This is a genomic window from Streptomyces sp. NPDC017943 (assembly GCF_044328425.1).
GTDB classification, from domain to species: domain Bacteria; phylum Actinomycetota; class Actinomycetes; order Streptomycetales; family Streptomycetaceae; genus Streptomyces; species Streptomyces djakartensis_A.
Window position 1 is genome coordinate 611,999 of record NZ_JBIRHH010000004.1, and the last position, 55,650, is coordinate 667,648.

49 protein-coding genes and 4 tRNA genes are annotated in these 55,650 nt (G+C 73.7%); 26 read left to right on the forward strand and 27 right to left on the reverse strand.

From position 1 onward, the window contains the following. Positions 1-144: 144 nt before the first annotated feature. Complete coding sequence (locus tag ACH4C6_RS16360; protein ID WP_398109230.1) at positions 145-1,602, reverse strand: aminopeptidase P family protein; 1,458 nt, start codon at positions 1,600-1,602, stop codon at positions 145-147. A gap of 82 nt (positions 1,603-1,684) precedes the next feature. Then, the gene (locus ACH4C6_RS16365; protein WP_398109231.1) at positions 1,685-3,196 is read right to left on the reverse strand and encodes a PP2C family protein-serine/threonine phosphatase; all 1,512 of its coding nucleotides are present in this window, start codon (positions 3,194-3,196) and stop codon (positions 1,685-1,687) included. Between the two features lie 499 nt (positions 3,197-3,695). Between ACH4C6_RS16365 and ACH4C6_RS16370 the strand changes: the two genes are divergently transcribed. Next, a complete protein-coding gene (locus tag ACH4C6_RS16370) occupies positions 3,696-4,361 on the forward strand; it encodes a bifunctional DNA primase/polymerase (RefSeq protein WP_398109232.1) in 666 nt (221 codons plus the stop codon). 55 nt (positions 4,362-4,416) lie between these two features. After that, positions 4,417-5,040 carry a hypothetical protein gene (locus ACH4C6_RS16375; RefSeq protein ID WP_398109233.1) on the forward strand — a complete coding sequence of 208 codons (624 nt, stop codon included), beginning with the start codon at positions 4,417-4,419 and terminating at the stop codon, positions 5,038-5,040. A gap of 234 nt (positions 5,041-5,274) precedes the next feature. Here ACH4C6_RS16375 and ACH4C6_RS16380 read toward each other — a convergent pair whose 3' ends face one another. From ACH4C6_RS16380 to ACH4C6_RS16390, 3 genes are all read right to left on the reverse strand, one after another. Continuing rightward, positions 5,275-6,240 carry a DUF5926 family protein gene (locus ACH4C6_RS16380; protein ID WP_398109234.1) on the reverse strand — a complete coding sequence of 322 codons (966 nt, stop codon included), beginning with the start codon at positions 6,238-6,240 and terminating at the stop codon, positions 5,275-5,277. 157 nt (positions 6,241-6,397) lie between these two features. Beyond that, positions 6,398-7,036 carry an ATP-binding protein gene (locus ACH4C6_RS16385; RefSeq protein WP_398109363.1) on the reverse strand — a complete coding sequence of 213 codons (639 nt, stop codon included), beginning with the start codon at positions 7,034-7,036 and terminating at the stop codon, positions 6,398-6,400. A 153-nt stretch (positions 7,037-7,189) separates the two neighbouring features. Next, positions 7,190-8,017 (reverse strand): glycerophosphodiester phosphodiesterase, encoded by an 828-nt coding sequence (locus ACH4C6_RS16390; RefSeq protein WP_398109235.1) that lies wholly within the window; start codon positions 8,015-8,017, stop codon positions 7,190-7,192. 290 nt (positions 8,018-8,307) lie between these two features. On the opposite strand from ACH4C6_RS16390, the gene ACH4C6_RS16395 reads away from it, so the two are divergent. From ACH4C6_RS16395 to ACH4C6_RS16410, 4 genes are all read left to right on the forward strand, one after another. Next, positions 8,308-9,756, forward strand: a complete 1,449-nt coding sequence (locus tag ACH4C6_RS16395) for a S1C family serine protease (protein ID WP_398109236.1) — start codon at positions 8,308-8,310, stop codon at positions 9,754-9,756. Positions 9,757-9,817: 61 nt separating this feature from the next. Next, a tRNA-Ser gene (locus tag ACH4C6_RS16400) sits at positions 9,818-9,904 on the forward strand. Between the two features lie 270 nt (positions 9,905-10,174). After that, positions 10,175-10,609, forward strand: a complete 435-nt coding sequence (locus ACH4C6_RS16405; protein ID WP_398109237.1) for a peptidase inhibitor family I36 protein — start codon at positions 10,175-10,177, stop codon at positions 10,607-10,609. A 148-nt stretch (positions 10,610-10,757) separates the two neighbouring features. Further along, complete coding sequence (locus ACH4C6_RS16410; RefSeq protein ID WP_398109238.1) at positions 10,758-11,498, forward strand: glycosyltransferase family 2 protein; 741 nt, start codon at positions 10,758-10,760, stop codon at positions 11,496-11,498. Between the two features lie 18 nt (positions 11,499-11,516). Here ACH4C6_RS16410 and ACH4C6_RS16415 read toward each other — a convergent pair whose 3' ends face one another. Further along, positions 11,517-12,278, reverse strand: a complete 762-nt coding sequence (locus ACH4C6_RS16415) for a PIG-L deacetylase family protein (RefSeq protein WP_398109239.1) — start codon at positions 12,276-12,278, stop codon at positions 11,517-11,519. Further along, entirely contained in the window at positions 12,275-12,496 is a 222-nt protein-coding gene (locus ACH4C6_RS16420; RefSeq protein ID WP_398109240.1) for a ferredoxin, read from the reverse strand. The genes ACH4C6_RS16415 and ACH4C6_RS16420 overlap by 4 nt, the downstream gene beginning before the upstream one ends. Before the next feature lie 354 nt (positions 12,497-12,850). Between ACH4C6_RS16420 and ACH4C6_RS16425 the strand changes: the two genes are divergently transcribed. Further along, the gene (locus tag ACH4C6_RS16425; RefSeq protein WP_398109241.1) at positions 12,851-17,422 is read left to right on the forward strand and encodes a hypothetical protein; all 4,572 of its coding nucleotides are present in this window, start codon (positions 12,851-12,853) and stop codon (positions 17,420-17,422) included. A gap of 188 nt (positions 17,423-17,610) precedes the next feature. Here ACH4C6_RS16425 and ACH4C6_RS16430 read toward each other — a convergent pair whose 3' ends face one another. From ACH4C6_RS16430 to ACH4C6_RS16440, 3 genes are all read right to left on the reverse strand, one after another. After that, complete coding sequence (locus ACH4C6_RS16430) at positions 17,611-18,183, reverse strand: GNAT family N-acetyltransferase (RefSeq protein ID WP_398109242.1); 573 nt, start codon at positions 18,181-18,183, stop codon at positions 17,611-17,613. 94 nt (positions 18,184-18,277) lie between these two features. Continuing rightward, on the reverse strand, positions 18,278-18,739 hold the full coding sequence (locus ACH4C6_RS16435) for a hypothetical protein (protein ID WP_398109243.1): 462 nt from the start codon (positions 18,737-18,739) through the stop codon (positions 18,278-18,280). Between the two features lie 55 nt (positions 18,740-18,794). Continuing rightward, positions 18,795-19,664, reverse strand: a complete 870-nt coding sequence (locus tag ACH4C6_RS16440; RefSeq protein ID WP_398109244.1) for a bifunctional DNA primase/polymerase — start codon at positions 19,662-19,664, stop codon at positions 18,795-18,797. A 373-nt stretch (positions 19,665-20,037) separates the two neighbouring features. Here ACH4C6_RS16440 and ACH4C6_RS16445 point away from each other — a divergent pair, with 373 nt between their 5' ends. From ACH4C6_RS16445 to ACH4C6_RS16455, 3 genes are all read left to right on the forward strand, one after another. Continuing rightward, positions 20,038-20,364 carry a hypothetical protein gene (locus ACH4C6_RS16445; RefSeq protein ID WP_398109245.1) on the forward strand — a complete coding sequence of 109 codons (327 nt, stop codon included), beginning with the start codon at positions 20,038-20,040 and terminating at the stop codon, positions 20,362-20,364. A gap of 274 nt (positions 20,365-20,638) precedes the next feature. Further along, complete coding sequence (locus ACH4C6_RS16450) at positions 20,639-21,202, forward strand: SigE family RNA polymerase sigma factor (protein ID WP_398109246.1); 564 nt, start codon at positions 20,639-20,641, stop codon at positions 21,200-21,202. A 152-nt stretch (positions 21,203-21,354) separates the two neighbouring features. Continuing rightward, entirely contained in the window at positions 21,355-23,031 is a 1,677-nt protein-coding gene (locus tag ACH4C6_RS16455) for a long-chain fatty acid--CoA ligase (protein WP_398109247.1), read from the forward strand. 31 nt (positions 23,032-23,062) lie between these two features. Here the strand turns inward: ACH4C6_RS16455 and ACH4C6_RS16460 are convergent, their stop codons facing one another. Continuing rightward, entirely contained in the window at positions 23,063-24,268 is a 1,206-nt protein-coding gene (locus ACH4C6_RS16460) for an MFS transporter (RefSeq protein ID WP_398109248.1), read from the reverse strand. Positions 24,269-24,400: 132 nt separating this feature from the next. On the opposite strand from ACH4C6_RS16460, the gene ACH4C6_RS16465 reads away from it, so the two are divergent. Then, on the forward strand, positions 24,401-24,979 hold the full coding sequence (locus ACH4C6_RS16465) for a TetR family transcriptional regulator (RefSeq protein WP_398109249.1): 579 nt from the start codon (positions 24,401-24,403) through the stop codon (positions 24,977-24,979). Here the strand turns inward: ACH4C6_RS16465 and ACH4C6_RS16470 are convergent. The 3 genes from ACH4C6_RS16470 to ACH4C6_RS16480 all read right to left on the reverse strand — a co-directional run bounded on the left by ACH4C6_RS16470 (position 24,976) and on the right by ACH4C6_RS16480 (position 31,414). Next, positions 24,976-25,572 (reverse strand): hypothetical protein, encoded by a 597-nt coding sequence (locus ACH4C6_RS16470; RefSeq protein ID WP_398109250.1) that lies wholly within the window; start codon positions 25,570-25,572, stop codon positions 24,976-24,978. The two genes, ACH4C6_RS16465 and ACH4C6_RS16470, sit on opposite strands and share 4 nt — an antisense overlap. A 71-nt stretch (positions 25,573-25,643) precedes the next feature. After that, complete coding sequence (locus ACH4C6_RS16475) at positions 25,644-30,545, reverse strand: PAS domain-containing protein (RefSeq protein WP_398109251.1); 4,902 nt, start codon at positions 30,543-30,545, stop codon at positions 25,644-25,646. A gap of 353 nt (positions 30,546-30,898) precedes the next feature. Next, complete coding sequence (locus ACH4C6_RS16480) at positions 30,899-31,414, reverse strand: SSI family serine proteinase inhibitor (RefSeq protein WP_398109252.1); 516 nt, start codon at positions 31,412-31,414, stop codon at positions 30,899-30,901. 210 nt (positions 31,415-31,624) lie between these two features. Here ACH4C6_RS16480 and ACH4C6_RS16485 point away from each other — a divergent pair. From ACH4C6_RS16485 to ACH4C6_RS16500, 4 genes are all read left to right on the forward strand, one after another. After that, a tRNA-Ser gene (locus tag ACH4C6_RS16485) sits at positions 31,625-31,715 on the forward strand. Between the two features lie 185 nt (positions 31,716-31,900). Further along, a tRNA-Arg gene (locus tag ACH4C6_RS16490) sits at positions 31,901-31,973 on the forward strand. Between the two features lie 171 nt (positions 31,974-32,144). Further along, positions 32,145-32,468, forward strand: coding sequence for a PadR family transcriptional regulator (locus ACH4C6_RS16495; protein ID WP_398109253.1), 324 nt, complete (start codon positions 32,145-32,147; stop codon positions 32,466-32,468). A gap of 14 nt (positions 32,469-32,482) precedes the next feature. Further along, positions 32,483-33,520, forward strand: coding sequence for a hypothetical protein (locus tag ACH4C6_RS16500; RefSeq protein WP_398109254.1), 1,038 nt, complete (start codon positions 32,483-32,485; stop codon positions 33,518-33,520). A gap of 46 nt (positions 33,521-33,566) precedes the next feature. Here the strand turns inward: ACH4C6_RS16500 and ACH4C6_RS16505 are convergent, their stop codons facing one another. Then, complete coding sequence (locus ACH4C6_RS16505; RefSeq protein ID WP_398109255.1) at positions 33,567-34,043, reverse strand: MarR family winged helix-turn-helix transcriptional regulator; 477 nt, start codon at positions 34,041-34,043, stop codon at positions 33,567-33,569. A 96-nt stretch (positions 34,044-34,139) separates the two neighbouring features. On the opposite strand from ACH4C6_RS16505, the gene ACH4C6_RS16510 reads away from it, so the two are divergent. From ACH4C6_RS16510 to ACH4C6_RS16545, 8 genes are all read left to right on the forward strand, one after another. Next, a complete protein-coding gene (locus ACH4C6_RS16510) occupies positions 34,140-34,547 on the forward strand; it encodes an HGxxPAAW family protein (protein WP_398109256.1) in 408 nt (135 codons plus the stop codon). 210 nt (positions 34,548-34,757) lie between these two features. Next, complete coding sequence (locus ACH4C6_RS16515; protein ID WP_398109257.1) at positions 34,758-35,630, forward strand: DUF2797 domain-containing protein; 873 nt, start codon at positions 34,758-34,760, stop codon at positions 35,628-35,630. Between the two features lie 108 nt (positions 35,631-35,738). Beyond that, the gene (locus ACH4C6_RS16520) at positions 35,739-36,479 is read left to right on the forward strand and encodes a response regulator transcription factor (protein ID WP_398109258.1); all 741 of its coding nucleotides are present in this window, start codon (positions 35,739-35,741) and stop codon (positions 36,477-36,479) included. After that, entirely contained in the window at positions 36,476-38,086 is a 1,611-nt protein-coding gene (locus tag ACH4C6_RS16525; protein ID WP_398109259.1) for an ATP-binding protein, read from the forward strand. Before ACH4C6_RS16520 ends, ACH4C6_RS16525 begins: the two co-directional genes overlap by 4 nt. A gap of 14 nt (positions 38,087-38,100) precedes the next feature. Beyond that, positions 38,101-39,564 carry a glycosyltransferase gene (locus tag ACH4C6_RS16530; RefSeq protein WP_398109260.1) on the forward strand — a complete coding sequence of 488 codons (1,464 nt, stop codon included), beginning with the start codon at positions 38,101-38,103 and terminating at the stop codon, positions 39,562-39,564. Further along, on the forward strand, positions 39,561-41,699 hold the full coding sequence (locus tag ACH4C6_RS16535) for an ArnT family glycosyltransferase (RefSeq protein WP_398109261.1): 2,139 nt from the start codon (positions 39,561-39,563) through the stop codon (positions 41,697-41,699). The genes ACH4C6_RS16530 and ACH4C6_RS16535 overlap by 4 nt, the downstream gene beginning before the upstream one ends. Positions 41,700-41,809: 110 nt before the next feature. Continuing rightward, entirely contained in the window at positions 41,810-43,306 is a 1,497-nt protein-coding gene (locus ACH4C6_RS16540) for an MFS transporter (protein ID WP_398109262.1), read from the forward strand. 145 nt (positions 43,307-43,451) lie between these two features. Further along, complete coding sequence (locus ACH4C6_RS16545; RefSeq protein ID WP_398109263.1) at positions 43,452-44,210, forward strand: TetR/AcrR family transcriptional regulator; 759 nt, start codon at positions 43,452-43,454, stop codon at positions 44,208-44,210. A 29-nt stretch (positions 44,211-44,239) separates the two neighbouring features. Here the strand turns inward: ACH4C6_RS16545 and ACH4C6_RS16550 are convergent, their stop codons facing one another. After that, a complete protein-coding gene (locus tag ACH4C6_RS16550; RefSeq protein ID WP_398109264.1) occupies positions 44,240-44,710 on the reverse strand; it encodes a PPOX class F420-dependent oxidoreductase in 471 nt (156 codons plus the stop codon). Between the two features lie 10 nt (positions 44,711-44,720). Then, positions 44,721-45,074 (reverse strand): STAS domain-containing protein, encoded by a 354-nt coding sequence (locus tag ACH4C6_RS16555; protein ID WP_398109265.1) that lies wholly within the window; start codon positions 45,072-45,074, stop codon positions 44,721-44,723. 220 nt (positions 45,075-45,294) lie between these two features. Between ACH4C6_RS16555 and ACH4C6_RS16560 the strand changes: the two genes are divergently transcribed. Further along, a complete protein-coding gene (locus ACH4C6_RS16560; protein WP_398109266.1) occupies positions 45,295-46,017 on the forward strand; it encodes an ANTAR domain-containing protein in 723 nt (240 codons plus the stop codon). Positions 46,018-46,073: 56 nt separating this feature from the next. Then, positions 46,074-46,775, forward strand: a complete 702-nt coding sequence (locus ACH4C6_RS16565; protein ID WP_398109267.1) for a GAF and ANTAR domain-containing protein — start codon at positions 46,074-46,076, stop codon at positions 46,773-46,775. On the opposite strand, the gene ACH4C6_RS16570 is transcribed toward ACH4C6_RS16565, so the two are convergent. The 3 genes from ACH4C6_RS16570 to ACH4C6_RS16580 all read right to left on the reverse strand — a co-directional run bounded on the left by ACH4C6_RS16570 (position 46,758) and on the right by ACH4C6_RS16580 (position 50,713). After that, a complete protein-coding gene (locus ACH4C6_RS16570; protein WP_398109268.1) occupies positions 46,758-47,579 on the reverse strand; it encodes a YceI family protein in 822 nt (273 codons plus the stop codon). The genes ACH4C6_RS16565 and ACH4C6_RS16570 overlap by 18 nt on opposite strands. 91 nt (positions 47,580-47,670) lie before the next feature. Next, the gene (locus tag ACH4C6_RS16575; protein ID WP_398109269.1) at positions 47,671-50,211 is read right to left on the reverse strand and encodes an MFS transporter; all 2,541 of its coding nucleotides are present in this window, start codon (positions 50,209-50,211) and stop codon (positions 47,671-47,673) included. 13 nt (positions 50,212-50,224) lie between these two features. Continuing rightward, positions 50,225-50,713, reverse strand: coding sequence for a MarR family winged helix-turn-helix transcriptional regulator (locus tag ACH4C6_RS16580; RefSeq protein ID WP_398109270.1), 489 nt, complete (start codon positions 50,711-50,713; stop codon positions 50,225-50,227). 215 nt (positions 50,714-50,928) lie between these two features. Here ACH4C6_RS16580 and ACH4C6_RS16585 point away from each other — a divergent pair, with 215 nt between their 5' ends. Further along, entirely contained in the window at positions 50,929-51,123 is a 195-nt protein-coding gene (locus tag ACH4C6_RS16585; RefSeq protein WP_398109271.1) for a hypothetical protein, read from the forward strand. A 225-nt stretch (positions 51,124-51,348) separates the two neighbouring features. Here ACH4C6_RS16585 and ACH4C6_RS16590 read toward each other — a convergent pair whose 3' ends face one another. The 7 genes from ACH4C6_RS16590 to ACH4C6_RS16620 form a co-directional block, all read right to left on the reverse strand. Further along, positions 51,349-52,251, reverse strand: a complete 903-nt coding sequence (locus ACH4C6_RS16590) for an RNA polymerase sigma factor SigF (protein ID WP_398109272.1) — start codon at positions 52,249-52,251, stop codon at positions 51,349-51,351. 268 nt (positions 52,252-52,519) lie between these two features. Then, a complete protein-coding gene (locus ACH4C6_RS16595; RefSeq protein WP_398109273.1) occupies positions 52,520-53,485 on the reverse strand; it encodes an RNA polymerase sigma factor SigF in 966 nt (321 codons plus the stop codon). A 189-nt stretch (positions 53,486-53,674) separates the two neighbouring features. Beyond that, complete coding sequence (locus tag ACH4C6_RS16600; RefSeq protein ID WP_398109274.1) at positions 53,675-53,968, reverse strand: Dabb family protein; 294 nt, start codon at positions 53,966-53,968, stop codon at positions 53,675-53,677. Next, the gene (locus ACH4C6_RS16605) at positions 53,968-54,144 is read right to left on the reverse strand and encodes a hypothetical protein (RefSeq protein WP_398109275.1); all 177 of its coding nucleotides are present in this window, start codon (positions 54,142-54,144) and stop codon (positions 53,968-53,970) included. Before ACH4C6_RS16605 ends, ACH4C6_RS16600 begins: the two co-directional genes overlap by 1 nt. 117 nt (positions 54,145-54,261) lie before the next feature. Then, positions 54,262-54,346, reverse strand: a tRNA-Ser gene (locus ACH4C6_RS16610). A 67-nt stretch (positions 54,347-54,413) separates the two neighbouring features. Beyond that, positions 54,414-54,845 (reverse strand): tRNA adenosine(34) deaminase TadA, encoded by a 432-nt coding sequence (gene tadA, locus ACH4C6_RS16615; protein ID WP_398109364.1) that lies wholly within the window; start codon positions 54,843-54,845, stop codon positions 54,414-54,416. Between the two features lie 68 nt (positions 54,846-54,913). Next, positions 54,914-55,459 carry a hypothetical protein gene (locus ACH4C6_RS16620; RefSeq protein ID WP_398109276.1) on the reverse strand — a complete coding sequence of 182 codons (546 nt, stop codon included), beginning with the start codon at positions 55,457-55,459 and terminating at the stop codon, positions 54,914-54,916. Positions 55,460-55,650 lie beyond the last annotated feature (191 nt).

Consider the following 55,650-nt stretch of genomic DNA (forward strand, 5'->3'; position numbering starts at 1 on the left):
CATCGAACAAACCCTCCACCCCGGGCTCCCTTGTTTTTTCACCCCCCCCCCCCCGGGCCCCCCCGGCCGGGGGGGGGGGGGGGGGGCGGGGGGGGGCCCCCCCCCCCCCCGCCCCGGGGTGTCGTCGGACCCGGACAGGCGCCGTCAGCCCTGGACGGCGGCCATCCACGCCTCGACCTCGTCGGAGCGCCGGGGCAGCGCGGCGCTGAGGTTCCGGTTGCCGTCCTCGGTCACGAGGATGTCGTCCTCGATCCGGACGCCGATCCCGCGGTACTCCTCCGGCACGGTCAGGTCGTCGGCCTGGAAGTACAGCCCGGGCTCGACGGTGAGGCACATCCCCGGCTCCAGCGTGCCGTCGACGTACGTCTCGACCCGGGCCGCCGCGCAGTCGTGCACGTCCATGCCGAGCATGTGCCCGGTGCCGTGCAGCGTCCAGCGCCGCTGGAGGCCGAGCTCCAGCACCCGCTCCACCGGCCCCTCGACGAGACCCCACTCGACGAGCTTCTCGGCCAGCACCCGCTGGGCGGCGTCGTGGAAGTCCCGGTACTTGGCGCCCGGCTGCACGGCCGCGATGCCGGCCTCCTGGGCCTCGTACACGGCGTCGTAGATCTTGCGCTGGATCTCGGTGAACCGGCCGTCGATCGGCAGCGTGCGCGTCACGTCGGCGGTGTAGTAGGTGTGCGTCTCCACACCCGCGTCGAGCAGCAGCAGGTCGCCGGCGCGCACGGGGCCGTCGTTGCGCACCCAGTGCAGCGTGCAGGCGTGCGGCCCGGCGGCGGCGATGGTGCCGTAGCCGACGTCGTTGCCCTCCACGCGCGCGCGGAGGAAGAAGGTGCCCTCGATGTACCGCTCGGAGGTCGCCTGTGCCTTGTCGAGGACCTTCACGACGTCCTCGAAGCCGCGCACGGTCGAGTCGACGGCCTTCTGCAGCTCGCCGACCTCGAACGCGTCCTTGACCAGCCGCGCCTCGGAGAGGAAGACCCGCAGCTCCTCGTCGCGCTCGGCGGTGACCTTGTCGGTCAGCGCGGCCTCGATGCCGGCGTCGTGCCCGCGCACGACCCGCACCGGGCCGGTGGCCTCGCGCAGCGCGGCGGGCAGTTCGCGCACGTCGGAGGCGGGGATGCCGTACAGCTTCCCGGCCTCGGTGAGGGAGTGGCGGCGGCCGACCCACAGCTCGCCCTGGCCGTCCAGCCAGAACTCGCCGTTGTCGCGGTCCGAGCGCGGCAGCAGGTAGATCGTCGCCTCGTGGCCGTCGTCCTTCGGCTCCAGGACCAGGACGCCGTCCTCGGTCTGGTTGCCGGTGAGGTAGGCGTACTCGACGGAGGCGCGGAAGGCGTACTCGGTGTCGTTCGACCGGGTCTTCAGGTTGCCCGCCGGGATCACCAGGCGCTCGCCCGGGAAACGCGCGGACAGCGCGGCCCGGCGTGCGGCCGTCTCGGCGGCCTGGGGGATGGGCTCGAGGTCGCGCAGCTCGGTGTCGGCCCAGCCGCTCTTCATGTTCTCGGCCAGCTCGTCGGACACGCCCGGGTACAGCCCGTTCTTCCGCTGCTTGATCGGCTCTTCGCTCTCTTCCGGGGTCTCCGGTGTGAGCTCCTCGGCCACGGTCATCCTCCTCGGTACGGCACTGGACCTCCTCCACTGTACGGCGGCGTGGAAGGGGGCCCAGGGCCGGTGACGAGGAGCGTTACTCGAAGTGCGCGGCCAGCAGCACGACGTCCTCGGCGCCCTGCTGCGCGTCCAGCCCGTCCGGCAGGACACTGCGCAGGACGTGGTCGGCGATCGCCCCGGGGTCGCCGCGCAGTGCCCGGGGCACTCCGGCCGCCGCCGCGTGCAGCCGGGCGAAGGCGCGGTCGGTGGCCTCGCCCGTGCGGTGCAGCAGTCCGTCGGTGTAGAGCAGGACCGTCTCACCGGGCTCGGCGAGGATCTCGACGCTCGGCGCCTCCCAGCAGGCGAGCATGCCCAGCGGGGCGGAGACCGACGTCTCGACGAACTCGGTGCGCCGCGGCCCGATCAGCAGCGGTGGGCTGTGCCCGGCACCGGCCAGCGTGATCTTGCGGGCGGCCGGTTCGCAGTATCCGAACAGCGCGGTGGCCGAGCGGGCCGGTTCGGTCAGCCGCAGCAGCAGCTCCAGGTCCGACAGGACCGCGACGGGGTCCTCGCCCTCCATCACGGCGTAGGCGCGCAGCGACGCCCGCAGGCGGCCCATCGCCGCGACCGCGCTGGGCCCCGCGCCGGTGACGGAGCCCACGGCGAGGCCGAGGGCGGCGTCGGGCAGCGGCAGCGCGTCGTACCAGTCGCCGCCGCCGCGCGGGCCGGTGCGGTGCCGGGCGGCGAGCCGCACACCCGCCACCCGGGGCAACCGGGCGGGCAGCAGCTCGTCGGCCATGGTGGCCATGGACGCGCGCGTGCGCTCCAGTTCCAGGAGGCGGGCGAGGTGCTCGGCGGCGTAGCGCGCGTACAGGCCCGCGAGGTGGCGTTGCCGTTCGCCCGGTTCGGCGGGCTCGTCGTAGAGCCAGACGGCGGCGCCGAGACGACCGGCGGACTCGGTGGACAGGGGGAGGGCGTAGCTGGCGGCGTAGCCGAGGCGGGCCGCGACCTCGCGGTGGCGGGGGTCGAGGCCTTCCTCGGCGAACAGGTCGGGATCGGCGATGCCGCCCTCGCCGCCCGGCAGTCCGTCGAGGATCCGGCCGTAGGACAGGGCGCTGCGCGGCACGGTCTCGATGTGGCCGAGGTCGGCTCGGCCCAGGCCCAGGCCGATGGTGCTGTCCGGGCCGAGTCCGTCGCCCGGTTCCAGGACGACGAGGCCGCGTCGGGCGCCGACCAGGGCGGCTCCGGCGCGCAGCAGTTCGTGCAGGGCCTCGTCGAGGGTGGCGGTGCGGGCCAGCCGTTCGGTCAGCTCGTGGAGCGTGGTGAGGTCGGAGACCCAGCCGGCGAGGCGGTCCTGAAGTACTGCGCCGGGTGGGACGGGTGGGTTTGCGGGGGAGGCCGGGGAGGTACTCGCGACGGGCGCGACAGTGTGTGCGGGGGCCGGAACCGTTGAATCGATTCCAGCCACTTTCGGAGGGTGCGGGGCGTTCATGGCGTCCGGCCTTCCGACCGGCGCGTACTGCTCAAAAGCATCGCAAACCCCCATGTCATTCTGCGCCGCCAGCAGTGTCTCCACATGTACACGGACTCGTAAGGAGATGTCCAGCATTGTCCTGCCGGGATTCCTGGTGTCAGTGAGGCTTAAGAGAAGTCCTTCCTTCCTCTTGCGGAAAAGCAAACTTGGCTTGAAACTGCCGCAGTGGACGGGTTATTGCGGTCGACTGGCCTTGCTCGACGGAGCGTCACAACGGTCGTGATGGGTACGTACTCGGAGAAGGCCAGGGGTGGTCGGGAATCACCCGGAACCTGGTGACGGAACCGGGCGTCCTATCCACCGACGACCGTGCCCCATCCTCCCGTGGCGGAGGCGGAGAGAAATACGCGCGACGGCAAACGCCATACTTCGCCACCCCTACGCCACGCCCGTGCTCTCGATGGACGCAGTATGGGCGGGACGGCCGCGGAGGCAGCCCACGCTCGACCCGGAGGGGTTCCCCCTGCTCGCGGCAGGGGTGTGATGCGCCAACAGGTACGCACAGTGAAGCGATCGACACATGTTGTGATGGACCACGGTGTTGCCAGGCGTGCAACGGAAAGGACGAGCGCTCATGCGCGAGATCCCCGGAAGGCGACGCAGGCTCCTGTTCCAGCGCGGTGACGGGACGCCTGAGCTCATCGGCGCGGCCCTGACCTATGCGACGGAATGGCAGTGGCCCGTACTCCCGGGCGTGACGGCGGACCCGCAGCGGCCGGACCGCTGCGCCTGCCCCGACCCGGAATGCACGGTGCCCGGCGCGCACCCCTTCGACCCCGGCCTCCTCGCGGCCACCACCGACGCGCGCATGGTCCGCTGGTGGTGGGGCAACCGGCCGACGGCGCCGATCGTCCTGGCCACCGGGGGCAGGGCGCCCTGCGCGGTCTCCCTGCCGGCCGTCCCGGCCGCCCGCGCCCTGGAGGCCCTCGACCGGCAGGGCATGCGGCTCGGCCCGGTCGTCGCCTCCCCCTCCCGCTGGGCGATCCTCGTGAAGCCCTACTCGCTGGAGCAACTCGGCGAACTGCTCTACGCCAAGGACTTCGTGCCCGGCTCGCTCCGCTTCCACGGTGAGGGCGGCTACCTCGCGCTGCCGCCGTCGGAGACGGGCCGGGGCGAGATCCACTGGGAGCGCGCCCCGCTGCCCGGCTCGGCCTCGCCGTGGGTGCCGGACGTCGAGGCCGTGGTGGACGCCGTGGTCGACGTCCTCACTCGTACGGGTGTGAGCGCGCCCGAGTTCTAGGCCCGCCGGGCGCGCCGACCGCCGCTCACGCCCCGGTGGACTGTATGCCGGGGCCATGCGGCGTCATGCCCGGGGCCTCGCCCGGGACCCCCGGAAGGCCAGACTGATCGCCCTGGCGGGCACGTTGGTGGCGTGCGCGGTCGCCCTGCCCTTGGCCGTGGCGGCCTCGGGGGCGGTGCGGTCCGAACGCCCGGCGCACCCCGCCGGGACGGAAGCCTCCCGCGAGGACTCCTCTGGCCCGGAGTCCCCCCACGCGTCCTCCTCCCGCGCCGATTCCTCCCGCACGGGTTCCCCCCGCCCGGGGTCCTCGCCCGCGCCCGGGCAGGACGTGACGTCCGCCGTGCGCTGCGGACCCGAACTCGCCTCTCCCGACGGCATCGAGGCGCAGACCTGTGTCGTCGCCCGGGGTGCGGACACCTGGGCGCGCACCTACTACCGCAACACGACGGGGTCGACGCTGGACGCCGTGCTGAGTCTGATGGCCCCCGGGGACCGGACCGTGCGCATCACGTGCGCGGTGGGCGCCGGGGACGAGCCGGGAACCTGCGAGACCCCCAGGGAACCGCTGCGCGGGGACCTGGCGGCGTACACCGCCGTCGCCGAGTTCGCCCGGCGGGGCGGGCAGGGTCCGCTGCTGCTGCGCTCGGGAAGCAACTCACCTGTGTGGACGAGCAGTTGACGAGCGACTGCGTACGGTGAGGGTCTGCGCACATGGAAAGACCCGGTTGCTGGCGACGGGGGATGCACCAGCAACCGGGCTACAGGAACGGTAACAAGAGATCGGCGGTTCGCAAATTCGAACTCGCCTTTCCGGTCACCGACTGGCTTGTCCGCGACGGGAGTTGTGATCCCGGCCGGGCGCGCCGGTCCGGCCCGCCGGTGACCCGGCCGGCCGGAGCGCCCGCGGTGTCCGTCAGCTCAGCGTGACCTGCCGGTTGGTCAGGCCGCCGCGGGCGCGGCGCTCCTCCGGGGTGAGCGGGGCGTCCTCCGCCAGGGCGGCCGCGAGGCGCTCGGCGAACTCCGCCGCGGGCTTCTCCACGTCCTCGGCCGTGACGCCGCTCGGCAGGTCCCAGACCGGCACCGTGAGCCCGTGGGCGCGGAAGGAGCCCACCAGGCGCGTGCCCTCGCCGAGGCTGGAACGGCCCGCGGCGTGCAGGCGCGCGAGGGCGTCCAGGAGCTGCTCCTCGGGGTGCGGCATGACCCACCGCAGGTGGTTCTTGTCCGGCGTCTCGCACCAGTACGCGGCGTCCACACCCTGGAGCTTGACGGTCGGGATGGCCGCGGCGTTGGCCCGCTCCAGGGAGGCGGCCACCTCCGGCGTGGCGTTCTCCGCGTCCGGCACCCAGAACTCGAAACCGCTGTGCACTTCTGGCTCGAACGCGCCCTCCGGGTCGAGCAGGTCCTGAAGGCGCGGGCTGCCGGCCGGGGCGCGGCGGCCCTGGACGGGCGTGCCCGGCGCGGCCTCCAGTGCCTGCTGGAGCGTGTCGGCGAGGTCGCGGCTGATGTCGCCCGAGGAGGTGTCGTTCTGCAGGCCGAGCAGGACCGAGCCGTCGTCGCGGCGCAGGGCGGGCCAGGCCATCGGCAGCACCGTGGCCAGCGTGACCGACGGGACGCCCTCGGGCAGTCCGTCCTTGAGGGTCAGCTCGACCGTGGCCGCCGGGACCAGCTCGCGCAGGGCGACCCAGTCGCACTCGCCGGGCAGGCCCTCGAAGGGGCGGTGGACCAGCTCGGTCGCGGCGTGCGAGGCGGCCCGGCCGTGACAGGCCTTGTACCGCCGGCCGCTGCCGCACGGGCAGGGCTCGCGGGCACCGACGACCGGGACCTCGCCGTCCGTGATCTGCGGGCGCTTGGCCTTCGTCTGGGGTCGCTTCTTGGCCATCGATGGGTCTCCCGGTTACGGCTCGTCTCGTACGGTCGCGAGCCTAGCCGTTCGTGCCCGGGGCGTCGGGTTCCTGTGGACAACACCGTTTCCCGCTCCGGCGGGCGGTGGGATCGTCGGCGGCGGGATCGTCGCCCCGGTCGGTGGGGGCGGGTCCTCAGCCCAGCTCGTCGAAGGCGTCCGCGAAGTCCGGTCCGGCCGTCCGGGAGACGGGCGGGGCCGCCACGCGCGTCGCGAAGTCGTCGCGGCGGTGGCCGGCGTCCGGGTCGTGCACGTCGTCGTGGACGACGACCCACACCGTGACCTCGCCGTGGATGTCGTCGCGCACGCCCCAGTCGTCGGCGAGCGCGGTGATGATGTTCAGACCGCGGCCGCCGTGGGCGGTGACCGAGGGGGTCGCGGGGGCGGGGCGGGTCGGACCGCCGCCGTCCGTGACCTCGACCACCAGCCGGCCGGTCGGGTCCACCCGCCACGCGGCGCGGACATCGCCGTCACCGGAGAGCGCGTCGCCCAGGGGCCTGCCGTGCTTGCACGCGTTGCTCAGCAGCTCGGAAAGGATCAGTACGGCGTCGTCGATGACCGATTCCGCCACCCCACCGCTGCGCAGCTGCGTGCGCATCCGGTGTCGCGCTTCGCCCACGCCCGCAGGGCCATGGGGTACGGCCATGCTCGACGACGTGGGCACCTCCTGTGCCACCACCAACGCCACCCCCGAGACCTCCTTCGCCCCACGCCACGGTGTGGATGCCCCCTTGGCCTGGACCGGAAACCGGCCAGTCCACCTCCGGTGACGCACTTCGGCGGCCGGCACGCGGCGAACGCGCCGGTGCACTCCCGGTGCCCGTCTGGCTGGAAATCATCGGTGTGGCCGAGATGCGAGGATCGTGCCTGCCGGGGTGCGGGGTCAAGAGATGTGCACGAGGCACACGGGGCCTGTGGGGCGGACGTGTCAGCGGCCGAGCCGGTGCAGCACCGCACGCGGGCGGTTGGTGATGATCGCGTCGACGCCGAGACCGACGCACAGGTCCACGTCCTCGGGCTCGTTCACCGTCCACACGTGCACCTGGTGGCCGGCCCGCTTGAGGCGCTCGATGTACGCGGGGTGGCTGCGCACGATCCGCAGCGAGGGGCCGGCGATCCCCACCCCGGGGGGCAGCCGGCCGTCGCGCAGCCGGGGCGAGACGAACTGCGTGAGGTACACCGTCGGCAGGGCCGGCGCGGCGGCACGCACGCGGTGCAGCGAACGCGCCGAGAAGCTCATCACCCTCACCTGCGACTCACCGGGGGATGCCGGGGCGTCCAGGCCGAACCGCTTGAGCAGGGTCAGCAGCCGCTCCTCGACCTGCCCGGCCCAGCGGGTGGGGTGCTTGGTCTCGATGGCCAGTTCCACCGGGCGCCCGGCGTCGGCGACCAGTTCCAGCAGCCGCTCCAGCGTCAGCACGGAGGTGGCCTCCCGGTCCTCCGGGCGGTGCTCCCAGTCCGGTTCCTCGTCGCGTCCCTTCCAGGCGTCGCGCGTCTTCCAGGAGCCGAAGTCGAGGGCGGCGAGATCGGCGAGCTCCAGGGCGGAGACGGCGCCGCGGCCGTTGGACGTACGGTTGATCCGGCGGTCGTGCACGCACACCAGGTGGCCGTCGGCGGTGAGGCGCACGTCGCACTCGAGGGCGTCGGCGCCGTCCTCGATCGCCTTGGTGTACGCGGCCAGGGTGTGCTCCGGGGCGTCCTCGGAGGCACCGCGGTGGGCGACGACCTTGATGACGTGCTGTCGTGCGTGGGTCACCGCGTCATGGTGCCACCGTGGGCGGGTACGCGTCCGGTCGGAGGGACTCCGCGCGGGCGCGGTTCCGGACGGCGGCACTGGGATTGCATCCTTTTGACCGTTGATGACCTATATAAAGAACAACCCCGGACGCACAGCCGCCGCTTATGGTGCTCTGACGGCCCGTGGGAAAAGCTGACGGCATACAAAGGGACAAGCACGCCGCAGGCGCGCCGGGCCGGTCGCGCGGACGCGTGCGGAGCACGACCGAGTGCGACCCAGGAAACAGCCGTGGATCGAGGAGAGAAGCTGTGAGCACCGAGAACGAGGGCAACGCGGTACCCCCCGCCCCGTCCGCACCCCCCGTGCCGGTGGACGCTCCTGCTGCTCCGGCGCCGCAGGCACAGGCCGGCCAGGGACCGTACGGGCCGGCTCCCCACGGGCAGGGACCGTACGGGCAGGCCCCGCAGGGGCAGGGCGCCGCCGGTGAGGCCGGTCCCGCCGGTCCCGGCGTCTCCTCCTCCGCCCCGGACCCGTCCTGGCCGCCGCCCCCGCCGCCGGCCGGTCCGTACGGCGACGGCGGTTCCGGTGGTTCCGGGCCGGGCGGCTGGGGATCGTCGTACCAGCAGCCGGCGCCGAAGTCCGGTCGCGGGCGCGGCGGACTGATCGCCGGGATCCTGATCGCCGCGCTGGTCGCCGGCGGTGTCGGCGGTGGCCTCGGCTACACCCTGGCCAAGGACAACGACGACAACACCGGCTCGACGACGGTGTCCGCCTCGACCAACGGCGGGGACGTCAAGCGCGACCCGGGCACCGTCGCGGGCGTGGCCGCCAAGGCGCTGCCGAGCACGGTCACGATCCAGGCCGAGAGCACCAGCGGCGAGGGCGGCACGGGCACCGGCTTCGTCTTCGACAAGCAGGGCCACATCGTCACCAACAACCACGTGGTGGCCGACGCCGTGGACGGCGGCAAGCTCTCCGCGACGTTCCCGGACGGCAAGAAGTACGACGCCGAGGTGATCGGCAACGCCCAGGGCTACGACGTGGCGGTCATCAAGCTGAAGAACGCCCCCTCCGACCTGAAGCCGCTCACCCTGGGCGACTCGGACAAGGTGGCCGTCGGGGACGCGACCATCGCCATCGGCGCGCCCTTCGGCCTGTCCGACACGGTGACGACCGGCATCATCAGCGCCAAGAACCGCCCGGTGGCCTCCAGCGACGGCAGCGGCAGCCAGGCCTCCTACATGAGCGCCCTGCAGACCGACGCCTCGATCAACCCGGGCAACTCCGGCGGGCCGCTGCTGGACGGGCGGGGCAACGTCATCGGCATCAACTCCGCGATCCAGTCCACCGGCAACGGCGGCTTCGGCACGGGCCAGTCCGGTTCGATCGGCCTGGGCTTCGCCATCCCGATCAACCAGGCCAAGTACGTGGCCCAGGAGCTGATCAAGAACGGCAAGCCGGTGTACGCGAAGATCGGCGCGTCCGTCTCCCTGGACGACAGCTCCGGCGGCGCGCAGATCACGGACGAGGGCGCGGGCAGCTCCGCGCCGGTCGAGCCGGGCGGCCCGGCCGCCAAGGCGGGTCTCAAGCCGGGCGACGTCATCACCAAGCTCGACGACCGCGTGATCGACTCCGGTCCCACTCTGATCGGCGAGATCTGGACGCACAAGCCCGGCGACAAGGTCACCCTCACGTACGAGCGCGACGGCAAGGAGCGCACGGTCGACGTCACGCTCGGTTCCCGCGTCGGCGACTGACCCACCCGCCCGCACCGACCCGTTACCCTTGTCCCCGCGCCGCCGATCTCGGCCGGCGCGGGGAGGTGTGCCCGAGCGGCCGAAGGGAACGGTCTTGAAAACCGTCGTGGCAGCGATGTCACCGTGGGTTCAAATCCCACCGCCTCCGCGCAGGTCTTAGTCAAGGACAGCGCAGTACGCAAGGGGTGCCCCTCTCCGCAGGGGCACCCCTTCCGCGTGCCGGGGGGAGGTCCGGGCGAGGGGGCTCGGGGAGATATCCGGTTGATCCGCGAGTGATCGCTTCCTAGGCTCGCCAGCGGTCTTCTTCGGGCGGGCAGCGCTCAACAACTGTCATTGCCGGAGGAGTTCGCGCGATGTTCCGCCCTCGGGTGGAGCCCGTGGCACACGACCAGTGCCTTGTGACAAGGGGGAGCAACACATGACACGTTCGACGACGTCCTTCATAGGCCGGCTCGGTCGCGGCGCGGCCCTGGCCTTCGCCGTGACGACCGCGGTGGTCGGTCTCGGCACCGTCCCGGCCCAGGCGGAGCAGCAGGCCCCGGCCCGGGCCGCCGACTGGACGTGCGACTCCGGTCGCATCTGCATGTACGAGGACGCCAGCTACACCGGCAGCAAGTACGTCAACTGGAAGCCCACCGGCGCCAACCAGAAGTACCAGATCGACGGTTGGAACGGGGACAACGAGATCACGTCGCTGATCAACAACTCCGGTTACAGCGTCCGCGTCTACGACAACGACGACTACTCGGGCTACTCGATCTGCGTCAAGCCGCACACGAACATCAACAACCTCAAGTACGGCTGGGTCTTCAACGACGAGGCCGAGAGCGCCAAGACCGTCACCCGCTGCTAGCGCACCCGGTGCCGTGGGGCCCCGGCCGGACGACGGCCGGGGCCCCACGGGTTCCGTAGGCTTGCGGGGAGCAGGCCGGCGCCGCGGGGTCCCGGGCGCCGGCGGGGTGAGGTGAGGGGTGGTCGTCGTCGGCGGTCGGTGTGTCGTCGTGGTCACCGCAGTGCACGGGCCCCATGCCCGGTTCCTGCCGCAGGCCTACGCCTCCTTGTGCGAGCAGCGGCTGCCGGCGGGCTGGCGGTGGCGGTGGGTCGTGCAGGAGGACGGGCAGGGCGCCGAGGTGCGGCCCTACGTGCCGAGCGATCCGCGCGTGACGTTCCGGCAGGGGCGCGCCGGTGGGCCGGGGGTGGCCCGGACCATCGCCCTGGCCCGTGCGGACGGGCCGTACGTGAAAGTGCTGGACGCCGATGACCAGTTGGCGCCCGGGGTGCTCGCACGGGACATCGCCGTGCTGGAGGGCGATCCACGCGTCGGCTGGGTGACCTCCCGGGTCCTCGACCTGCTCCCCGACGGAACGACCGTCGGGTTCCCCGGGGATCCCGACGAGGGGCCGATCGAGCGCGGGACCGTGCTGGAGCAGTGGAAGGCCCAGGACTTCATCGCCCCGGTGCACCCCGCCTCGCTGTGCGTGCGGCGGGAGTTGCTGCTCGCGCTCGGCGGCTGGATGGCCCTGCCCGCCTCCGAGGACACCGGGCTGCTGCTCGCGCTCTCCGCGGTGAGCCGGGGCTGGTTCTCGGCCGAGGTGGGGCTGCTGTACCGGAAGTGGGCGGGGCAGGTGACCGGGCAGGCGGCCCATGGGGAACGGGGCGAGCGTCAGGCCCGGATGGCCGTCGTGGAGGCCCGGGCCCGCGCCTTGTCCCGGCTGCGGTGGAGCGGCTCCGCCGAGCAGTGAGCGGGCCCCGTGACCCTGTCACGCGAGGCCGTCCGCCCGGGGCGGTGGCGTGGGGAGCAGGTCGTGGCGGGTGTAGTACTCCGTGCCGAGCAGTCGTCGGCGCTCCTGCTCCGAGGCAGCGGCGATCAGGGCGGGGACCGCTCCGCGTGCGACCTCCGTGCGGTGGGCCAGGACCGCGGCGACCTTCCGGTCGAGCCAGGGAGTGACGTCGACCGTCGCGGTGACGTGTTCGTCCGGGACCGTCCGCAGGCCCTTGCCCGCCGGGGCCAGGTACCCGCCCCAGTCCCGGACCGCCGAGTGCGGGTGCGTGGCCAGGTACAGGGCGCTCGGCCGCCAGGGCGTGCCGGCGTCCGGGTGGAGGCGCTCGAGTCCGGCGGCGTGGACGGCGAGCAGGGTGATCCGGTGCGTGTGGACGTGGTCCTCGTGGCCGGTGGCACCGCCGTAGGCGTCATGGGTGACCACGGTCTCCGGGCGTACGGCGCGGATCTGCGCCACCAGAGCGCCCACCGCCTCCTCCAGCGGGGCGTCGCACAGACGCGGTCGGCCGGGAGCCGAGTGCGGGACGCGTGAGTCGGCCCAGCCGAGCATCCAGGGTGCACCCGCGCCCAGGAGCCGGAGGGCGTCGGCCAGTTCCGCCGCACGCGTGCTGTCCGCCGCCCAGGTCGCCGTGACCACCGCTGTGCGGCCGCCCGCGGAGGCGTGCCGGGCGAGGACGCCGCCGGCCGACAGGGACTCGTCGTCGGGATGGGCGAAGACCGCGAGCAGGCCCGGTGCCGTCATCCGGTGCCCGGACCGGCCGGCGGCTCCGGTGTCCCGGTGAGGGCGATCGCCTGGCTCGGGCACTTCTCCGCCGCTTCCCGCACCCGCGGGTCGTCGCCCGAGTCGGCGCGGCCGGGACGGACGACGCCGTAGCCGTCGATGAACTCGAAGACGTCCGGGGCCCGGTACGCGCACTCGGCCGAGCCGTAGCAGAGGTCGCGTTCGACCGAGACCTTCATGAATCCCTCGTCCCCCTCCGGACGCCGTCGCCTGCCGTGCGTTCAGGTGTTCCCTGCCCAGCGCGTCACCGGCCGAATCCGGGGGTGGGGAGCGCACCGAGCCGGGGAGGCGGACCACGTCGTCCGGTACCGGTCCCTCCCCTCGTGGGGACCGGTACCGAACGGTGGAGCCTGCCGTCGTGGCTCGGACGGAAGGTGTCCGGATGGGGTGCGCTGCTGCGTCCGGATCCTGCCATTTCAGGCCACGGAGGAGGAGGTTCCGGGGTGCAGCGGACGGTGTTGCCGCAGGTCAGCGATATAGAGTGAGTTTTCCGGACCGGACGTCCAGGCGATCGGAAGTGAGGAGGGGAGACCTTGGGTTCCGACTCGGGGGCGCGCACCGCCTTCGCGGAACGCCTCGCCCTGCTGTACAAGGAAGCCGGCAATCCCCCGCTCAAGCGGGTCTCCGAAGCGGTCGTCCGGTTGCAGCGGGTCGACGAACGCGGGCGGCCCGTGCGGGTGTCCGCCCAGCGCATCAGCGACTGGCGGCGGGCCCGGAACGTACCGGCCCAGTTCGCCGCCCTCGCCGCGGTGCTCCAGGTGCTGATCCCCGAGGCGCGCAGGGCCCGGCCGGCCCCGGTGTCCCCCGGTCTGTACGACGTCGGGCAGTGGCAGCGGCTGTGGGAGAGCGCGGTGGCCGGGCCGGCGGGCGAACGTCCGGCGGCGTCCCCGGCCGAGGAGCAGGTCCCGGCCGATCCCGCGCCCGCTCCGGGCTGGGTGTGCCCGTACCGGGGACTCGCCTCCTACCGGCTGGAGGACGCCCGCTGGTTCTTCGGCCGGGAGCGCAGTACGGACGCGCTCGTCGAGCAGCTGGCGGCCGTGCCGCCGGCCGGCGGCCTGGTGATGCTGGTCGGCGCGTCCGGAGCGGGCAAGTCCTCCCTGCTGAACGCCGGTCTGGTGCCGGCCCTGCGGGAGGGGGCGCTGGCCGACGACGACGCCCTGCCCGAAGCGGACGGTGACGGCCGGACCGGGCGGGAGCGGCTGGTCGTGCAACTCCTGCCGGGCAGTGATCCGCTGGCGGAACTCACCCGGCGCGTGCCCGAACTGGCCTCGGTCCTCCCGGCCGTGCGGGGACCCGGGGGAGCGGCGGGGACGTCGCCGGAGGGGGACGCCTTCCGGGCAAGCCCGGAGGCGAAGGCCCACGGCACCGCCCCGGACCACGTCGCCCACGGTGCGTCTCCGGCCGGGGACGCCCCCACCGGTCCCACGGCCGCGACCGAATCACCCGCCCCGACCGGCCATTTCACCTCCAGCGGCCACCCCGGCCCCACCGGTCGCCCCAACCCCAGCGGCCGCTCCCACGGCGGCGGTCACCCCTACCTCAGCGCCCACCCGGACCCCAGCGGCCGCTCCGACGCAGGTGGTCACCCCGACCCCAATGCCCACTCCGGCGCAGGCGCTCCTCTCGACCCCAACGTCCACTTCGACGCAGCACCCGGCGGCCGGTCCGACCCCACCGGCTCACCCGCCCCGAGTGCGCACCCCGACCCGACCGGCTCGCCGGATCCGCCCGGCGCGTCGCTCCACCCCACGTCCCGACCCAACGCCCCCACGACGACCCCCCACCCACCCCCACCCGCACCACCGGACACCCCCGCCACCGGCCCCGCGACCTCGGCCTCCGCCCCGGAACCCGGTACTCCCCCCTTCTCCGCCGCCGTCCGGGCCGCCGTCACCGCCTGGGCCCGGCGTGAGGATCCGTCGGGTGCCCGTCCCGTCGTCATCGTGGACCAGTTCGAGGAAACGTTCACGCTCTGTTCCGACGAGACCGAGCGCCGGATCTTCGTCGAGGCGCTGCACGCCGCCTGCTCCCCCGCCGCTCCGGGCGAACCGGCCCCGGCGATCGTCGTCCTGGGCATCCGCGCCGACTTCTACGAGCAGTGCCTGCGGTACCCCGAGTTGGCTGACGCCCTCCAGCACCGGCACATGGTGCTCGGGCCGCTGACCGCCGCCGAGCTGCGCGAGGCGGTGACCGGCCCGGCCAAGGCGGTCGGACTGGAACTGGAGCCCGGCCTCGCGGAGCTGATCGTCCGGGAGGTCAGCGCGGACGGCCCCCGCGGGGCGCACGACGCGGGCGCGCTGCCGCTGCTGTCGCACGCCCTGCTGGCCACCTGGCAGCGCCGCAAGGGGGGCCGGCTGACCCTGGCCGGTTACCGCGCGGCCGGCGGCATCCAGGGCGCCGTCGCGGCGACGGCCGAACGGGCCTGGTCCCGCCTCGACCCGGCGGCGCGCACGGCGGCCCGGCTGCTCCTGCTCCGGCTGGTGCGGCTCGGCGAGGACACCCAGGCCACGCGGCGGCGCGGCACCCGGCGCCAGCTCGCCGAGGAGTCGGCCGATCCGGGCAAGACCGAGGAGTCCCTGGAGGCGCTGGTCCGCGCCCGGCTGGTGACGCTCGACGCGGAGACCGTCGAGATCACGCACGAGGCGCTGCTGCACGCCTGGCCGCGGCTGCGCGACTGGATCGACGAGGACCGGCAGGACAATCTGCTGCGCCAGCGCCTGGAGGAGGACGGCCGGGCCTGGGAGGAGTCGCACCGCGACGCGTCGCTGCTGTACCGGGGCTCCCGCCTCGAACAGGCCCACAACTGGGCGAAGTCGGCCGGGGACACCTTCCTGACCCGCAGCGCGGTGGAGTTCCTGGCCGCGTCCGTGCGGCTGCGCCGGCGGGTCATCTGGATCAGCCGGGCCGCGGTGGCGTCGCTGATGGCACTGGCCCTGCTGGCGGTCGGCGCGGCCGTGATCGCCTGGAAGCAGCGGGACGAGGCCGTGTTCGAGCAGGTGCTCGCCCAGGCCGACCGCGTCCGGGACACCGACCCGTCGCTGTCCGCCCAGCTCGACCTGGTCGCCCACCGGCTGCGGCCCGACGACGAGGGCGCGAGCAGCCGGCTGATCTCCGTCGTGAACGCCCCGCTGGCCACTCCCCTGTCCGGGCACACCGGCGCCGTCTACCTCACGACCTTCAGCCCCGACGGCCAGACCCTGGCCACCGCCAGCTACGACCGCACCGTGCGGCTGTGGAACGTGGCCGACCCGCAGCGGCCCGAGGCCCTGGGCGAGCCGCTGACCGGTCACACCAGCTGGGTGAGCAGCGCGGTCTTCAGCCCGGACGGCCGGACCCTGGCCAGTGCGTCCGACGACGGCACGATCCGGCTCTGGGACGTGACCGACCCGAGCCGCCCCGAGCCGCTCGGGAAGCCGCTGACCGGCCACGACGGCACGATCTACCTGATCGCCTTCAGTCCGGACGGCCGCACGCTGGCCTCCGCGAGCGACGACCGGACCGTACGGCTGTGGGACATGACCGATCCGCGCCGGCCGCGGGCGCGGGGCGCGCCCCTGACCGGGCACACGGCCGCCGTGCGCTCGGTGACGTTCAGCCCGGACGGCCGGACCCTGGCGGCGGGCGGCGACGACGGCACGATCCGCCTGTGGGACACGACCGACCCGGGGCGCCCCGAGCCGGCCGGCAGGCCGCTGACCGGCCACACCTCCACCGTGCACTCGGTGGCGTTCAGCCCCGGCGGGCGGACGCTGGCCAGCGGGGGCGAGGACGGCACCGTGCGGTTGTGGAACATGGCCGGATCCGATCGCCCCGAGGCCATCGGAACGCCGCTGACCGGCCACACCGGACCGGTCTGGTCGGTGGCGTTCAGCCCCGACGGGGGCATGCTCGCCGCCGCCAGCTCGGACACCACGGCGAGCCTGTGGAAGGTGGCCGATCCGGCGCATCCCGCGCAGGTGGGCGGGCCGTTGTCGGGCAGCAGCGGCGAGATGTTCGCGCTGGGGTTCAGTCCGGACGGGCGCACCCTGGCCACCGGCGCGGGGGACAACAAGGTGCGGCTGTGGGCGCTGCCGCGGTCGGACATGACCGGCCGGACCGGGACGTTCCGGCCGGACGGGCAGGTGCTGGCCACGGCCGGGCGCGACGGACGGCTGCGGCTGTGGGACGTGCGGGCGCCGAGCAGGCCGGTGCGGCTGGGCGAGCCGTTCCGCCCCGGCAAGGGGGACGTGCGCTCGCTGGAGTTCTCATCGGACGGCCGCACCCTGGCGGTGGTGACCGGCGACCGGGCCGTGCAGCTGTGGAACGTCGGCGATCCCGCGCGTCCCGTCGCCCACGGCCCGCCCGTCCCGCTGCGCATCCGGTACGCCGATCCGCTCGCCTTCAGCCCGGACGGCCGCACCCTGGCCACCGCCGACGACGACCGCACGATCCGGCTGTGGGACATCTCCGACCGCTCCCGCCCGCGTCCGCTCGGCACGCCGCTGACCGGGCACAAGGGCTACGTCAACCACCTGGTGTTCGGCCCGGACGGCCGGACGCTGGCCAGTGGCAGCGCGGACGGCACCATCCGGCTGTGGAACGTGGCGGATCCGGGCCGGGTCTCCCTGGTCCGCGCCCCGCTCCGCGGTCACCTCGGCGCGGTCAACGTCCTCGCCTACAGCCGTGACGGCCGGACGCTGGCCAGCGCGGGCGACGACACCTCCGTCCGCCTCTGGGACGTGTCCGATCCCGCCCGGGCCGTGCTGCGGAAGCGGCTGACCGGCCACTCCGAGGCGGTCGTGGCGCTGACCTTCAGCCGGGACGGCCGCAGGCTGGCGAGCGGCGGCAACGACAGCACCGTGCGGCTGTGGAACGTGTCCGACCCGGCCGCGGCCGACGCGATCGGCCAGTCCATGACCAGCGCCAAGGCCGGCAACTACCTGGCGTTCGACCCGCGCAGCGGCATGCTGGCCGTGTCGAGCGGAGCGGACTCCATCCGGCTGTGGGACCTGGACGTCGACCGGGCCGCGCAGCGGGTGTGCGCCCTGACCCGGGGTGTGCTGACCCCGGACACCTGGCACGAGTACCTGCCCCGGCTGTCCTACGACCCGCCCTGCGACGGCTGAACGAGACTGCTCGCCCCAACAGCCGTGTGGGGCAAGGGAGTTGAGTGATACCAGTCACAACCGGCGTCCAGTCCCGCGGAGTCGGCTCGCGGGGCGCAAGCGCTTGTTACCCTTGGCCATGGCCCGACCGCTGGTGCATCCCCCGTCGCCAGCGGTCGGGTCTTCGCCGTCCGCGGCCCGGTGCTGCGTCAGCGCAGGTCGAGGCGCATGAGCACGCGCGGATGGCCGGCCAGGACCGAGGTCGTCGGGGCCGCGAGGGTGAAGCCCGCGCGGGCGAAGTTCTTCCGCAGACCGGCGTAGGCCATGGTCAGGTCGACCTTCGCGTCGCCGTTGTCCAGCGGGTACGCCTCGACGGCCGGAGCGCCGTGCGACCGGGCGAACTCGACGGCGCCGGCGATCAGGGCGTGCGAGATGCCCTGCTTGCGGTGGCCGGGGCGGACCCGGACGCACCACAGGGACCACACGGGCAGGTCGTCGACGTGCGGGATCCTGCGGTTGCGGGCGAACGTGGTCTGCGCGCGCGGGGCGACGGCGGCCCAGCCGACCGGTTCCGCGCCGTCGTAGGCGAGCACGCCGGGGGCGGTGTCGGCGCGGCACAGGCCGGCGACGTACTCGCCGCGCGCCGGGCCGCGCAGTTCGTTGTTGAGCCGGGACGGGATCCGGTGGCTCAGGCACCAGCAGACGTTCGCGCCGGGTGACTTCGGGCCCAGGACGGCGCGCACGTCCTCGAATTCCGAGGCCGGCCGCACGACGATGCTCATACGCCCACGATGTCACGCCCGGGACTGCGGCGCCGGGGGTACCGGCCGGCCCGTCGTGGAGCGGGTGACGCTGTCGAGGTCCTTGGGGGCGGCCCTACGTGGACGCCCGGGCGTCCCGGGCCAGCCGGTGCCAGTCCAGGTCCCGCAGCCCCGGCTCGGTCCGGCAGTCCGCGGGCAGGCGCGGGGCGGACTGGAACCACAGGACGGTGAGGCGCGAACGGTAGGCGACGGGGTCGTGGGCCGGGTCGAGGGCCGCGGAGTGGAACGTGCCGAGGCAGGCCACCGGGGGCAGCACCTCCACCGGCCCGAGACCGCCCGCGTACTGGTCGGGGTACTCGCGCGGCGGCGGGACCAGGTGCACGGGCGTGCCCGGCCGGGCACGCCGGGCGGACCGCAGCAGCGTCCGGATCCGCAGGTCGTTCACCGGCTTGCAGGGATAGCCCTCCAGGTCGCCGTAGGTCGAGGTGAACCGCAGCTCGGCGAGGTCGACCGGGCGGCCGGAGGCCAGGACGAGGCGGGCGAGCGCCAGGGCCGGCGCTTTGACGTGCTGGGGCATGGGGGTCTTTCGCTGTTCCTGGTCGGGGCCGCGCTCGGCAGGGGCGGGGCGGTGGTCACGGCCGGTGTCCGGTGAGCCGCGCCGCCGACGCGACGGTCGCCCGGGCCTCCCGCTCGGACAGGCCGGTGTCGACGGCGGCCTCGACCAGGGGCTCCACGAGCCCGGGTCCGATGCCGTCCTCGTAGGCCCGGCAGGCGGCCCAGAACAGTCGGGTGTTGCGCTGGCCCTCGTGCGCGGCGAGGACGAACTGGACCAGGCCCTGACCGTGGCCGCCGGCCGGGTCCGGCAGGTGCCGGTGGCTGCGCGGCGGCGGCGGGAGCAGCAGCCGCAGCAGGGAGCGCGGGCAGGGGGCGGGCGGCAGGTGGGCGGTGCCGGGGGCGGCGGCGTAGACGCCGTGCGCGGTGCGTGAGCCGGGGCCGACGAGGTAGCCGCCCGCGCCGCGGATGTCGATGCCCGGCGCGAGGCGGCCCGCCGAGTTCGGGACGACCACGTCGGGCGGGCCGCTCAGCCACAGGTGCCGCCCGCCCGAGGGCGTCACGACGACCACGGTCGGCGGGATGGTGAACAGGTGCCGTAAGGCCAGCTCGCGCAGGGCCGCCGAGGAGTCGGTGCCGGTCTTCACGTCCAGGTCGACGCCGACGAGGTGGTGCGGGGGCAGTCCGCAGGCGATGCCGTAGCCGGTCGCCCAGGGCGCGGCGGCGAACAGTTCGCGGATGCGGGCGGGGTCGCTGGAGGCGTCGTACACCCCGTGCCCGAGGCGGCCGCACTCGCCGTGGCAGGGGGAGGGCAGGGGGTCGTCGCGGTGGGGGGAACGCAGCGCGGGCAGCTTGGTGCGCGACAGGGGGATGACGGCGAGCCCGCGCTCGGCGGCTGACAGGGCGTGCGCGAGGGCCAGCGTCGTGGCCTGCCGGTCGGTGGTGGCCATGACTCTAGTTTCGTACGTACGTTCGAAAAAGGAAAGGGGGAGCGAGGGGGGACGCGCCGGGGGCGGTGGGCGACGGGGGAAAGGTGCCGTAACGCTTCACCTCTTGCGGCGCCCGGGATCGAAAGCTCCCGTTCGCCCCGGTCCGGGGTGGAAGTGACGCGAGGGGGTTTATCGACTTGTCCTCACGCTTGCGTGCGAAGAGTGGCTTCCGAGGTGGTTCGCCGGGGTTCGGCGGGCAACTCTGGACTCGCGACGTCGAGCACCGCACCGGGGCGGCCGGCCAACTTCCCCGGTGAGACCAGCAGTTCACACAGCACCGCCGGCCTCGGCCGGCACGACCACGGTTTTCCCGGAGTCCTGGAGGGACAGCACCATGGCAAGCATCCGCACCGCCCGCGTCATCGCAGCCGTCTCCGCCCTTCCGCTCGCGGCCGCTCTCTTCGCCGGTGTCGCGGCGGCGGACAACGGCGCCTTCGCGGACGGCGGATCGATCGCGGCCGTCAGCGAGGCCGAGCAGGGCATCCTCGGCAGCGGCGTCGGCGGCGACAACTTCGGCAACGCGGCCACCACACAGCAGCAGGCCGTCGGCGACGGCGCCTCCAACCAGAGCAATACCGCCCAGGTCAACGGTTCGGCCTTCACGGCCGTCAACCAGGGCAACGCCAATACGGCCATCAGCTTCACCCCGCTGTGGTGGTGAGCTGACGGGGCCGGTGCGGCGGCGCCGGCCCGGGGGGCGCGGGGGGTGTCCTGCATGGGGAGGCACGGGTCTGGGCGGCGGTACTCCGGTACCGCCGCCCAGGCGTGCGTGCGGACGGCTGCGGCCGTCCCCTCAGGGACGAACCCGCAGTACTCCCCGGCCCCCGCTCCACCTACAGGAGGTGCAGTCACCCCCACCCCTACAACCTGAGGGGGACCCCGCTTCGGGACCTGCGGCCGATCCGCCGGGCACACCCCGCTCCTAGCGTGGAGCCATGACCACACTCGTCTGCACCACCGCTTCGAAGGCGGCCGCGCCAGCGGCGCAGACCCTTCCCTACCCGTCGTTCTCGTCGTACGTCAGAGCCCGCCGGCCGGTGCTGCTGCGAACCGCCCGCTCGCTCACCGGCAACCCGAGCGACGCCGAGGACCTGCTGCAGACCGCCCTGACCAAGACGTACGTCGCCTGGGAGCGGATCGAGGACCACCGCGCCCTCGACGGCTACGTCCGCCGGGCCCTGCTGAACACGCGGACCTCCCAGTGGCGCAAGCGCAAGGTCGACGAGTTCGCCTGCGACGAGCTGCCCGAGCCCGAACCGCGCTCCGGCGGCGGCGAGGACCCGGCCGAGCAGCAGGCCCTGCGCGACGCGATGTGGCGGGCGATCATGCGGCTGCCGGCCCGGCAGCGCGCGATGGTCGTCCTGCGGTACTACGAGGACCTCAGCGAGGTGCAGACGGCCGAGGTGCTCGGCGTCTCGGTGGGCACGGTCAAGTCGGCCGTCTCCCGCGCCCTGGGCAAGCTCCGCGAGGACACCGAGCTGGAACTCGCCCGCCGCTGACCCGCCGGCACCGCAAGCCCCCGAACAGCCGTCGTCCGCCCCCGTGATCCGTTCCTCCGGCGCGGCGTGATGTGATCGATCGCCCGGTCCTAGTGACATACCGCGCGGTATGTGCGCAGAATCAGCGCACATCCCTTACCACCGCGCAGGCAATGTCGCCCCGGGAGGACGCCGTGCTGAGCACCATGCAGGACGTACCGCTGCTGATCTCGAGGATCCTGACCCACGGGTCGACGATCCACGGGACATCACAGGTGACCACCTGGACCGGTGAGGACGAACCGCACCGCCGGTCCTTCGCGGAGATCGGCGCCCGCGCGGCCCAGCTCGCCCACGCGCTGCGCGAGGACCTCGGCGTCACCGGCGACGAGCGGGTGGCGACCCTGGCCTGGAACAACGCCGAGCACGTCGAGGCCTACTTCGCGATCCCCTCCATGGGCGCGGTCCTGCACACCCTGAACCTCCGCCTCCCGCCCGAGCAGCTGGCGTGGATCGTCCACCACGCGGCCGACCGCGTGATCATCGCCAACGGCTCGCTGCTCCCCCTGCTCGCCCCGCTGCTGCCCCACCTGAAGACCGTCGAGCACGTGGTCGTCACGGGCCCGGGCGACCGCTCCCTGCTCGCCGAGGCCAGCGCGCAGGTCCACGAGTACGAGGACCTGATCGCCGGCAAGCCGGTCACCTACGACTGGCCCGAGCTGGACGAACGCCAGGCCGCCGCCATGTGCTACACCTCCGGCACCACCGGCGACCCCAAGGGCGTGGTCTACAGCCACCGCTCCATCTACCTGCACTCCATGCAGGTCAACATGGCCCAGTCGATGGGCCTGACCGACCAGGACACCTCGCTGGTCGTGGTCCCGCAGTTCCACGTGAACGCCTGGGGCCTGCCGCACGCCACGTTCATGACCGGCGTGAACATGCTGATGCCGGACCGGTTCCTCCAGCCGGTGCCGCTCGCCGCGATGATCGAGAGCGAGAAGCCGACCCACGCCGCCGCCGTCCCGACCATCTGGCAGGGCCTGCTCGCCGAGCTGACCGCGCACCCCCGCGACGTCTCCTCCCTCACCCAGGTCACCATCGGCGGCTCGGCCTGTCCGCCGTCGCTGATGGAGGCCTTCGACCAGCTGGGCATGCGGGTCTGCCACGCGTGGGGCATGACGGAGACGTCCCCGCTGGGCACGGTCGCGCGTCCGCCGGCCTCCGCGGTCGGCACCGAAGCGGAGTTCGCCTACCGCCTCACCCAGGGCCGCTTCCCGGCCGGTGTCGAGGCCCGGCTGACCGGCCCCGGCGGCGAACGCCTCCCGTGGGACGGGGAGTCGGCCGGTGAGCTGGAGGTGCGCGGCGCCTGGATCGCGGGCGCCTACTACAACGGTCCCGACGCCGAACCGCTGCGCCCCGCCGACAAGTTCAGCGAGGACGGCTGGCTCAAGACGGGCGACGTCGGCACCATCTCGCCCGACGGTTACCTCACCCTCACCGACCGTGCCAAGGACGTCATCAAGTCCGGCGGCGAGTGGATCTCCTCCGTCGAGCTGGAGAACGCCCTGATGTCCCACCCGGACGTCGCCGAGGCGGCCGTAGTCGCCGTGCCCGACGACAAGTGGGGCGAGCGGCCCCTGGCCACGGTCGTCCTCAAGGAGGGCGCCTCCGTCGGCTTCGAGGACCTGCGCGGCTTCCTCGCCGACGAGGGCAAGATCGCCAAGTGGCAGCTCCCGGAGCGCTGGACGATCGTCGAGGCGGTCCCGAAGACCAGCGTCGGCAAGTTCGACAAGAAGGTGCTGCGCAAGCAGTACGCGCAGGGCGAGCTGGACGTCACCCGCCTCTGACGCCCCCGGCGGACCGCCGTACGGCAGCGCCTCACCGTCGTACGGCGGTCACGCCCCAGCCCAGGAGCAGCCACAGCCCCGCCACCGCGCACACCCCGTCCCAGCCGAAGTGGCCGTAGGCGGCGCCCGCGAGGGCGGAGGCGGCGGCGCCGCCCGCGAAGCCGGCGACCACGTAGGCGGTGTTGGCGGTGGCCGGGGTGGAGGTCGAGGTCAGGGCCAGCGTCTGGTTGGCGACGTGCGACGCCACCAGCGCCGCGTGGATCGCGACCGCGGCGGCGAACAGGGCGCCGAGCGTGTGCCCGCCGAGCCGGAACAGCGGCACGGACACGGCCGCCACCAGGTACGCGGACCGCACCACCCGGCCCGCGCCGAACCGGTCCACCAGCCCGCCCGCCAGCGGCGCCACCGCGCTCGCCGTCAGCCCGAACAGTCCGAACAGCCCGGCGGCCGCGGTGGACAGGCCGTACGCCGGCCCGGTCAGCAGCACGGCGAGCGACGTCCACAGCGCGCTCCAGGCGCCGAACATCCCGGCCTGGCGCACGCAGGCCCGCCACAGCTCCGGCGAGCCCCGCAGCACCGACGGCAGCGCGGCGAGCCCGGAGAAGAGCGAGCCCTGCCTGCTGCGCCGCGAGGGCAGCACGCAGGCGGTCGCCAGACCCAGGACCAGGGTCAGCACGGCGGCGCCCGCGAACACCCAGCGCCAGCCGAAGGCCTGACCCGCCAGCCCGCCCAGCACCCGGGCCGCGACGATGCCGGTGAACAGGCCCGCTATGACGGCGGCGACATGCCGGGCGCGCCGCTCGGCCGGGGCCCGCTCGGCCACCAGCGGCACGAGCAGCTGCGGGACGACGGTCGCCGCCGAGGCGACGAACACGGCGACCGCGAGGATCCCGGCGCCGGGCGCGAGGGCACTGGCCGCCAGCGCCAGAGCGGTCACCAGCGTGAGCCCGGCGACCAGCCGGCGCCGGTTGACGCTGTCGCCGAGCGGCGCGAAGAACAGCAGGCCGACCGCGTAGCCGAGCTGTGCGACGGAGGCGATCCAGGCCAGGGCCGAGGGGGTCGAGCCGAAGTCGCGGGCCATCAGGGACAGCAGCGGCGCGGCGAGGTAGATGTTGGCGGCGGTGACCGCGCTGCACACCGCGAGCAGGGTGAGGAAGAGACCGGGGGAGGGCGTGCGCGGCATCCGCGCCGGGGTACGGCCCGCCCGGGGAGTGGTGGTCGTGGTCGCTGTCGGCATGAGGGGAGGACTCCTTGGAGTCGGCTCTAACAACTAACTGGTTGGTTGGCTGATGGCGCCAACAGTCTGGGCCGCCCCGTCATTCCCTGTCAACCAAACAGTTGGTTACCTGGGCGCGCTACCCTCTCCCCCATGGCAGCAAGGGACCCCGAGGCCACCAAGGCCCGGATCTTCGAGGCGGCGGTCGCCGAGTTCGCCCGGCACGGGATCGCCGGCGCCCGCATCGACCGCATCGCCGCCGAGGCGAAGGCCAACAAGCAGTTGATCTACGCCTACTTCGGCAACAAGGCCGAGCTCTTCGCGATCGTCCTCGAACGGAAGATGCTCCACCTCGCCGAGGCCGTCCCCGTCGACCCCGACGACATCGAGGGCTGGATCGACCGGCTGACGGACTACCACGCCGCCCACCCCGAACTGCTGCGCCTGCTCTTCTGGGAGGGTCTGGAGTACGGCAGCGCCGAACTGCCCCACGAGTCCGACCGCCAGGAGCACTACGCCCGCAAGGTCGCCGCCCTGCGCGACGGGCAGGAGCGGGGTGTCGTCACCGACGCGATCCCGGCCGCCGACCTGCTGTTCCTGCTGACCGCGCTCGCCAACTGGACCGCCGTCGTCCCGCAGATGCGGCGCATCCTGGTCGGCGGCGGCGACCCCGACCGGGACCGGCTGCGCGCCTCGGTCAAGGAGGCGGCCCGCCGCCTGACGGCCCGCTAGGGCCGCACGGGCGGGCCGTCCTGGCGCCGGTCCGTCACCGGGTTCATGTCGAGCCAGCGGCGTGCCGCCAGGCTCAGCGGTGGGTGGTCCGGCTCGTCCATCGTGCCCTCCGCCACCGCCTCGGCCCACCGCCGCAGGACCCGCGAGCGATGCGGCGCCGTCAGCACGGAGGTGCTGATGTCGTGCTCCCACGTCGTCGCGAAGACCAGCACGTTCCCGTCGAGCGAGAGCATGCGGAACTCGGGGCGGCAGGGCGCACTGCCGAGCAGGCCGGCAGCGCCCTCGCCCATGACGTCCCACTCACGCTGCAACTCGACGCAGAACCATCGGGCGGGGCGGTCCTCACCGGGCCCGAGCGCGAGGAGGAACCTGCGGTCGGTCCCGGAGAAGAGCCCTCCCTCGACGGACAGCCGGTACCAGTCGGCGTTGGCCCTCTCCCGCAACCGCGGCTCCAGGACGTCGAGCATGGCCTCGACGCGCCCTTCGTCGTGGGGGCAGCTCGCCGCCTGGCCGGCGACGACCGGCGGGAGGAGCCCGTCGGGTTCGGTCCATCCGTCCACGATGCGCAGACCTGCCGCGGCGAGAGACTCCATGCCGGCCATCATGCCGTCGCCGCCGGTGGGCACACGCGGCAGGGCGGCAACCGACTGCGCCCCGGCCGGTCCTAGTTGGTGCCGATCCGGCTGAGCAGCTCCACGATCCGGGTCTGCACCTCGTTGCTGGTCGACCGCTCCGCCAGGAACAGCACCGTCTCGCCGGACGCCAGCCGCGGCAGGTCCGCCTGGTCGACGGCGGCGGTGTAGACGACGAGGGGGGTGCGGTTGAGCTGCCCGTTCGCCCGCAGCCAGTCGACGATCCCGGCGTATCCCGCCTGCCGCCGGTGCACCTGCAGCAGGTCCATCACGACCAGGTTCGGCCGGAACTGCCCCGCCAGCGTCACCGCGTCCGCGTCGCTCGCGGCCCGTGCGACCTGCATGCCGCGCCGCTCCAGCGTCGCCGTCAACGCCAGCGCGATCTCGGCGTGCTCCTCGATCAGCAGCACCCGCGGCGGGTGCTGCTCACTGTCGCGCGGCGCCAGCGCCTTCAGCAGCACCGCCGGGTCGGCCCCGTACGCCGCGTCCCGCGAGGCCTGGCCCAGCCCGGCCGTGACCAGCACGGGCACCTCGGCCGCCACCGCGGCCTGCCGCAGCGACTGCAGCGCCGTGCGCGTGATCGGCCCGGTCAGCGGGTCGACGAACAGCGCGGCCGGGAACGCCGCGATCTGCGCGTCGACCTCCTCGCGCGAGTTCACGATCACCGGCCGGTAGCCGCGGTCGCTCAGCGCCTGCTGGGTGCTGACGTCCGGCGCGGGCCACACCAGCAGCCGCCGCGGATTGTCCAGCGGCTCGGGCGGCAGCTCGTCGTCCATCGGCTGCGGCCGGGGCGGATCGGCGACCTCGACGGCCCCGCCGGGACCGTCCAGCGGCTCGGGGCCCTCGGCCGCGTTCTCGTCCGGCGCGCCTATGGCGTACGAACGCCCGCCGCCCTCCGTCACCGGCGCGAGCCGCGTCTGCCCGGCCAGCGAGTGCTGCGCGGGCATGGGCGCGGGAGCCGGGGCGCCCGGCGGGACCGGCGTGCCGGCGGGGGTCCCGCCGGGAGGCGTCGGCTCGGCCGCCGGATGCGGCAGGGCGGCCTGCTCGGGACGGCCCGCCCGGTCCGCCGGTCGCGGTGCCTGGTCCGGACCGGCCTGCGGTTCCGCACGCGCGGCCGGGTCGGGCGGCGTGCCGAGCTTGCGGCGGCGGCCCGAACCGCCCGGCGCGTGCGGGGGAGGCGTCGCCGGGCCGTGGGCGGCCGACGGCTGCTGGACCTGGGCCGCCTGCCGCGTGAACGGCACGCCCTGCCCCAGCGTCCGGACGCTGATCGCCCGTCCCTGCGTCGAGTTGGGGTCGACGGGCGCCGCGGCCTCGGCGGGCAGCGGCTGGGCCGCCCCCCGCGCAGCGGCACCCTGCGGGGGCACCGGGGTCCCGGGAGCGGGCGTGTTCCGCTGGGACGCCCCGTTCGGGGCACTCGGAGCCGGACTCGGGGCGCCCGGGGCGCCCTGCGGGTGGGCGCTCGGCGCGGCACCGTTCGGAGGCACGGGGGGCACGGGGACACCGGCGCCCGAGGTGCCGCCCCCGGCGGGCCATCCGCCGGGGACCGGCGTGCCCGGGGCGGGGGTTCCCTGAGCCGGGGTCCCCTGCGCGGGTGTGGCTTGAGCGGGTGCGGCCTGAGCCGGTGCGGCCTGAGCGGGGGTCGTCCGAGCCGGGCCCGCCTGGGCCGGGACACCCGGGTTCTGCCCGGCGGCCTCCGCGGGCAGCGGCTGAGCGGCGGAGGCGTGCTGGTCGGGTACGGCCGGTGCCTGCGGAGGCAGCGGCTGCGCCTGCAACTGCACCGCCTGGCCCGGAAGCACCCCCTGCACGCTGTGCCCGAGCCCGCCCGGGCCGGGCAGAGGACCTGCCTGCGGCGGCCCGGCGTCCGGATGCGGCCCGGCGACGCCCTGCGGCGCCGCGGCGTTCGTCGGCATGCCGGGGGCGTTGCCCTGCGGGGGCACACCCGTACCCGGCGCGACCCCAGCGGCGGGCGCCGCGGCCTGACCGGGCACGCCCGGTGCCGGCACGGCCTGTCCGGGCGGAACGGCCCCGGCGTCCTGCTGGGCGGGGAACCCCTGGGCCGGGACACCCTGCGGGGGAACTACTCCCTGCCCGGCACCGGCACCAGGGGGCACGGCACCCGCAGGCACCGGAACGGAAGGCATCGACCCCGCAGGCCCGCCGGCCACCGGAGCGGCTCCCGCGGACGCGGCGGCCGCCTGGCCGGGAAGCCCCGGCACGGCCCCCGGCTGCCCGGCACCCTGCGGAGCCGGAGCCGGAGCCTGAGCCGGCACGGACGGGTCGGGAGCCGGTGCCCCGGCGGACTCCGGCGCGGCCACGGCACGCCGTCGGCGCCCGGTCGGCCGGCTGGTCGGGTGCGGCTGGGGCGGCGTGTGATCGTCGGACCGGTCGTGCGGAACGGCATCGTGCCGCCCCTCCTCGACGCGCTCGTCACCGGCGGCGCCGGGCACCGCCACGGCTCCCTGCCCGGCAACCGGAGCACCGGCCCCAGCGGTCCCACCGGCACCGGTCTGCCCGGACGGCGCCTGCGCGCCCGGGCCCGTACCCGTGCCCGCACCCGGTGCCACCTGGTCGGCCTCGGCGGGCGGCAGCGCGAAGACCGGACGGGGTCCGGCCGCCGCAGCCTGCTGCGCGGCCGCGGCGCGCTCGTTCGCGGCGGCCAGCGCCCTGCGCCGGCGCCCCGTCGGCTGCGGTGCCTGCGCCGAACCCTGATCCTGGTCCTGCGAGTCCTGCGAGCCCTGCGCGTCCTGGCCCTGCGCGCCGGACGGCGCCGCTGGAAGCGCCGCGGGCAGCGCGTGCTGCTCACCGGGCTCACGCCGGGCACGCCGCCCGGACGGCACGGGCACGCCCTGCGGCGGAACGGTGCCGCCCAGCCCGGTGTTCGAGGCGGCGGCGCCCGCGTGCTCCCCGGCCATCACGACGGCGCCCTCGGCGACACCCTGCACCGCGCTGCCGACGGCCGCCGCACCGGCGTCCTCGGCGGCCCGGCCGCGACGCCGCCCGGTACCGCTCGAGGCGGCGTCCTCGCCGGAGGCCTGCGCGGGCAGCGCGGCCGGTTCCCCGGCGGCGCGCCTCCTGCGCCGACCGGTCGGCACGCCGCCCTCGGCACCGGAGCCCGCCTCGTCCTCGCCGTCACCGGCGGGGGCGTCCCCGTCGAGGAAGGCGTCGGTGCCGCCCCGCCGGGCACGGCGGCGCCCCGCGCCGGAGGGCTGTTCGCCGGACGCGAGTGCGGGCGCCGCCGCCGCCTCGTCCACCGGCTGCCCGGTGACGGCCCCGGCCCCGCCGCCGAGCGGGACTTCGAGGACGTACGCACTGCCGCTCATCCCCGGCACGTCGTGCGTCTGCAGGACGCCGCCGTGGGCCCGCACGATCCCGCGCACGATCGGCTCGTGCACGCTGTCGCCCCCGGCGTACGGCCCGCGGACCTCGATGCGGACGACCTCACCGCGCTGCGCGGCCGCCACGACGACGGTGTTGTCCATGTAACCGCCCACCGACACGGGCGAGTTGCCGGTCGCGTCCACCCCGGCCACGTCGGCGACGAGATGGGCGAGGGCGGTGGCGAGCAGCCGGGGGTCGACCTCGGCCTCGATGGGCGGGGCGTGCACGGCGAACTGCACCCGCCCGGGCCCGATGAGTTCCACGGCCCCGTCGACACCGGCGGCGACGACGGCGTCGAGCATCACCTTCGTCCGGGCGACGTTCTCGCTGCCCGCGTCGAGCCGCTGGAAGCCGAGGACGTTGTCGATCAGGGTCGTGATGCGCGAGTAGCCGGCCGAGAGGTGGTGCAGCACCTGGTTGGCCTCGGGCCACAGCTGCCCGGCGTCGTCGGCGGCGAGCGCGGCCAGTTCGCGGCGCAGTTCCTCCAGCGGCCCGCGCAGGGACCGGCCCAGCAGGGTCAGCAGCTGCTCGTGCCGTGCGGAGAGCGCGTCGAACCGGTCCTTCTCCCGCTCCCCGAGGGCGGCGTACCGCTCCTCGTTGGCGGCGAGTTCCTCGGCGTGCCGCTCGCGCAGCTCCTCCAGCTCGGTGACGTGCTGCTGGCGCAGGGCGGTCAGCTCGGAGGCATGCTCCTCGGACAGCCGCTCCACTTCCTCGGCGTGGGCCTTCTCGGCCGCCTCCTTCTCCTCGACGACGGCGTCGTAGGGCCGCCGGTCGGTGAAGGTCATGACGGCGCCGACGAGCTGGTCGCCGTCGCGCACGGGCGCGGTCGTCAGGTCGACCGGGACCTTGGCGCCGTTCTTGGCGTACAGCACCTGCCCGCGCACCCGGTGCTTGCGCCCGGAGCGCAGGGTGTCGGCGAGCGGCGAGTCCTCGTAGGGGAAGGGCGAACCGTCGGCCCGCGAGTGCAGGACGAGCGTGTGCAGCTCGCGTCCGCCCAGATCGCTGGCCCGGTAGCCCAGGATCTGCGCGGCCGACGGGTTGACGAGCACGATCCGCCCGTCGGTGTCGGTGCCGACGACGCCCTCGGCGGCGGCCCGCAGGATCATCTCGGTCTGCCGCTGCGACCGGGCCAGCTCGGCCTCGGTGTCCACGGTCCCGGACAGGTCGCGCACGACGAGCATCAGCAGCTCGTCGCCGGTGTAGCCGTAACCGTCGTACGCCTGCTGCCCGTTCTCGAGATTCGCACTGGTGACCTCGACGGGGAACTCCGTCCCGTCGGTCCTGCGCGCCACCATCCGGGTCGGCTTGGTGCGCGCCCGCGGGTCGAGGTGCTCGGGCCGGCGCATGGAACCCGGGATGAGTTTGGAGTCGAACTGCGGCAGCAGGTCGAGCAGCCCGCGCCCCACCAGGGCGGTGCCCGGGGTCTCGAAGGCCTCCAGGGCGATGGTGTTGGCGTTGACCACCGTCCCGTTGGCGTTGACCAGCACCAACGCGTCGGGGAGGGCGTCCAGTATGGCTGCGAGGCGAGCAGCGCCTCGGGATGGCCTGCTGCTCACGAGACGCTTCCCTCCTGTTACCGCACCTTGCCGACCGCTCGGGCCATCTTGCCAACCGTCCCGCAGCGTGTCACGCGAGGGAGTCTAAGGGCTGGGGTTGCGCTCGCGACGCCGGATGAGAGGGACGTCGCACGGGGAAGTGACCCCGGACCGGCACGCGGGCGACCCCGAACGCCCGCCCTCCTGCGACGACGTCGCGGGACCTTCGCGGGACCTTTACGACGAAGACGTTTCTGTATGTTTCGGCCGAGCCGGCCTGATGTGGGCGGAGTGTGGCGCACATGGGTGTGCGGTGGAGGTGCGGGACGGGTCCGGCCGGGTCCCCGGTGGAGGGGGGACCCGGCCGGCAGGGCTCAGCGGACGGCGTCCGGCTTCTCCCCCATGCCGGGCAGGAGCGGCACGAGCCGGTCCCAGCGGTCGATCTGGCAGCCGTCGCGGCGGTCGTACGTCGCGTCGACGGGGCGCCCGGCCCAGGTGCCGGTGACGTGCGCGGTGGCCGGCCCGCCGTACTGCATGGTGCACATGCCGCCCTGCGGGGCCGGCGCGAAGACGTCCCGGCCCCACCGCGTGTCCCGCTCCAGGGCCGCGCAGGCGCCGCGCGGGTCGGGGTGGCTGCCGCCGTCGGGGCCGCAGTACAGCTCGAAGGTGCCGTCCACCCCCTCTCCGGCGTTCCGCACGGTGACGGTGAGGTGGTCACGGTCCTGGAGGTCGTCGACCCACTCGCGGAGCAGCGGGTCGGTCCCGGTGGCGTCGGCGTACGCGGCCGGGGACACGGCGGCCAGCGAACCGACGCCGGCGACGGAGGCGGCGGCGCCGAGGAGGAGGCGCCGCAGGGCGGGGCGGGCGGTGGCCCGGGGGGTGGCACGCAACATGCCCTGCCTAACGCGAGGCGGCGCCGGACGTTGCGCCCCTTCCCCCGCTGCCGCCCGCCCGGTCCGGTTCCGGCGACCCGCACCACCTGACAAGGCCTTTGCCCCGCGCCCTTCCCGCCTAGTACCGTAGGGGTCGATTGGTGACACCCCGCTCGACTGTGTCATCATCGGCACGCACCGACTCGCGCTCGCGCGGGTGGATGCGCTGGAGGCGTCGCCTAGTCCGGTCTATGGCGCCGCACTGCTAATGCGGTTTGGGTCTTAAAGCCCATCGAGGGTTCAAATCCCTCCGCCTCCGCACCTGATCACGAAGCCCCGGTCATCCGACCGGGGCTTCGCTGTCGTTGCCCCCCGCTGACCCTGTTTTCGCAGCTCACAAGGGGTGCGGCCAATGGATTTCACATGGCGGCGGCAGTCATGTAATGTTCTTCCTGTCGCCGCGAGCGAGCCGAAAGGCCCGAGAGCGGCGAAACAACAGAACAAGCACTCGTAGCTTAACGGATAGAGCATCTGACTACGGATCAGAAGGTTGCAGGTTCGAATCCTGCCGAGTGCACAGCAGACCAGAGGCCCCGGAGTGATCCGGGGCCTCTGGCGTTTCCGCGTGCGCTGTCCGGTCAACTCCCCGTTCCCCGCGCTCCCGTGAGCCGCCCTCGCGCAGAGGTTCCGTAGAGCCTACTATTCTGGATAATCGAATAGTCGGCTGATCAGAACCCGGGGAGGGCCGGTGGCGGTGAACGCGGCGTGGACGCGGGCGGTGTTGCCCCTCTGCCTGCTGGGGGTGCTGGACACCGAGGAGAAGAACTACGGGTACGCCCTGCTGAGCCGCCTGGCCGAGGCCGGGCTGGAGGGCGTGAAGCCCGCGACCCTGTACCCCGCTCTGACGCGCCTGGAGGAGGAGGGCGCGGTCGAGGTCGAGTGGGGCGCCGGCGAGGGCGGGCCCGGCCGGAAGTACTACCGCATCACCGAGGCCGGACGGGAACGGCTGCGCCGGGAGAGCGCCGCGTGGCACGACCTCCACGGGACCGTCGCGACGCTGCTCGGGGATTGAGAAGGGGGATCGTCTTGACCACGACGAACAAGCTCGGCTGGACACGCGAGGAGGACGAGACGTGGGCGGCGGTCGTCGAGCTGCGCCTCACGCTCGACCAGCAGGCCTCCGCCGACCTGATCCACCAGGTCCTGGCGGAGGCGCACGACGCGGTGACCGAGACGGGCCGCACGCCGCACGACCTCTTCGGCGACCCCGTGGCGTACGCGCGCTCCGTGGCCGCGGAGCGGATCGGCGAGGAGGACCGGGCGCGCGTCGACGCGCAGGGCCTCACCCCGGGCGAGCGTCTCACCGCCTCCCTCGCGACACTCGGTCTGGCCGGAGTCGTCGTCGGGGTGCTGCGGTGGATCGACGGCGGCCTCTGGGCGGACGCCGGCTGGTCGTCGATCGCGGCGTTCACCGCCGTCGTGCTGACCGCCGTCCTGACGTCCGCCGTCCTCGCGGCCCGGGCCGCCGGGCGGATCACCGGTTCGTGGCTCTTCGCCTCGGCGGCGCTCGTGACGCTGGGCGGCGGTGCCACCGCCGCCGCCTTCCTGCCCGATGAGCCGCTGTTCACGTTCCCGGTCCCGGCCCTCGCGGTGGCGGGCGTGGCGCTGAGCGCCGCGGCGGTCGCCTTCCCGGACGCCACCGTCGACCGCTGGTTCACCCCGGGGCTGCGGGGCGACGACGAGCGCTGGCTGTCCCACGTCGAGGGCCTGCTGCGCGGACGCCACGCGATGCCGGCCGCGCAGGCGCGGGCCCATGTGCGGGAGGCCCGTCAGCATCTGGCCGCGTCCGGCGACCGTGCCGAGGAGGCCTTCGGCAGTGCCGAGGTCTACGCGATGCGCCTGGCCGAGGGCCCCCGGCGGGAGCGCCGGCTGGCGCGGCGCAAGCTGTACGGCGTCACCGCGCTGACCGTGCTCGTCGTCTCGCTCTTCACGGACGAACTGCGCGACGCCGACCTCTCCTCCCCCCGGTTCTGGTTCTACGCCGGTGCCGCCGCCTACTGGGTCTGGCACACGGCCCGGGCGTGGATCAAGGAGTCCGCGTCCCGCGGCCGCTCGGCGTCCTGAGGCCGGTGCGTGCACCCGGTGGCCGGCGCGTGCGGGGCGCCGTCGGTCAGTCGGGGCGGCAGTACTCCTCCAGGTAGGTCGCGGCCAGTGAGCTCGCCCGGGTGAACCAGTCCGTGAGCACGGCGATCTCGTCGGGCGTGTAGTCCGCGAAGAGCGCCCCGAGGCGGGCGTAGTACGGCTCGTAGACCTCGCGCACCCGGGCGACCGCGTCGGGCCGGGCGGCCACGCGGACCCGGCGGCGGTCGGCCGGGTCGGGGAGGCGGGTGATGTAGCCGGCCCGTTCGAGCCGGTTCAGGATGCCCGTGACCGCGCCCGTGGTGACGTGGACGCGCGCTGCCAGGTCCCCCGCCGTGGGGTGGTTCTCACCGGCCTCGATGACATAGCCGAAGCAGGTGAGGTCGGTCACGCTCAGACCCACCTGCTGGGCGATCTCGTGCTGTCCGACCAGGTGCGTCGCGATGAGCTGGTCCATCGCCGACAGTGCCTGCTCCGGCGTGGCGGCCGGACGCGGCTTGGCTTGCATTCCCAGATCCCTTAGTTCGTGAGATGTTTGGGTTGTTAAACTCTTAGCTTGTGAGGGGTTCTGCTCGGAGGCCGAGCCCTCGATCGGAGGACGCACATGAGCGCACATCAGTATGACCACGGGCACACGGCCGCCGGGTGGATCGGCTTCGGCATCGCCACCGCCGGGGCCGTCGTGGCGGGAGCGGGTGTCTGTGCCGCCTCGGGCCTGCTGATCGCCGCGGGGCTCGGCGTCGTGGTGGTCGGCCTCCTGGTCACCTGGGCCCTGCACCTCGCCGGCTGGGGCAAGGGCCCGGGCGCGCGGCCCCGCGAGGAGTGGGGATGGCGGGTGCGGGACTCGGCCGCCTCGGGCGGGCACGCGGACTGCCTCGGGTGCCGGCTGGCCGGCCGGGGGCGGCGCGGGGAGCGCGCCGGCCGGGAGACCGGACCGGCGCCCGCGCGGCGCGCGGCGGCGGAGCCGGAGACGGCCCTCGTTGGCGCCGCGGGGACCGGCACGGGCCGCTGATCCGGCCGCCGGTTCCGCGCCGTATCGCCGCGCGGCGTGTGCCGGTGACAGGGCCGAGTACGGGGGCTCGTCGCCGGGGCCGAGCATGGGGGCTCGTCGCACGGGCCGCTGATCCGGCCGTCGGCTCCGCGCCGTGTGCCGTCCACGCCGTGGCCCGTCGCTGCCGGGGCCTGCCCCTGCTGTCAGTGCCCGGCCCTACTCTCGGCGGTGATGGCACAGGCATGGAAGTGCGCGGGGCTGCGGTGGTCGGCGGACGGGCCCGGGCTGGTGTGGTCCGGAGGCCGGCGCAGCGCGCTGACCTGGGGGAAACGCGTGGCTTTCGGAGTCGCGGAAGGGAGCGTGCGGACCTGCCGGGGGGCTCGGGGGCACGCGTGCCCGGTCGCCGCTGCCGTGCCGGGGCGCAGTACGGGCGCCCGGTGCGAGGAGTGCGCGCGGCTGGACCGGGCCCATTCCGTCGCGGCGGACACCCTGGCCGACGATCCCCGGCCCTACCGCGTCTACCTGGCGTGGTTCGGGCCCGGCATGGTCAAGGTCGGGATCACCGCCGAGGAGCGGGGGCCGGCCCGGCTGCTGGAGCAGGGGGCCGTCTGCTTCACCTGGCTCGGGGTGGGGCCCCTGATGGCCGCCCGGCGCAGCGAGGAGCTGCTGCGGGCCGCCCTGCGGGTGCCCGACCGGATCCCGTACGCCGACAAGCGTGCCGTGCGCTCGGCGCTGCCCGGGACGGAACCGGAGCGGGCCGCGGAGATCACCGGGCTGCACGCGCGGGCCGTGGCCCTGCCCGGGTGGCCCGAGTCGCTGGCGCGTGCGCCGCTGCGGGTCGTCGACCACACGGCCGTCTTCGGGCTGGCGGGGCTGCCCGCCGCCGTGGGGGAGGTGCGCGAGCTGGTCCCGGGCGGTGTGATCGGTGGGGAGCTGGTCGCCGCCGCCGGACCCGACCTGCACCTGGACACCGGGAGCGGTGTCGTCGTCCTCGACACGCGGCTGCTGACCGGCTGGGAGCTGGGTCCTGCCCAGGAGGGCCGACGGCGGCTGCCGGTACGGCGGTTCAGGGAGGACGCCGGGGTGCAGGACGGGTTGTTCTGAGGCCGGGCGGCGGCTCCCAGGAGCCGCCTGAGAAGTGCCTGGGTGTTTCTCAGGGAAATCACAGACGCGGGAAAGGGCGCTCTCAGAGCCCGCCGCCATCGTGTCCGCATGACCACGACCTCGCCCCAGGGGCGCACCGAACTGCTCAGGCCGGACGGGAGCCCCGTCCGCGTGCTGGTGGTGGACGACGAGGCGTCGATCACCGAGCTGCTGTCCATGGCTCTGCGCTACGAGGGCTGGCAGATCCGCAGTGCCGGTGACGGCATGGGCGCCGTCCGGGCGGCCCGCGGCTTCCGGCCCGACGCCGTCGTGCTCGACATGATGCTGCCCGACATGGACGGGCTGTCCGTCCTCGGGCGGCTGCGCCGGGAACTGCCGGACGTGCCGGTGCTGTTCCTCACCGCCAGGGACGCGGTGGAGGACCGGATCGCCGGGCTCACGGCGGGCGGCGACGACTACGTCACCAAGCCGTTCAGCCTGGAGGAGGTCGTCGCACGGCTGCGCGGGCTGATCCGGCGCTCCGGCGCGGCCGACCGGCGGTCCGGCTCCGTGCTGGCCGTCGGCGACCTCACCCTGGACGAGGACAGCCACGAGGTGACCCGCGGCGGGGACGGCATCCATCTGACCGCGACCGAGTTCGAGCTGCTGCGGTTCCTGATGCGCAATCCGCGGCGCGTGCTCAGCAAGGCGCAGATCCTCGACCGCGTCTGGTCCTACGACTTCGGCGGGCAGGCCAACGTCGTCGAGCTGTACATCTCCTACCTGCGGCGGAAGATCGACGCCGGACGCGAGCCGATGATCCACACGCGGCGCGGCGCCGGCTACCTGATCAAGCCCGCGGCGTCGTGAGCGGACGGCCCCGCTCGCGTGCCCGGCGCGAGCCGGGCGCCCGCCGGGCGGGCCGCCCCCGCACGCTGCGGACGCGGCTCGTCGTCGCGTCCGTGGTGCTGATCGCCGTGGTGTGCGCGGTGATCGGCACCGTGACGACGCTCGCGTTGCGGTCCCACCTGTACGAACAGCTCGACGGGCAGCTCGGCGCCGCCGCGTCCCGGGCCGCGCTGAGCCCGCCCCGGGACCCCGACGCGGGGAACGGGGGTGGCGCGCCGGCCCTGCTGAAGGAGGAGAGCCTCACCGTCTTCGTCACCCGGGGGCCGCAGCCGGCCGGCACCATCGCCGCCAGGATCGAGGACGGCCGGATCACGGAGTCCAAGTACGGCGTGTCCGGCGACGACTACCGGATGAGCGCCCGGTCGCTGAACTCCGCCCAGACCGCCGCGCTGATGTCAGTGCCGCAGTCCGACGGGTCGCCGCGGACCGTCGAGGTCCCCGGCCTGGGCGAGTACCGGGCCGTCTTCAGGAGCGGGGACAAGGGCAGCTACTACGTCGCCGTCCCCACCACGGACGTGACCAGCACCGTCAACACCCTCGTCCTGGTCGAGATCAGCGTCACCGGCGCCGGTCTCGCCGCGGCCGGTCTGGCCGGTTCCGTCCTGGTCGGCGTGGCCACCCGCCCCCTGCGCAGGGTCGCCGCCACCGCCACCCGCGTGTCCGAACTCCCCCTGCACAGCGGCGAGGTGCACCTCAACGAGCGGGTGCCCGACTCCGAGACCGACCCGCACACCGAGGTCGGGCGGGTCGGGGCCGCGCTGAACCGGATGCTCGACCACGTGCACGCCGCGCTGCACGCCCGGCAGTGCAGCGAGACGCGGGTCCGGCAGTTCGTGGCGGACGCCAGTCACGAACTGCGCACGCCCCTCGCCTCCATCCGCGGGTACGCCGAACTCACCCGGCGCGGACGCGAACAGGTCGGCCCCGACACCCGCCACGCCCTCGGGCGGATCGAGTCCGAGGCCGACCGGATGACCCTGCTCGTCGAGGACCTGCTGCTGCTCGCCCGCCTGGACGCCGGTCGGCCGCTGCAGTTCGGGCACACCGACCTCGTGCCGCTCGTCGTGGACGCCGTCGGCGACGCCCGCGCGGCCGGCCGGGACCACGACTGGCGGCTCGACCTGCCCGACGAGCCGGTGCCCGTGACGGCGGACGCGGCCCGGTTGCAGCAGGTGCTGCTCAACCTCCTGGGCAACGCCCGCACCCACACCCCGCCCGGCACGACCGTCACCGCCCGCGTCCGGCGGCGCGGCGCGTGGCTGTGCGTCGACGTGGAGGACGACGGGCCGGGCATCGCAGCGGAGTTGCTCCCGCACGTCTTCGAGCGGTTCGCGCGCGGTGACTCCGCCCGGTCCCGCGCCACCGGCTCGACCGGCCTCGGCCTCGCCATCGTGCAGGCCGTGGCGGCGGCGCACGGCGGCGGCGTCAGCGTCGACAGCGCCCCCGGGCGGACCGTGTTCACCCTCCGGCTGCCCGCCACCGCCCACCCGCCGCGCCCCGAGCGGGACGGCGAGCCGTACTCACAGGCGGGCCACAGCGTCACCACACGGCTGCGACAGGGCGCCTGACGACAGTCGGTCCCATGCGAACCGACTCTTTCCCCGGCACCCTGCCGGCGCGGGAGCACCTCCCGGCCGCACCGGCAGCCGCACCCGTCCTGGACGTCGTGGTCCCCGTCCACAACGAGGAGAAGGACCTCCCGCCGTGCGTGCGCCGGCTGCACGCGCACCTGGCCCGCACCTTCCCCTACGCGTTCCGTATCACGATCGCGGACAACGCCTCCACGGACACCACCCCGGCGGTCGCGGCCCGGCTGGCGGCGGAGATACCCGAGGTCGGCAGCGTCCGGCTGGAGCAGAAGGGCCGGGGCCGGGCCCTGCGGGAGGTCTGGTCGGCCTCGGACGCCCCCGTCCTCGCCTACATGGACGTGGACCTGTCCACCGACCTCAACGCCCTGCTCCCGCTCGTCGCGCCGCTGATCTCCGGCCACTCGGACCTGGCGATCGGCTCCCGGCTGGCCCGCAGCGCGCGCGTCGTGCGCGGACCCAAGCGGGAGTTCATCAGCCGGGCGTACAACCTCGTGCTGCGCGGCTCCCTGCACGCCCGCTTCTCCGACGCCCAGTGCGGGTTCAAGGCGATCCGCCGCGATGTGGCGCAGGCGCTGCTGCCGCTGATCGAGGACACCGGCTGGTTCTTCGACACCGAGATGCTGGTCCTCGCCGAACGGGCCGGGCTGCGCATCCACGAGGTGCCCGTGGACTGGGTCGACGACCCCCACTCGTCCGTGCACCTGGTGCGGACCGCGACCGACGACCTCAAGGGCGTATGGCGGATCGGCAGGGCCCTGGCCACCGGCTCGCTGCCGCTGGACCGGCTGGCCCGGCCGTTCGGCGACGACCCCCGCGACCGCGAGATCGAGGACGTGCCGAGCGGGCTGGCCCGTCAGCTCGTCGGCTTCTGCGTGGTCGGTGCCCTGTCCACCCTCTTCTACCTGCTGCTCTACAGCGGCTTCCGCGCCTTCGCGGGTCCCCAGACCGCCAACGCCCTCGCCCTGCTGGTCTCCGCGGTCGCCAACACGGCGGCCAACCGGCGGCTCACCTTCGGGGTGCGGGGGCGCGCCGGGGCCGTACGGCACCAGGCGCAGGGTCTGGTGGTGTTCGGCATCGGGCTCGCGCTGACCAGCAGTTCGCTCGCCGCGCTCGGCGCGGCCACCTCCGCGCCCGCCCACTCCACCGAGCTGGCCGTCCTGGTCGCCGCCAACCTCGCGGCGACCGTGCTGCGCTTCCTGCTCCTGCGGGCGTGGGTCTTCCCCGACCGGCGCACGGACGGGACGCCGGCGACGGCGAACAGCCCCGGTGCGGCCGGTGCGCCGGCCCCGCTCCCGCGCCACCTGATCCAGCAACCCCACGAGCCCCGGTACGAGATGCCGTCGCACCAACCCCACGCGCACCGGTACGAGATGCCGTCGCCCCAGCTCCACGAGCCCCACCACCCGGCGCCGCAGCCGGCCCGCACGCACGACACCGATCCGGGGGACCACCGATGACCGTCCACCTCCACCGGCCGGCCTCCGGCACGGACACCGCGCCCGGCAGCGAAGCCCGCCCTGCCGCCTCCGCAGCCGCCGCCTCCGGCGCGCCCCGCCACCCCCTGCCCCACCGGCTGTGGCGCGGACGGCCCGAGGACCCCCGCTGGGTCCGGCCCGCGTTCCTCGCCCTGCTGGCCGCCACCGCCCTGCTCTATCTGTGGAACCTGAGCGCCTCCGGTTACGCCAACTCCTTCTACTCGGCGGCCGTCCAGGCGGGCAGCCAGTCCTGGAAGGCGTTCTTCTTCGGCTCGCTGGACGCGGCGAACGCCATCACCGTCGACAAGCCCCCGGCCGCGCTGTGGCCGATGGCCCTGTCCGTCCGGCTCTTCGGGCTCGGCTCCTGGGCGATCCTCGTCCCCGAGGTCCTCATGGGCGTCGGCACGGTCGCCGTCGTGTACGCGGCCGTCCGCCGCCGGTTCGCTCCCGCGGCCGGACTGATCGCGGGCGCGGTGCTCGCGCTCACGCCCGTCGCCGCGCTGATGTTCCGCTTCAACAACCCGGACGCGATGCTGGCCCTGCTGATGGCGCTGGCCTGCTCCCTCGTCCTGCGGGCGCTGGAGGACGGCCGGACCCGGTGGCTGGTGTGGGCCGGTGCGGCGATCGGGGCGGCGTTCCTCGCCAAGACCCTCCAGGCGTTCCTGGTCCTCCCGCCGCTCGCCCTCGTGTACGGCGTCTGCGCGCCGGTACCGGTGCGGCGGCGGTTCGGGCAGCTCGCCGCGGGCCTGGCCGCGATCGTGGTCTCCGGCGGGTGGTGGGTGGCCGTGGTCGAGCTGTGGCCCGCCTCCTCCCGCCCGTACATCGGCGGTTCGCAGAACAACAGCTTCCTGGAACTGACCTTCGGCTACAACGGCTTCGGCCGCCTCGACGGCGACGAGACGGGCAGCGTCGGCGGCGGGGGCGGCGGCCGGGGCGGCGGCTGGGGCGAGACCGGCTGGGACCGGCTCTTCGGCTCCTCCCTCGGCGGCCAGATCTCCTGGCTGATCCCGGCCGCGCTGATCCTGCTGGCCGCCGCCCTGGTGGCCACCCGCGGTGCCCGGCGCACCTCCGCGACCCGCGCCGCGTTCCTCGTCTGGGGCGGCGCCCTGCTCACGACCATGCTGGTCTTCAGCTACATGCAGGGCATCTTCCACGAGTACTACACGGTGGCCCTGGCCCCCTACGTGGCCCCGCTGACCGGCATGGGCGCGGTGCTGCTCTGGGAGAGGAGGGACCGGGCGTGGGCGTCCCTGGCCCTGGCCGCCGCCATGACGGCGACGGCCGTCTGGGGGTACGTCCTGCTGAACCGCTCCGCCGGCTACCTGCCGTGGCTGAAGTGGTGGGTCCTGGCCGGAGGTCTCACGGCCGCCCTCGGGCTGGTCTTCGCCGGCCGGCTGGGACGGCGGCTCGCGCTGGGAGCGGCGGGCCTGGGGCTCGCCGCGGCGCTGGCGGGCCCGGCGGCGTACACGCTGACCACGGTGAACGAGGGGCACTCCGGCTCGATCGTCACGGCGGGCCCGGCGGTCGCGGGCGGCCGCGGCCCCGGCGGCGGTGGCGGCCCCGCTGGCGCCGGGCCCGGTGACGGCTTCCCGGGCGGCGCTCCGACCCGGCGCGACGGCACCGGCACCGCCCCGGGGCAGCCGGGCGGCGGCCTCCCCGGCGGCGGCATGCCGGGGCAGGGCGGCAACCAGCAGGGCGGGCAGGTGCCGGAACGGCCCGGGCGGAACGGGGGCGGCGGCGCAGGCGGCCTGCTCTCCGGCGCGTCCGTCAGCGACCGGGCGAAGAAGCTGCTCACGACCGGCGCCGACCGGTACACCTGGGCCGCGGCGGCCATCGGCGCCCAGAACGCGGCGAGTTACCAGCTGTCCACGGGCGAGCCGGTGATGGCCGTCGGCGGCTTCAACGGCACCGACCCGTCCCCGACCCTCGCGCAGTTCCAGCAGTACGTGGCCGACGGGCGGATCCACTACTTCATCGCGTCCGGCACCGGCGGTGGCATGGGCGGCGGCTCCGACGGCGCCTCCGCGCAGATCACGGCCTGGGTGGAGGCCACCTTCACCAAGGTCACGGCCGGGTCGTCCACCTTCTACGACCTCACGAGCAGGACCAGCGGCTGACCCTGCCCGGCGGGGGCGGGTGAGGGGCGGTGGCCGGAAGCCACCGCCCCTCGGCGGGCCCGGCGAAAGTCTGTTGTACACCGTAAGGCAATGGTTCTACGGTGTAGAACATGACGACGTCCTCCCGGGAGACGGCCCCGCCGCAGGCGGCACCCTCCGGCCATCCCCAGCGCTGGCTGATCCTCGGTGTCATCTGCCTCGCCCAGCTCACCGTGCTGCTCGACAACACGATCCTGAACGTGGCGATCCCCTCGCTCACCCGCGAGATGGACGCCTCGACCGCCGACGTCCAGTGGATGATCAACGCCTACTCGCTGGTGCAGGCGGGTCTGCTGCTCACCGCGGGCAACTCCGCCGACCGCTACGGCCGCAAGCTGATGCTGATGACCGGCCTGGCGATCTTCGGTGTGGGCTCCCTCGCCGCTGGGCTGTCCCAGAGCCCGGGCCAGCTCATCGCGGCCCGTGCGGGCATGGGCGTCGGCGGTGCGCTGCTGATGACCACGACGCTCGCCGTCGTCGTGCAGGTCTTCGACGACCAGGAACGGGTGAAGGCCATCGGGCTGTGGTCGACGGTCAGTTCGCTCGGTTTCGCGGCCGGGCCGCTGATCGGCGGGGTGATGCTCGACCACTTCTGGTGGGGCGCGATCTTCATCGTCAACATCCCGGTCGCCCTGCTCGGCCTCGTCGCGGTCACCGCGCTCGTGCCGGAGTCGAAGCACAGGGCCGGCGACCGGCCCGACCTGCTCGGGGCGGTGCTGTCCACCATCGGCATGACGGCCGCCGTGTACGCGATCATCACCGGGCCCGAACACGGCTGGACCTCGGGCCAGGTGCTGCTCCCCGCGCTGATCGGCCTGGTGGTGCTCGGCCTGTTCGTGCTGTGGGAGCTGCGCACCGAGCACCCGATGCTCGACATGCACTTCTTCCGCGACCAGCGGTTCGTCGGCGCGGTGGCGGGCGCGATCCTCGTGGCGTTCGGCATGACGGGGTCGCTGTTCCTGCTCACCCAGCACCTCCAGTTCGTCCTCGGCTACGAGCCGCTGGACGCGGGGCTGCGCACCGCCCCGCTGGCGCTGACCGTCGTGGCGCTCAACTTCACCGGCGTCGGCGCGAAGCTGGTGCTCAAGGCGGGCACGCCCGCGGCGATCGCACTCGGCATGACCCTGGTGTCGGCCGGTCTCGCGTCGATCGCGCTGCTCGGCGCGCACGGGTACGGCGGGATGCTGCTCGGGCTGGTCGTGATGGGCGCCGGCGTCGCCCTGTCGATGCCCGCGATGGCCAACGCGATCATGGGGGCGATCCCACCCGAGAAGGCGGGCGTGGGCGCGGGGATCAACGGGACCCTCGCGGAGTTCGGCAACGGGCTGGGCGTCGCGGTGCTCGGCGCGGTGCTCAACGCCCGCTTCGCCTCGCTCGTGGCCGTGTCCGCCGCCTCGCTGCCGGCGGCGCTGGCGGCGGCCGACTCGGCCGAGGAGAAGGCCCGCATCTCCGACGCGTTCGCCTCCGGCCTGGAGACCAGTCAGCTGGTCGGGGCGGTCGCCGTACTGGCGGGCGGACTCGTCGCGGCCGCGTTGCTCCGGCGGGCCGAGCGGGCAGCAGCCGACTGAGGGCCAGGAGCCGGCGCTCACCGCGGGTGCCGGTCCGCCGTGCCGATCACGCCCGCGCGGTCGCGCGCCCGTCGGCACAGCCCCGCGCCCGGTGGTGACGGCACGTCTAGCATGAGCCGCGTCGGATGATCGAGGAAGGTGCGCCATGGCGAGGACGGCCCGGCAGGACAAGCCGCGGACCAGCGTCTGGCTGGAGGGCGGGGCGCACCGGCGGCGCGGCGGCGGGCAGCCCTCGGGGCTGGACCGCACGCGCATCGTCGAGGCCAGCGTGCGGCTGCTGGACGCGGAGGGACTGGCCGGGTTCTCGATGCGGCGCCTGGCCGGTGAGCTGAACGTCACCGCGATGTCCGTCTACTGGTACGTCGACACCAAGGACGACCTCCTCGAACTCGCCCTGGACCAGGTCATGGGCGAGATGCGGCTGCCCGACCCGGACGCCGGGGAGGACTGGCGCGAGCAGGTGCGGGCGCTGGCCCGGGAGTACCGGACGCTGCTGGTGCGCCACCCGTGGGTGTCCCCGCTGGTCGGCGCCTACCTCAACATCGGCCCCAACAACCTGGCGTTCTCCCGGGTCGTCCAGCGCGTGGTGCGCCGGACCGGGCTGCCCGCCAGGCGCATGACCAGCACGATCTCCGCCGTCTTCCAGTTCGTCTACGGCTACGGGACGCTGGAGGGGCATCTCGCCACCCGGGCCGCGGCGGGCGGGCTGACGGTGGACGAGTACTTCCAGGAGGCCCTGACCACCGTGGCGGCCGCCCCGCAGGCCGCCGAGGTCGTCCGGGAGTCCCAGGAGATCATGGCGGCGCGCGGGGGCGACACCGTCGCCGAGATGCTGGAGCGCGACTTCGAGTTCGCGCTGGAGCTGCTGATCGCCGGGATCGAGGCGATGGCCGGCCGCGGGTGAGGACCGGCCGCGAGCAGCGGCCCGAGGTGCTACGCCCCGTCGACGAGCCGCGCCGGGAAACCGCCGGTGGCCACCGGCCCCCAGCGCTGCGGGGTGATCCGGATGACCGACTTGCCCTGCCGGACCATGGCCGTGCGGTACTCGTCCCAGTCCGGGTGCTCCCCGGCGATGTTCCGGTAGTACTCCACGAGCGGCTCGACGGACTCGGGCGCGTCGACCACCTCGGCCGTGCCGTCGATCTGCACCCAGGGGCCGTCGAAGTCGTCGCTGAGCACGATCAGGCTCACGCGCGGGTCCCGCTTGGCGTTGCGGGTCTTGGCCCGCTCCGGGTAGGTGGACACCACGATCCGGCCCGAGTCGTCCACGCCGCAGGTGAGCGGCGAGCCCTGAGGGCTGCCGTCACCCCTGCGGGTGAGCAGGATCGCGCGGTGGCGGGGGCGTACGAAATCGAGCAACTCGTCCAGGGAGACACGGGTGTTCGTCGCGATGTTCGGTGCCATGCCCGGCAGCCTACGTCGCCAGGGCCTCGGCGAGGTTGTCGTACACGGGCACGTCCCGGCGCATCCCCGTCAGCTCCAGCACGCGGCTCGCGATGCCCTCCGGGCGGGCCACCAGACGGACGCGCGCGCCCGGGCGCAGCCGGTGCCGTACGTCGTTGATCAGGCGGATGCCCTGGGAGTCCATGAAGGAGGTCGTGGTCAGGTCCAGGACCAGGACCTCCAGCCGGTCACCGCGGTCCCGTGCTGCGGACATGATGTGCGGGAGCAGCTTCCCGGCGGTGGTGAAGTCGATCTCCGCGGGCATGGCGAGATGGACGCGGCCGGGCAGGTCGTGCGGCTCTGTGGGTTTCGGGAAGAAGGTCACGGGCGCTCACCTGGCAGACGTTCGTCCGGTTACCGGTAAGGCCGCTTCCTGACCCGCAGCCATTTCATCACGCCGGGCGGCGGGGACGGAAGCGGCCCTGGCCCGGCCGCCGTCGGCCGGGCGTCACTTCCAGGCAACCGAACAGTTAGAGTGCTGTCCGTCCTGTGCTCGCAGTCGGGAATGTGCTGCGGAGCTCTCCTGCGCACGGCCATGGCCGTGCATGCCGAAGAGGTTCGTGGTGGCTGCGTCCGAGTTTCCTGGTTTGCCCCGTTTTACGGCTGGCTTCGAGCTGGCCGAGGCGCTCACGGCGGCATCTCAGCACCTGCACGAAACCCTCACACCGGACGGCACTCTCCGCACGGCGGCCCGGCTGGCCGTGGACATCCTGCCCGGCGCCGATCACGCCGGGATCTCCGAGTTCGAGCGCGGCAGCACGCCCCGCACGCTCGCCTGCACCGACGACGTGGTCCGCGCCGCCGAGGCCGGGCACACCGGAGGCGAGGAGCACGCGCACTGGGACCGGCTGTGGGACAGCCCGGTGGCGTCGATAGCGGACAGCGAGGCCGACGACGGCGGGGACGCGCTGGCGGCGCTGGGCCTGCGCTCGGCGCTGTCGCTGCGGCTGCGCGCCGACCGCCGCCGGCTGACCGTGCTCACCGCCTACGCGCGTAAGCCGGGCGCCTTCGACGAGGACGCCACGCGCATCGGCCGGCTGTTCACCGCGCACGTCAGCATCGCCCTGGACACGGCGACCGTGCACGAGCAGCTCACCGAGGCCATGCACACCCGCGACCTGATCGGCCAGGCCACCGGGATCCTCATGGAACGCCAGGGCGTCGACGCGGCCGCGGCCTTCGACAGCCTGGTGCGCGCCTCGCAGCGGGAGAACGTGAAACTGCGCGCCATCGCCCGCCGGATCGTCGACACGCACAACACGCCCTGAGCGAAGCCCGCTTGCCCGCGGGGCGTGTTCGCGGGACGACGGGATACCCGTACGGCATGAGCTCCGAGACATCCGGCACGCTGGACCAGGCGATGGTGCGCAGCAGTGGTCTCGACACCCTGCTGCGCGATCTGACCGACCGTGCGGTCCAGGAGGTGCCGGGCGCCGCCGCGTGCAGCGTCACGGTGCGCCGGGCCGGCCGGCTGCTCACGCTGGCGGGCAGCGACGGCATGCCGAGCGGCCTCGACCTGCGTCAGTACGAGAACGGCGCGGGGCCCTGCGTGGACGCCGCCGACACCGGGAGCGAGCAGTACGCCCCGGACCTGGCGGCGCAGACCCGCTGGCCGGCGTACACCGCGTACGCGCTGTCCGTGGGTGTCCGCTGCGTGCTGGCGGTCCCGGTCACCGTCGAGGGCGGGAGCGGCGCCGCCATCAACTTCTACGGCACCGGGGCGGACGACCTGGGCCCGGGCCGGGAGGCGGCCCGGGCCTTCGCCGCCCGGGCGGGGGAGGCGATCGACATGGCGCTGGCCATCGAGAGCCGCCGCCAGTCCGCGGCCGACGTGCGCACCGCGCTGCTCTCCCGCAGCGTCATCGACCAGGCGATCGGCATCCTCATGGCCCGGGAGGGCCTCGACGCGCGTACCGCGCTGGAGCGGCTGCGCCGGGCCTCACAGGACCGCAACGTCAAACTGCGCGACCTGTGCGGCCAGTTGGTGGCGAAGGTGTCCGCCCCGGGCTCACACCGCCGGCAGTGACTCGCCCTGCACGGCCTGGATGTCCAGTTCCACCCTGAGCGTGGTGCCGATGGCGGCGATGCCCGCCTGGAGGACCTGGTTGTAGTTCATCGCGAAGTCCTCGCGGCGCAGTTCGGTCGTGGCGCGGAACGCCGCGCGGGTGCCGCCCCACGGGTCCGGGCCGGTGCCGAGGTAGGCCAGGTCCAGGTCGACCGGCCGCACGACGCCGTGCATGCCCAGCTCGCCGTGCACGGTCCACCGGTCGGACCCGTTCGCCGTCAGGCCCGTGGACCGGAAGGTGATCTCCGGGAAGCGCTCGACGTCCAGGAAGTCCGGCGACTTCAGGTGCCCGTCGCGCATGCCGTTGCCGGTGTCGATGGACGCGGCCCGGATCACCGCCTCCACGCGCGACTTGGTGACGTCGTCCGGGGCGATCTCGATCGCGCCGGAGAACTCCGTGAACCGGCCGTGCACGCTGGAGATGCCCAGGTGCTGTGCCACGGCGGCCACGCTGGAGTGCACCGGGTCCACGGTCCACGGCCCGGGCGGCGGCAGCTCGGTGCCGCCCTGGCGGGCCAGCGTCACCGTGCCGGCCTCGGCCCGCCCGCTCGCCGTCACGATCACGCTCGACGCGGCGGGCGCGTACCCGACGGCCGTGACGATCACGGTGTACGCCCCCGGCTGCAGCGGTGTCGCGTCCCGGACGGCGCCCTCCGCGTCGGCCTCGGCCCGCAGCACCTGCGCGCCGGTCATGTCCGCCACCGTGACGACCGCGTGCGACACGGCCCATCCGTCCTGGGTACGGATCCGTGCGGTCAGTCCCATCTCGTACAACTCCTCGGAAAAAAGGGACCGGCCCGTGGCAGGGGGCGCACCTCCGCTCAGAGCGCGCCCACCTGCCACGGGCCGGGGTCGGCTACTCGCCGGGGTGGGCGAGTTCGATGTCGTGGCCGTCGGTGCCGGCGCCGGTCACCGTCAGGGCCGTGGCCACCGGCGGGTAGCCCGTGGCGATGACGGTGTACTCGCCGCCGTCCAGGTCGGTGAAGGCGTACGCCCCGTCCGTCCCGGTCGTGGCCGAGCCGACGACGTTGCCGGCCTGGTCGACGAGCGTGACCCGCGCGTCGGCCAGCGGTCCGTGCGGGGCGCGGACGACGCCCTGCACCCGGGCACCCGCCTCCAGGTCGACCTCGATCCGGGTGACCCCGGTGCCGCCGACCTCCACGGGCAGGGCACGCGGCCGGTACCCGGCGGCGTTCACCGCGACGGTCACCGCCCCCGGCACGAGCTCGGCGAAGGAGAACTCGCCCTGCTCACCGGTGGCCTGGGTGGCCAGCAGGTCGCCGCGCACATCGGTCACGATGACCATGGCTTCCTTGACCGGCTGCCCGCTCTCCACGGCGCGCACCAGGCCGGTCAGCCCGCTGGTGCCGCTGAGCAGGACGTCGTAGGCGACCGGCTCGCCGTTCACCACGATCGTGGAGGCCTGCGGCTGGTAGCCGTCGGCGGAGGCGATCAGCACGTACGAGCCGGGGCCCGGGGCGTCGACCGCGTACGCACCGTCGGCCTGCGCCACCGACCGGCCCAGCTGGCGCCCGGCCAGCGAGATCAGCGTGACGGCCGCCTGCGGCACGGGCGCGGACTCGTTGCCGCGCACGAACCCGCGCACCGGCACGCCGCCCGGCGCGGACTCCTCGGCCCGGGTCGCGGTCGCCACGGCGGCGAGCCGCTGCGTGCCCTCGGGGCCGGTCTCGCCGGCGGTCCCGGTCTCGGACACGGCCCAGCGGGGCGCCGCCTTCTCCGCGGCGACGAGGGACTCGGCGGCCGCTTCGGCGGGGGCCTCCGCGGGCGTCTGCGGTTCCGCGGCCTGGGCGAGGGCACCCCTGGTCTTCAACGGGACCTCCTTGATGAACAGCGACACCAGCAGGGCGAGCAGGGCCATCGGCGCCGAGTAGAGGAACACGTCCGCGACACCGTGGCCGTAGGCGCTCTCGACGACCGTGCGGATCGGCGCGGGCATCGTGTCCAGGTCGGGGATGCCGCCGCCGCCCGTGCCGGCGTGGCCGAGGGCCTCACCCTTGGCGCCGAGGCCGGCCAGGCCGTCCTTGACGTAGTCGGTGATCTTGTTGCCGAGCACGGCGCCCAGCGCCGAGACGCCCACGGCACCGCCCAGGGACCGGAAGAAGGTCACCGTGGAGCTGGCGGCGCCCAGGTCGCCCGCCTCCACCTGGTTCTGCGTGCACAGCACCAGGTTCTGCATCATCATGCCGATGCCGAGGCCCATCAGCGCCATGAAGATCGCTATGTGCCAGTACTCGGTGTCGTAGCGGATCGTGCCGAGCAGGCCCAGTCCGGCCGTGACCAGCACACCGCCGGCGAGCAGCCAGCCCTTCCAGCGCCCGGTCCGGGTGATGATCTGACCGGAGACGGTGGAGGAGACGAACAGACCAGCGATCATCGGGATCGTCATCACACCGGACATCGTCGGCGACTTGTCCCGGGCCAGCTGGAAGTACTGGCTGAAGAAGACGGTCCCGGCGAACATCGCCACACCGACGAACAGCGAGGCCAGCGAGGCCAGCGTGATGGTGCGGTTGCGGAACAGCCGCAGCGGGATGATCGGCTCGCTCGCCTTGGCCTCGACCAGGACGAACAGGGCGAGCAGCGCCACGGAACCGCCGACCATGGCGTAGGTCTGCCAGGAGACCCAGTCGTACTTGTCACCGGCGAAGGTGACCCAGATGAGCAGCAGGCAGACGGCCGCGGTGATGAAGAAGGCGCCGGCCCAGTCGACCTTGACCTTCCGCTTCACCACGGGCAGGTGCAGGGTCTTCTGCAGCACGATCAGGGCGATCACGGCGAAGGGCACGCCGACATAGAAGCACCAGCGCCAGCCGAGCCAGTCGGTGTCGGTGATGACACCGCCGACCAGGGGACCACCGACCATCGCGGTGGCGAAGACGGCGCCCAGGTAGCCGTTGTACCGGCCGCGCTCACGCGGCGAGATCATCGCCGCCATGATGATCTGGGCCAGGGCGGACAGACCGCCCATGCCGATGCCCTGCACGGCGCGGAACGTGATCAGCATGCCGGGGTTCTGCGACATGCCCGCCGCGGCCGACCCCAGGACGAAGACGACCAGCGCGATCTGGATCAGCAGCTTCTTGGAGAACAGGTCCGCCAGCTTGCCCCACAGCGGGGTGGTGGCGGTCATCGTCAGCAGGGACGCGGTCACGACCCAGGTGTAGGCGCTCTGGCCGCCACCGAGGTCCCCGATGATGCGGGGCAGGGCGTTCGAGACGATCGTCGACGACAGGATCGCGACGAACATGCCGAGCAGCAGGCCGGTGAGGGCCTCCATGATCTGCCGGTGCGTCATCGGAGCGTCGCCGGAGGAGCCGTGGGAGCCTCCCCCGTGCTTGGCATGAGCCCGCACACCGGCTGGTGTGGTCGTTGCCATGGGCTTCCTTTACTTACGTGCTTGCGGGTGTACGGGTGGTCCGTTCGAAAGCGGGCGGTGCGGCCCTGGTCGCGGGACGGCAGTCGAAGCTCTCTCGCAGCCGCGCCATCAGCTCCGTGAGCCGGCCGACCTCCTCGTCGGTCCAGTCGCTCAGGCGCTCGGCGAGGACGTCGGTGGTCCGCCGGGACAGCTCGTCGAGCTGCGCGTGGCCCTCGGGCGTGAGGCGCAGGATGCGTGAGCGCTTGTCCGCCGGGTCGGGGGAGCGTTCGATCCAGCCCCGGTCCACGACGTGCGCCACGTGACGGCTGGTGACCGACATGTCCACCGCGAGCAGCTCGGCGAGCTTGCTCATGCGCATGTCGCCGTGCCGTCCCAGCAGCGTCAGTACGGCCGCCGAGCCGCCGGGGCACTCGGCCGGCATGATCCGGCCCAGCTCCCGCTTCACGGCGCCGAAGGCGCTGAACTGGCGCACCAGCTCTTCGTACTGCGCCTTCCCGGCCATGACACCTCCCGCTTTCGTTGCTTAGGGCAACCATAGGAGCGGTTGGTTGCTGCAGGCAAATAAAAAGGGCCCATGCGGACCCAAAACTTGGCAAAGGCAAGTATTGCGAGAGTAAACGCGCAGGTGGCGACCCTGACGTCACTGATGGCGCGACCGGAAGCGGAGCGACAACCCCCACTTGGGGAGCCCCGCCGTTTTCGCTAGGGTCTCGGGCCATGGCTAACAACCAGGCCCCGCAGGGCAATCACGACCCCGCCGGCAACACCCAGATGTTCCGCGCCTTCGTCGACGAGGCGCCGCAGGGCCGCCAGGCCGCGGCCACCTCCGGCGGACCGCGCATCGGCCTCGTCGTCGGCGTCGTCGTCGCGCTGGCGATCATCGCGGGCGTCGCCTGGCTGGCCATGTCGTAACCCGCACCCGCAGGGACGGCGCAAGGGGCCGTGTCGGGGGGTGTCCGCCCGCAGCTGGTTGGCGCGTCAACGAACAGTCAGTCGGCACGCAAGTCGATCGCGCCGTTCCGAGGACGGACACCCCCCGGCGCGGCCCCGACCCACACCCGGCGATAGGCACAGGCGAACGGCGCGGTCACGAACGACCGCGCCCCAGCCCTCCACTTCAGTGGGACCGGCCCGGGATCAGTCCGAGATCAGGCCTTCCCGCAACTGCGCCAGCGTCCGCGTCAGCAGCCGGGAGACGTGCATCTGCGAGATGCCGACCTCCTCGCCGATCTGCGACTGCGTCATGTTCGCGAAGAACCGCAGCATGATGATGCGCCGCTCCCGGGGCGGGAGTTTGGCCAGCAGCGGCTTGAGGGACTCGCGGTACTCCACACCCTCCAGCGCCGTGTCCTCGTACCCCAGGCGGTCCGCCAGCGACCCCTCGCCGCCGTCGTCCTCCGGTGCGGGCGAGTCCAGCGAGGACGCCGTGTACGCGTTCCCCACCGCGAGCCCGTCGACCACGTCCTCCTCGGACACCCCGAGCACGTAGGCGAGTTCGGTGACCGTGGGCGAGCGGTCCAGCTTCTGCGAGAGCTCGTCGCTCGCCTTCGTCAGCGCGAGCCGCAGCTCCTGAAGCCGCCGCGGCACCCGCACCGACCACGAGGTGTCCCGGAAGAACCGCTTGATCTCCCCGACCACCGTCGGCATCGCGAACGTCGGGAACTCCACGCCCCGTTCGCAGTCGAACCGGTCGATCGCCTTGATCAGCCCGATCGTGCCGACCTGGACGATGTCCTCCATCGGCTCGTTCCGCGACCGGAAACGCGCGGCCGCGTACCGCACCAGCGGCAGGTTCAGCTCGATCAGCGTGTCACGGACGTACGCACGCTCGGGGCTGTCCTCGTCGAGCGCCGCCAGCCGCAGGAACAGGGAGCGGGACAGGGTGCGGGTGTCGATGGCGCCCGCGGCCGGAAGGGCCGGGACGGGCTCGGCCACCAGGGCCGGAGCCTCGTCGATGGGGCCGAGTGAGTCGAGAGCATGGGGAGCTGTGTCGCTCTCCGCGAGCGTGAGCACCTTCGAGCTGCCCTGTTCTGCGGACATGCCACCCCCTTTGGGTCGCGGGACGGTCGCGGCGGGCGCTCCCGTCGGAGGAACGCAGCCTTCACCTGAATACCGGAGCCGAAGCTCCGGCAAACGCGCTTCCCGCAGAATGTCACATGTCGGCAACACGCTGTAGTGACTTGTCGACATGTGAGACGCGAATCCGCCCTGCAAACACGGGGTCTGACGGGGTGTCGGCCCGGAACTGTCGGCAACCGCCCTGATGAGCGATTCCCTCCCGCCGGTGACCTGTCGCTCGCGTTTGCGGTCAGGCCTCGATCCTGTTCGCAGACCGCAACCGCTGGAAGCTACGCGCGAGTAGGCGCGAGACGTGCATCTGCGAGACGCCGAGTTCCGCACTGATCTGGGACTGCGTGAGGTTGCTGTAGTACCGCAGCAGCAGGATCCGCTGCTCCCGCTCCGGCAGCTGCACGAGCAGGTGCCGTACGAGGTCGCGGTGCTCCACGCCGTCCAGCGCCGGGTCCTCGTAGCCGAGCCGGTCCAGCAGCCCCGGCATCCCGTCGCCCTCCTGCGCGGCCTCCAGGGAGGTCGCGTGGTACGAGCGCCCGGCCTCGATGCAGGAGAGCACCTCGTCCTCGCCGATGCGCAGCCGCTCGGCGATCTCCGCGGTCGTCGGGGACCTGCCGAAGGAGGTCGTCAGGTCCTCCGTCGCGCTGTTCACCTGCACCCACAGCTCGTGCAGCCGGCGCGGCACGTGGACCGTGCGGACGTTGTCGCGGAAGTACCGCTTGATCTCGCCCACGACCGTCGGCATCGCGAACGTGGGGAACTGCACGCCCCGGTCCGGGTCGAAGCGGTCGATGGCGTTGATCAGCCCGATCGTGCCGACCTGGACGACGTCCTCCATCGGCTCGTTGCGGGAGCGGAAACGAGCGGCCGCGTAGCGCACGAGCGGGAGGTTCGCCTCGATGAGCGCCCCCCGCACGCGGTCGTGCTCCGGCGTGCCCGGCTGGAGCTCCTTGAGCTGGGCGAAGAGGACCTGGGTCAGCGCCCGGGTGTCGGCGCCGCGGCTCCGCTGGGGTGCGGCGTCCGGGGCGGGCGCCTGCTGGGCCGGTCCCTGCGGGACGGGCGCCTGAGGAACCGGTCCCTGCGGGACGGGCGCCTGGGGAGCGGGTGCCTGCGGGCCGGGCGCCTGCGGGGCGGGCGCCTGAGGGGCGGGCGCCTGAGGGGACGGTGCCTGAGGTGCGGTACTGGCCAGCACGGTCAACTCCACCTCGTCATCGTCAACTCATCGGTCAACTCTTCCCATCAAAAGCGGTCATAGCATCACAAGACATGTGCACTGTGTGCAAGCACCCAATCACTCCGTGTTGAGGGATGAAAGCCCGCAAAACTGAACAGCGGTACGCGAGAGCCCCCCGTCACGACGACGGGGGGCTCGGGGCAGCTCGGTGCGGCCGGGTCAGAACGCGTAGTCGGCGATCACCCAGGTGGCGAACTCCCGCCACAACGCGACGCCGGCCTGGTGGTCGGGGTGCTCGACGTAGCGCCGCAGCGACTCGGCGTCCTCGAAGGCGGAGTTGATGGCGAAGTCGTACGCGATGGGGCGGTCGCTGATGTTCCAGCCGAGCTCCCAGTGGCGGATCTCGGGGATTCTGCCGTCGAGGGCGCGGAAGGCCTCGACGCCCTTCACGACCCGGGGGTCGTCACGCTCGACGCCCTCGTGGAGCTTGAAGAGGACCAGGTGGCGGATCATTACTTTCCTCCCTTGGCGACCCAGGTGGCGAAGTCGCCGAGGGCCGCGGCGGCGTCCGAGATGCCCTGGAACCCTATGAGGACGTAGTCGGCCGCCGTTTCCGGGTCCGTGATGATCACGTACAGCGCGAAGACCACGAGGACGTAGACGGCGACCTTCTTCGCGTTCACCGCCATCGCGGCCTCCCCTGTCACTGGTGTCCCATGCAGCGCACATGATCGCACGAAGCCGCGCGCACCCCGAAGGGGCGGAACGCACGAAGGGCCCCGTCTCGCGACGGGGCCCTTCTTCAGCGGTAGCGGAGGGATTTGAACCCTCGGTGACTTGCGCCACACTCGCTTTCGAGGCGAGCTCCTTCGGCCGCTCGGACACGCTACCGAGGGAGACCTTACAGCAAGGTGCGGCGTGCTTCGAAATCGGTTTGCGGCGACCTCCCGGCGGTCCTTCAGCGGTCGCGGAAGAACTGCGTGAGCAGCAGGGCGCACTCGTCCCCGAGCACGCCCTCGATCACCTCGGGGCGGTGGTTGAGCCGGCGGTCGCGCAGCAGGTCCCACAGTGAGCCGGCGGCACCGGCCTTGTCGTCGCGGGCGCCGTACACGAGCCGGTCGACGCGGGACTGCTGGACGGCGCCCGCGCACATCGTGCAGGGCTCCAGCGTGACCACGAGGGTGCAGCCGGCCAGCCGCCACTGCCCGAGGGCGGCCGCGGCCCGCCGGACGGCGAGGACCTCCGCGTGTGCGGTGGGGTCGCCGCCGGCCTCGCGCTCGTTGTGCCCGGTCGCGATCACGGTCGTGCCGTCCGGCGCCAGGACGACGGCGCCGACCGGGACGTCCCCGCCCCGGGCGGCCTCGGCGGCCTGGTCCAGGGCGAGGCGCATGGCGGGCCGCCAGGGGTCCCGAACGGGATCGGGCACCGGGTCCGGCGGCCCCGCGTCGGTGCGAGCGGTCAGCGGACCGTCTCCAGGGTCTCCGAGGCGCCCAGTGACTCGGCGATCTCGGTGACGGCGTCGGTGGTCATGGAGCGCAGCTCCTTCTCACTCACGCCGAGGTCGTCGAGGACCGCGGCGTCGCCCACCGGGCCGTGCGGCACGGCGTCGGCGGAGCCGGCCGCCCCGTCGCCGCCGTCGTCGGCCTCCTCGTCGTCGGACTCGCCGTCCTCGGTGCCGTCGAGGTCGAGGGCGTCGAGGTCGTCCGAGGCGTCGGCGCCCGGATCCCGGCCGAGCAGCTCGTCGGTGAGCAGGATCTCGCCGTAGCTGCTGCGGGCAGCGGCGGCGGCGTCCGAGACGTAGATACGAGGGTCTTCCTCGCCGTCCACGCGGACGACGCCGAACCAGGCGTCCTCCTGCTCGATGAGCACGAGCACCGTGTCCTCGTCGGGGGAGGCTTCACGGGCCAGGTCGGCGAGATCCGACAGGGTCTCCACATCGTCGAGCTCTGTGTCGCTCGCTTCCCACCCGTCTTCGGTGCGCGCGAGCAGTGCGGCGAAGTACACCGTGACTCTCCCACTGGTCTGAGGCGTGCCGGTTGGGGGTCCCCCCGGCGGAGGTTGCGGGCGGGAGTGCTCGTCCGAGCCCCGCCCACTCGGAATCGTGGCAGAAACAAGGCGTCCAGGGGACGTCTTCGGCTCCCTGTGTCCGGCAGTTTCGATCGCACGCTCGTTGCCGCCACCTGCGGATCGTACGC

What these genes read in the sequence shown, in the direction of transcription:
- ACH4C6_RS16365 (WP_398109231.1), bottom strand. Translation starts at nt 3,196, where the DNA reads ATGCTGGACATCTCCTTACGAGTCCGTGTACATGTGGAGACACTGCTG.
- ACH4C6_RS16370 (WP_398109232.1), top strand. Translation starts at nt 3,696, where the DNA reads ATGCGCGAGATCCCCGGAAGGCGACGCAGGCTCCTGTTCCAGCGCGGT.
- ACH4C6_RS16375 (WP_398109233.1), top strand. Translation starts at nt 4,417, where the DNA reads ATGCGGCGTCATGCCCGGGGCCTCGCCCGGGACCCCCGGAAGGCCAGA.
- ACH4C6_RS16380 (WP_398109234.1), bottom strand. Translation starts at nt 6,240, where the DNA reads ATGGCCAAGAAGCGACCCCAGACGAAGGCCAAGCGCCCGCAGATCACG.
- ACH4C6_RS16405 (WP_398109237.1), top strand. Translation starts at nt 10,175, where the DNA reads ATGACACGTTCGACGACGTCCTTCATAGGCCGGCTCGGTCGCGGCGCG.
- ACH4C6_RS16415 (WP_398109239.1), bottom strand. Translation starts at nt 12,278, where the DNA reads ATGACGGCACCGGGCCTGCTCGCGGTCTTCGCCCATCCCGACGACGAG.
- ACH4C6_RS16420 (WP_398109240.1), bottom strand. Translation starts at nt 12,496, where the DNA reads ATGAAGGTCTCGGTCGAACGCGACCTCTGCTACGGCTCGGCCGAGTGC.
- ACH4C6_RS16430 (WP_398109242.1), bottom strand. Translation starts at nt 18,183, where the DNA reads ATGAGCATCGTCGTGCGGCCGGCCTCGGAATTCGAGGACGTGCGCGCC.
- ACH4C6_RS16435 (WP_398109243.1), bottom strand. Translation starts at nt 18,739, where the DNA reads ATGCCCCAGCACGTCAAAGCGCCGGCCCTGGCGCTCGCCCGCCTCGTC.
- ACH4C6_RS16440 (WP_398109244.1), bottom strand. Translation starts at nt 19,664, where the DNA reads ATGGCCACCACCGACCGGCAGGCCACGACGCTGGCCCTCGCGCACGCC.
- ACH4C6_RS16445 (WP_398109245.1), top strand. Translation starts at nt 20,038, where the DNA reads ATGGCAAGCATCCGCACCGCCCGCGTCATCGCAGCCGTCTCCGCCCTT.
- ACH4C6_RS16450 (WP_398109246.1), top strand. Translation starts at nt 20,639, where the DNA reads ATGACCACACTCGTCTGCACCACCGCTTCGAAGGCGGCCGCGCCAGCG.
- ACH4C6_RS16455 (WP_398109247.1), top strand. Translation starts at nt 21,355, where the DNA reads ATGTCGCCCCGGGAGGACGCCGTGCTGAGCACCATGCAGGACGTACCG.
- ACH4C6_RS16460 (WP_398109248.1), bottom strand. Translation starts at nt 24,268, where the DNA reads ATGCCGACAGCGACCACGACCACCACTCCCCGGGCGGGCCGTACCCCG.
- ACH4C6_RS16465 (WP_398109249.1), top strand. Translation starts at nt 24,401, where the DNA reads ATGGCAGCAAGGGACCCCGAGGCCACCAAGGCCCGGATCTTCGAGGCG.
- ACH4C6_RS16470 (WP_398109250.1), bottom strand. Translation starts at nt 25,572, where the DNA reads ATGGAGTCTCTCGCCGCGGCAGGTCTGCGCATCGTGGACGGATGGACC.
- ACH4C6_RS16505 (WP_398109255.1), bottom strand. Translation starts at nt 34,043, where the DNA reads ATGCAAGCCAAGCCGCGTCCGGCCGCCACGCCGGAGCAGGCACTGTCG.
- ACH4C6_RS16510 (WP_398109256.1), top strand. Translation starts at nt 34,140, where the DNA reads ATGAGCGCACATCAGTATGACCACGGGCACACGGCCGCCGGGTGGATC.
- ACH4C6_RS16515 (WP_398109257.1), top strand. Translation starts at nt 34,758, where the DNA reads ATGGCACAGGCATGGAAGTGCGCGGGGCTGCGGTGGTCGGCGGACGGG.
- ACH4C6_RS16520 (WP_398109258.1), top strand. Translation starts at nt 35,739, where the DNA reads ATGACCACGACCTCGCCCCAGGGGCGCACCGAACTGCTCAGGCCGGAC.
- ACH4C6_RS16530 (WP_398109260.1), top strand. Translation starts at nt 38,101, where the DNA reads ATGCGAACCGACTCTTTCCCCGGCACCCTGCCGGCGCGGGAGCACCTC.
- ACH4C6_RS16535 (WP_398109261.1), top strand. Translation starts at nt 39,561, where the DNA reads ATGACCGTCCACCTCCACCGGCCGGCCTCCGGCACGGACACCGCGCCC.
- ACH4C6_RS16540 (WP_398109262.1), top strand. Translation starts at nt 41,810, where the DNA reads ATGACGACGTCCTCCCGGGAGACGGCCCCGCCGCAGGCGGCACCCTCC.
- ACH4C6_RS16545 (WP_398109263.1), top strand. Translation starts at nt 43,452, where the DNA reads ATGGCGAGGACGGCCCGGCAGGACAAGCCGCGGACCAGCGTCTGGCTG.
- ACH4C6_RS16550 (WP_398109264.1), bottom strand. Translation starts at nt 44,710, where the DNA reads ATGGCACCGAACATCGCGACGAACACCCGTGTCTCCCTGGACGAGTTG.
- ACH4C6_RS16560 (WP_398109266.1), top strand. Translation starts at nt 45,295, where the DNA reads ATGCCGAAGAGGTTCGTGGTGGCTGCGTCCGAGTTTCCTGGTTTGCCC.
- ACH4C6_RS16565 (WP_398109267.1), top strand. Translation starts at nt 46,074, where the DNA reads ATGAGCTCCGAGACATCCGGCACGCTGGACCAGGCGATGGTGCGCAGC.
- ACH4C6_RS16570 (WP_398109268.1), bottom strand. Translation starts at nt 47,579, where the DNA reads ATGGGACTGACCGCACGGATCCGTACCCAGGACGGATGGGCCGTGTCG.
- ACH4C6_RS16575 (WP_398109269.1), bottom strand. Translation starts at nt 50,211, where the DNA reads ATGGCAACGACCACACCAGCCGGTGTGCGGGCTCATGCCAAGCACGGG.
- ACH4C6_RS16580 (WP_398109270.1), bottom strand. Translation starts at nt 50,713, where the DNA reads ATGGCCGGGAAGGCGCAGTACGAAGAGCTGGTGCGCCAGTTCAGCGCC.
- ACH4C6_RS16585 (WP_398109271.1), top strand. Translation starts at nt 50,929, where the DNA reads ATGGCTAACAACCAGGCCCCGCAGGGCAATCACGACCCCGCCGGCAAC.
- ACH4C6_RS16590 (WP_398109272.1), bottom strand. Translation starts at nt 52,251, where the DNA reads ATGTCCGCAGAACAGGGCAGCTCGAAGGTGCTCACGCTCGCGGAGAGC.
- ACH4C6_RS16600 (WP_398109274.1), bottom strand. Translation starts at nt 53,968, where the DNA reads ATGATCCGCCACCTGGTCCTCTTCAAGCTCCACGAGGGCGTCGAGCGT.
- ACH4C6_RS16605 (WP_398109275.1), bottom strand. Translation starts at nt 54,144, where the DNA reads ATGGCGGTGAACGCGAAGAAGGTCGCCGTCTACGTCCTCGTGGTCTTC.
- tadA (WP_398109364.1), bottom strand. Translation starts at nt 54,845, where the DNA reads ATGCGCCTCGCCCTGGACCAGGCCGCCGAGGCCGCCCGGGGCGGGGAC.